At 47.2% G+C, this 57671-nt stretch carries 52 protein-coding genes and 2 pseudogenes (2 of these 54 only partly in view); 23 read left to right on the top strand and 31 right to left on the bottom strand.

Going from position 1 to position 57671, the window contains the following annotated elements; all coding sequences use genetic code 11:
- A protein-coding gene (locus ACETMN_RS31935; RefSeq protein WP_341074141.1) for a cupin domain-containing protein crosses the window boundary here: on the top strand, positions 1–232 show its final stretch. The gene continues 287 nt to the left of window position 1, outside the view; the window shows 232 of its 519 coding nt (coding positions 288–519); its start codon lies off the left edge, out of view; it ends in the stop codon at positions 230–232.
- 271 nt (positions 233–503) lie between these two features.
- On the opposite strand, the gene ACETMN_RS31940 is transcribed toward ACETMN_RS31935, so the two are convergent.
- The 9 genes from ACETMN_RS31940 to ACETMN_RS31980 all read right to left on the bottom strand — a co-directional run bounded on the left by ACETMN_RS31940 (position 504) and on the right by ACETMN_RS31980 (position 12617).
- Positions 504–1583 carry a DUF1835 domain-containing protein gene (locus tag ACETMN_RS31940; protein WP_341074142.1) on the bottom strand — a complete coding sequence of 360 codons (1080 nt, stop codon included), beginning with the start codon at positions 1581–1583 and terminating at the stop codon, positions 504–506.
- 67 nt (positions 1584–1650) lie between these two features.
- Positions 1651–2286: a TVP38/TMEM64 family protein gene (locus ACETMN_RS31945; RefSeq protein ID WP_341074145.1), complete on the bottom strand. Its 636-nt coding sequence runs from the start codon at positions 2284–2286 to the stop codon at positions 1651–1653.
- Positions 2287–2587: 301 nt separating this feature from the next.
- Positions 2588–4225 (bottom strand): HNH endonuclease, encoded by a 1638-nt coding sequence (locus ACETMN_RS31950; RefSeq protein ID WP_411735559.1) that lies wholly within the window; start codon positions 4223–4225, stop codon positions 2588–2590.
- Between the two features lie 44 nt (positions 4226–4269).
- Positions 4270–4446, bottom strand: coding sequence for a hypothetical protein (locus ACETMN_RS31955; RefSeq protein WP_206759586.1), 177 nt, complete (start codon positions 4444–4446; stop codon positions 4270–4272).
- A 162-nt stretch (positions 4447–4608) separates the two neighbouring features.
- A complete protein-coding gene (locus ACETMN_RS31960) occupies positions 4609–5781 on the bottom strand; it encodes an acyltransferase (protein ID WP_091012514.1) in 1173 nt (390 codons plus the stop codon).
- A gap of 281 nt (positions 5782–6062) precedes the next feature.
- Positions 6063–7409 (bottom strand): cryptochrome/photolyase family protein, encoded by a 1347-nt coding sequence (locus ACETMN_RS31965; protein ID WP_091012512.1) that lies wholly within the window; start codon positions 7407–7409, stop codon positions 6063–6065.
- A gap of 27 nt (positions 7410–7436) precedes the next feature.
- Entirely contained in the window at positions 7437–8600 is a 1164-nt protein-coding gene (locus ACETMN_RS31970; RefSeq protein WP_411735560.1) for a response regulator, read from the bottom strand.
- A gap of 261 nt (positions 8601–8861) precedes the next feature.
- Positions 8862–11957: an ATP-binding protein gene (locus ACETMN_RS31975; protein WP_091012508.1), complete on the bottom strand. Its 3096-nt coding sequence runs from the start codon at positions 11955–11957 to the stop codon at positions 8862–8864.
- Between the two features lie 240 nt (positions 11958–12197).
- The gene (locus tag ACETMN_RS31980) at positions 12198–12617 is read right to left on the bottom strand and encodes an SRPBCC family protein (protein ID WP_197997899.1); all 420 of its coding nucleotides are present in this window, start codon (positions 12615–12617) and stop codon (positions 12198–12200) included.
- Between the two features lie 263 nt (positions 12618–12880).
- On the opposite strand from ACETMN_RS31980, the gene ACETMN_RS31985 reads away from it, so the two are divergent.
- Entirely contained in the window at positions 12881–13648 is a 768-nt protein-coding gene (locus ACETMN_RS31985) for a class I SAM-dependent methyltransferase (RefSeq protein ID WP_091012505.1), read from the top strand.
- A 306-nt stretch (positions 13649–13954) separates the two neighbouring features.
- Here the strand turns inward: ACETMN_RS31985 and ACETMN_RS31990 are convergent, their stop codons facing one another.
- Positions 13955–14989 carry an NADH:flavin oxidoreductase/NADH oxidase gene (locus ACETMN_RS31990; protein WP_091012503.1) on the bottom strand — a complete coding sequence of 345 codons (1035 nt, stop codon included), beginning with the start codon at positions 14987–14989 and terminating at the stop codon, positions 13955–13957.
- Positions 14990–15037: 48 nt separating this feature from the next.
- On the bottom strand, positions 15038–15229 hold the full coding sequence (locus ACETMN_RS31995; RefSeq protein ID WP_017691642.1) for a tautomerase family protein: 192 nt from the start codon (positions 15227–15229) through the stop codon (positions 15038–15040).
- 412 nt (positions 15230–15641) lie between these two features.
- Here ACETMN_RS31995 and pepT point away from each other — a divergent pair, with 412 nt between their 5' ends.
- Positions 15642–16880, top strand: a complete 1239-nt coding sequence (pepT, locus tag ACETMN_RS32000) for a peptidase T (RefSeq protein ID WP_091012501.1) — start codon at positions 15642–15644, stop codon at positions 16878–16880.
- Between the two features lie 144 nt (positions 16881–17024).
- On the opposite strand, the gene ACETMN_RS32005 is transcribed toward pepT, so the two are convergent.
- Entirely contained in the window at positions 17025–17717 is a 693-nt protein-coding gene (locus tag ACETMN_RS32005; RefSeq protein WP_091012499.1) for a Crp/Fnr family transcriptional regulator, read from the bottom strand.
- Positions 17718–18000: 283 nt separating this feature from the next.
- On the opposite strand from ACETMN_RS32005, the gene ACETMN_RS32010 reads away from it, so the two are divergent.
- The gene (locus tag ACETMN_RS32010) at positions 18001–18840 is read left to right on the top strand and encodes a methyl-accepting chemotaxis protein (protein ID WP_192135239.1); all 840 of its coding nucleotides are present in this window, start codon (positions 18001–18003) and stop codon (positions 18838–18840) included.
- 96 nt (positions 18841–18936) lie between these two features.
- On the opposite strand, the gene ACETMN_RS32015 is transcribed toward ACETMN_RS32010, so the two are convergent.
- On the bottom strand, positions 18937–20373 hold the full coding sequence (locus ACETMN_RS32015) for an alanine/glycine:cation symporter family protein (protein ID WP_411735561.1): 1437 nt from the start codon (positions 20371–20373) through the stop codon (positions 18937–18939).
- 329 nt (positions 20374–20702) lie between these two features.
- On the opposite strand from ACETMN_RS32015, the gene ACETMN_RS32020 reads away from it, so the two are divergent.
- Entirely contained in the window at positions 20703–21632 is a 930-nt protein-coding gene (locus ACETMN_RS32020; RefSeq protein WP_091012493.1) for a response regulator, read from the top strand.
- A 173-nt stretch (positions 21633–21805) separates the two neighbouring features.
- Here ACETMN_RS32020 and ACETMN_RS32025 read toward each other — a convergent pair whose 3' ends face one another.
- On the bottom strand, positions 21806–21982 hold the full coding sequence (locus ACETMN_RS32025; RefSeq protein ID WP_091012492.1) for an aspartyl-phosphate phosphatase Spo0E family protein: 177 nt from the start codon (positions 21980–21982) through the stop codon (positions 21806–21808).
- Positions 21983–22417: 435 nt separating this feature from the next.
- On the opposite strand from ACETMN_RS32025, the gene ACETMN_RS32030 reads away from it, so the two are divergent.
- Both ACETMN_RS32030 and ACETMN_RS32035 read left to right on the top strand, forming a co-directional pair.
- Positions 22418–23041, top strand: a complete 624-nt coding sequence (locus tag ACETMN_RS32030) for an acetate uptake transporter (RefSeq protein WP_091012490.1) — start codon at positions 22418–22420, stop codon at positions 23039–23041.
- 402 nt (positions 23042–23443) lie between these two features.
- A complete protein-coding gene (locus ACETMN_RS32035; protein WP_091013218.1) occupies positions 23444–23956 on the top strand; it encodes an acyl-CoA thioesterase in 513 nt (170 codons plus the stop codon).
- Positions 23957–23991: 35 nt separating this feature from the next.
- Here ACETMN_RS32035 and ACETMN_RS32040 read toward each other — a convergent pair whose 3' ends face one another.
- Positions 23992–25068, bottom strand: a complete 1077-nt coding sequence (locus ACETMN_RS32040; RefSeq protein WP_411735562.1) for an anthranilate phosphoribosyltransferase — start codon at positions 25066–25068, stop codon at positions 23992–23994.
- 19 nt (positions 25069–25087) lie between these two features.
- Positions 25088–25681 carry an ANTAR domain-containing response regulator gene (locus ACETMN_RS32045; protein WP_091012487.1) on the bottom strand — a complete coding sequence of 198 codons (594 nt, stop codon included), beginning with the start codon at positions 25679–25681 and terminating at the stop codon, positions 25088–25090.
- Positions 25682–26273: 592 nt separating this feature from the next.
- Here ACETMN_RS32045 and nirB point away from each other — a divergent pair.
- Genes nirB through cobA form a run of 4 tightly spaced genes read left to right on the top strand, consistent with a single transcriptional unit; the run spans position 26274 to position 30735 of the window.
- A complete protein-coding gene (gene nirB, locus ACETMN_RS32050; RefSeq protein WP_411735563.1) occupies positions 26274–28715 on the top strand; it encodes a nitrite reductase large subunit NirB in 2442 nt (813 codons plus the stop codon).
- Between the two features lie 16 nt (positions 28716–28731).
- Complete coding sequence (gene nirD / locus ACETMN_RS32055; RefSeq protein WP_074092734.1) at positions 28732–29049, top strand: nitrite reductase small subunit NirD; 318 nt, start codon at positions 28732–28734, stop codon at positions 29047–29049.
- 37 nt (positions 29050–29086) lie between these two features.
- Positions 29087–29968, top strand: coding sequence for a formate/nitrite transporter family protein (locus tag ACETMN_RS32060; RefSeq protein WP_411735564.1), 882 nt, complete (start codon positions 29087–29089; stop codon positions 29966–29968).
- On the top strand, positions 29965–30735 hold the full coding sequence (cobA, locus tag ACETMN_RS32065) for a uroporphyrinogen-III C-methyltransferase (protein WP_411735565.1): 771 nt from the start codon (positions 29965–29967) through the stop codon (positions 30733–30735). The genes ACETMN_RS32060 and cobA overlap by 4 nt, the downstream gene beginning before the upstream one ends.
- A 9-nt stretch (positions 30736–30744) precedes the next feature.
- Here the strand turns inward: cobA and ACETMN_RS32070 are convergent, their stop codons facing one another.
- Positions 30745–31383, bottom strand: a complete 639-nt coding sequence (locus tag ACETMN_RS32070; RefSeq protein ID WP_091012478.1) for a TetR/AcrR family transcriptional regulator — start codon at positions 31381–31383, stop codon at positions 30745–30747.
- Positions 31384–31578: 195 nt separating this feature from the next.
- On the opposite strand from ACETMN_RS32070, the gene ACETMN_RS32075 reads away from it, so the two are divergent.
- Positions 31579–32346, top strand: coding sequence for an SDR family NAD(P)-dependent oxidoreductase (locus ACETMN_RS32075; protein ID WP_091012476.1), 768 nt, complete (start codon positions 31579–31581; stop codon positions 32344–32346).
- A 491-nt stretch (positions 32347–32837) separates the two neighbouring features.
- On the opposite strand, the gene ACETMN_RS32080 is transcribed toward ACETMN_RS32075, so the two are convergent.
- From ACETMN_RS32080 to ACETMN_RS32090, 3 genes are all read right to left on the bottom strand, one after another.
- Positions 32838–33092 (bottom strand): hypothetical protein, encoded by a 255-nt coding sequence (locus ACETMN_RS32080; RefSeq protein ID WP_124116914.1) that lies wholly within the window; start codon positions 33090–33092, stop codon positions 32838–32840.
- A 200-nt stretch (positions 33093–33292) separates the two neighbouring features.
- On the bottom strand, positions 33293–34657 hold the full coding sequence (locus ACETMN_RS32085) for a sensor histidine kinase (protein ID WP_411735566.1): 1365 nt from the start codon (positions 34655–34657) through the stop codon (positions 33293–33295).
- Complete coding sequence (locus ACETMN_RS32090; protein ID WP_253442924.1) at positions 34657–35334, bottom strand: response regulator transcription factor; 678 nt, start codon at positions 35332–35334, stop codon at positions 34657–34659. Before ACETMN_RS32090 ends, ACETMN_RS32085 begins: the two co-directional genes overlap by 1 nt.
- A 482-nt stretch (positions 35335–35816) precedes the next feature.
- Here ACETMN_RS32090 and ACETMN_RS32095 point away from each other — a divergent pair, with 482 nt between their 5' ends.
- The 3 genes from ACETMN_RS32095 to ACETMN_RS32105 are packed head-to-tail and all read left to right on the top strand — an operon-like array spanning position 35817 to position 39620.
- On the top strand, positions 35817–36635 hold the full coding sequence (locus tag ACETMN_RS32095) for a polyphosphate polymerase domain-containing protein (protein WP_411735567.1): 819 nt from the start codon (positions 35817–35819) through the stop codon (positions 36633–36635).
- Positions 36628–37308, top strand: a complete 681-nt coding sequence (locus ACETMN_RS32100) for a DUF4956 domain-containing protein (RefSeq protein ID WP_091012463.1) — start codon at positions 36628–36630, stop codon at positions 37306–37308. Before ACETMN_RS32095 ends, ACETMN_RS32100 begins: the two co-directional genes overlap by 8 nt.
- A gap of 26 nt (positions 37309–37334) precedes the next feature.
- On the top strand, positions 37335–39620 hold the full coding sequence (locus ACETMN_RS32105; RefSeq protein ID WP_091012461.1) for a carbohydrate-binding domain-containing protein: 2286 nt from the start codon (positions 37335–37337) through the stop codon (positions 39618–39620).
- Positions 39621–39791: 171 nt separating this feature from the next.
- On the opposite strand, the gene ACETMN_RS32110 is transcribed toward ACETMN_RS32105, so the two are convergent.
- Positions 39792–40370: a class I SAM-dependent methyltransferase gene (locus ACETMN_RS32110; RefSeq protein WP_091012460.1), complete on the bottom strand. Its 579-nt coding sequence runs from the start codon at positions 40368–40370 to the stop codon at positions 39792–39794.
- A 26-nt stretch (positions 40371–40396) separates the two neighbouring features.
- Positions 40397–41068: an FHA domain-containing protein gene (locus tag ACETMN_RS32115; protein WP_091012458.1), complete on the bottom strand. Its 672-nt coding sequence runs from the start codon at positions 41066–41068 to the stop codon at positions 40397–40399.
- Between the two features lie 229 nt (positions 41069–41297).
- Here ACETMN_RS32115 and ACETMN_RS32120 point away from each other — a divergent pair, with 229 nt between their 5' ends.
- The 4 genes from ACETMN_RS32120 (at position 41298) to ACETMN_RS32135 (ending at position 43526) form a co-directional block, all read left to right on the top strand.
- Entirely contained in the window at positions 41298–41453 is a 156-nt protein-coding gene (locus ACETMN_RS32120; protein ID WP_017691624.1) for a hypothetical protein, read from the top strand.
- A gap of 490 nt (positions 41454–41943) precedes the next feature.
- Positions 41944–42507, top strand: a complete 564-nt coding sequence (locus ACETMN_RS32125; protein ID WP_256974903.1) for a hypothetical protein — start codon at positions 41944–41946, stop codon at positions 42505–42507.
- Positions 42508–42639: 132 nt separating this feature from the next.
- A complete protein-coding gene (locus ACETMN_RS32130; RefSeq protein ID WP_091012456.1) occupies positions 42640–43143 on the top strand; it encodes an SMI1/KNR4 family protein in 504 nt (167 codons plus the stop codon).
- 56 nt (positions 43144–43199) lie between these two features.
- Positions 43200–43526 (top strand): hypothetical protein, encoded by a 327-nt coding sequence (locus ACETMN_RS32135; protein WP_091012455.1) that lies wholly within the window; start codon positions 43200–43202, stop codon positions 43524–43526.
- Positions 43527–43691: 165 nt separating this feature from the next.
- Here the strand turns inward: ACETMN_RS32135 and ACETMN_RS32140 are convergent, their stop codons facing one another.
- A complete protein-coding gene (locus ACETMN_RS32140) occupies positions 43692–46280 on the bottom strand; it encodes a DUF2339 domain-containing protein (RefSeq protein ID WP_091012453.1) in 2589 nt (862 codons plus the stop codon).
- A gap of 190 nt (positions 46281–46470) precedes the next feature.
- Positions 46471–47514: an LCP family protein gene (locus ACETMN_RS32145; RefSeq protein ID WP_306299259.1), complete on the bottom strand. Its 1044-nt coding sequence runs from the start codon at positions 47512–47514 to the stop codon at positions 46471–46473.
- A 333-nt stretch (positions 47515–47847) separates the two neighbouring features.
- On the opposite strand from ACETMN_RS32145, the gene ACETMN_RS32150 reads away from it, so the two are divergent.
- Positions 47848–48822 carry an aldo/keto reductase gene (locus tag ACETMN_RS32150; protein WP_091012449.1) on the top strand — a complete coding sequence of 325 codons (975 nt, stop codon included), beginning with the start codon at positions 47848–47850 and terminating at the stop codon, positions 48820–48822.
- A 144-nt stretch (positions 48823–48966) separates the two neighbouring features.
- Here ACETMN_RS32150 and ACETMN_RS32155 read toward each other — a convergent pair whose 3' ends face one another.
- The 3 genes from ACETMN_RS32155 to ACETMN_RS32165 all read right to left on the bottom strand — a co-directional run bounded on the left by ACETMN_RS32155 (position 48967) and on the right by ACETMN_RS32165 (position 50632).
- Positions 48967–49428, bottom strand: coding sequence for a MarR family winged helix-turn-helix transcriptional regulator (locus ACETMN_RS32155; RefSeq protein ID WP_036612197.1), 462 nt, complete (start codon positions 49426–49428; stop codon positions 48967–48969).
- A 134-nt stretch (positions 49429–49562) separates the two neighbouring features.
- On the bottom strand, positions 49563–50240 hold the full coding sequence (locus ACETMN_RS32160; protein WP_017691614.1) for a TIGR00266 family protein: 678 nt from the start codon (positions 50238–50240) through the stop codon (positions 49563–49565).
- Complete coding sequence (locus tag ACETMN_RS32165; protein ID WP_017691613.1) at positions 50237–50632, bottom strand: winged helix-turn-helix transcriptional regulator; 396 nt, start codon at positions 50630–50632, stop codon at positions 50237–50239. Before ACETMN_RS32165 ends, ACETMN_RS32160 begins: the two co-directional genes overlap by 4 nt.
- 164 nt (positions 50633–50796) lie before the next feature.
- Between ACETMN_RS32165 and ACETMN_RS32170 the strand changes: the two genes are divergently transcribed.
- The 3 genes and pseudogenes from ACETMN_RS32170 to ACETMN_RS32180 all read left to right on the top strand — a co-directional run.
- Positions 50797–52011 (top strand): MFS transporter, encoded by a 1215-nt coding sequence (locus tag ACETMN_RS32170; protein WP_091012448.1) that lies wholly within the window; start codon positions 50797–50799, stop codon positions 52009–52011.
- A 198-nt stretch (positions 52012–52209) separates the two neighbouring features.
- Positions 52210–53067 carry an aldo/keto reductase gene (locus tag ACETMN_RS32175; protein ID WP_091012446.1) on the top strand — a complete coding sequence of 286 codons (858 nt, stop codon included), beginning with the start codon at positions 52210–52212 and terminating at the stop codon, positions 53065–53067.
- Positions 53068–53319: 252 nt separating this feature from the next.
- Positions 53320–53901, top strand: a pseudogene (locus tag ACETMN_RS32180) (IS3 family transposase); the annotation flags it as partial.
- Between the two features lie 103 nt (positions 53902–54004).
- Here ACETMN_RS32180 and ACETMN_RS32185 read toward each other — a convergent pair.
- The 4 genes and pseudogenes from ACETMN_RS32185 to ACETMN_RS32200 form a co-directional block, all read right to left on the bottom strand.
- On the bottom strand, positions 54005–56104 hold the full coding sequence (locus tag ACETMN_RS32185; protein ID WP_411735568.1) for a glycosyl hydrolase family 18 protein: 2100 nt from the start codon (positions 56102–56104) through the stop codon (positions 54005–54007).
- Positions 56105–57382 (bottom strand): chitinase, encoded by a 1278-nt coding sequence (locus ACETMN_RS32190; protein WP_373419801.1) that lies wholly within the window; start codon positions 57380–57382, stop codon positions 56105–56107.
- Positions 57379–57471, bottom strand: a complete 93-nt coding sequence (locus ACETMN_RS32195) for a transposase family protein (RefSeq protein ID WP_223199812.1) — start codon at positions 57469–57471, stop codon at positions 57379–57381. The genes ACETMN_RS32190 and ACETMN_RS32195 overlap by 4 nt, the downstream gene beginning before the upstream one ends.
- Positions 57464–57671, bottom strand: a pseudogene (locus ACETMN_RS32200) (carbohydrate-binding protein); its annotated part runs 38 nt beyond the window's last position; the annotation flags it as partial. The gene ACETMN_RS32195 and the pseudogene ACETMN_RS32200, both read right to left, overlap by 8 nt.

The following is a 57671-nucleotide window of genomic DNA, read 5'->3' on the forward strand; positions in this document are numbered from 1 at the left end:
CGACGTTGTCGTGCTTCCTGCCGGGACAGGGCATAAACGTCTGGAGGCCAGTACTGATTTTCGTATTGCCGGTGCTTACCCGGGCGGCATGAGTTACAACACACGCACAGGTGAGGAAAACGATCGTGCCAAGGCTCTTCAGGAAATCCGAGAGGTTCCGATCCCGGATACCGATCCTGTCTATGGTCAGGATGGGCCACTCATGGAAATTTGGAATGGGAAGAATTCATAACCGATATGAAGAAAATGAAGAAAAGAATACTATTGGACCATGCACAGTTGAAGTTGGTTCAGTTTTTAACGAGAAACAAATAGACTGTTCCCCGGAAATGTAGGAGTTATCCACCGGTGGAACAGTCTATTTAAGTGGGAATTATAAACATCTGGTATCGGAGAAACTTCGTGATAACCTTCCTGATTGCGGAAGGAAATGCCCAGATCTTTTTTCAAACTATTCGATCACGTATCTTGATTTCTATCCGTACGTTTCAGCCTTAGGCCTTTCAGCGTTCGGCAGGCCGAACACTGTAATACCTCATTGCAAGTGGCTTTCCATCCATCTCAAGTCGGCCTTTCAGCACCAGTTGTCGTAGACGGTACTCCACGAACGCATCACCTATATGCTGGCTGCTCGTCCCAATCACTTCGCCCACAATACGAGCTGCTCGGATATACTTTCCTGGCTCCCAGTTCGGTGCCAGTTCCCTTACCTTCTGCATAATGTACTCGTCCAACGCATCTTCAGGTAGACTTCGAATCTCACCATTCTCCATCATACGCAATAGTCCGGGCTGTACCGAAAGTTCCAGCCAATCCTGTTCCAGTTGGAGGCGTTCTTGCTTGGACAGCGGCTCTTGCCCAGAGCAGACTTGCCACATCGCCAGAAGCTTTTCCGGAAGAATCTCGCCTGTGTGGAGCACATCATATTGAACATCAGGTCTATTGAATAATTGCTGATATAAGCCGCTCGTTTCGATCAGATATATTGGACTCTTACTGCTGCGCAATAGATGCATCGCATAGAGCAGTCCCGTCTTCTCACGTGCATTATTCGAATACCAGATGATGATTGACGTCTTGGAATCAATAGACTGCATTGTGGAGTTAAGCTCATATATTGATTCAAGCTCATGCATGGCATAAGCCTCGCGGTCACTGAGACACATTCGTTCGGTCAGCCAAAGATGCCTGCGCTGCAAATCTGCACGATGGGCCAGATCACCTAACGGACCCACAGCATAATCATCATCCATAGAGAAAAAGCTCCGCTTTTCCTGATTAGGTAACGTGCTCATTCCCATTTTCAGACTACTCAGAGGTGATTCTCCAAACGTAATATGAATTTCATTTGGCTTGTCGACCTCGGCGAGAGCTTGTTGTTCCAGACGCCCCAAATCAAACGGGGTATCCATATTCCTAAACAGTGACTGTACCGCGTCCGCAAAATCCACCTTTTCGCCTTGCTCTTCCTGCCGCTTGACCACCTGTGCTGATTTCATATAAAGCACACGCAGTGCTGAACGAAGTTCATTCTCATTCATGCGATTCAACCATCGACTGAAAGCAAAGATATCATCAATCATGCTGATCCTCCTTCAAGCTAACGTCAATATTGACAGAAACTATATCTGAACACTGATATTCCTTTGTTTATGAGGAAATCGATTTTCCCGCTGGTTGATTCAGATCATGTAGATCTTCACTATCTAACGATGACCGGGTAAAATGTCGCTCCAGTTTGCGGCTTGCCCACAGAGATACCGCAATGAACAGTAATACACCTACCCAGCGTACAGGGTGCTCCAGAAATTGTTCCACATTGGAACCGATATACGTCACAGAGAAAATCATGATCGCTTTACCACAGCCCACTGCCAGCAGGAAGGATAACAATCGCATTCGCGCGATACCTGCCGCCACATTAATAATGACAAATGGACCTACCGGGAAGATACTCAGCAGAAAAACATAACTGAATGCATTCCTTCGAATCCACACCATGCTGCGTTGCACACGAGGTTTGCGTGCCCATCGTTCCACAAAAGCGGATTTCCCAATCTCCCGTACGATCAGGAATGTAACAGTGCAACCGAGGACCATGCCGATCCATGAATATAAAAACCCTGCCCACAGACCGTATACCGCGCCGTTTACACCCACAATCAACAGCGTTGGAAGCGGCGGTACAAATGATTTCATAAACGTAAGCAAAATTCCCGGTAACGGGCCCAGGGAGCGAAACTTCTCCAGCCAGAAACGAATATTTTCTTCCGTAATATATGACATAATATCCAATGCTGCTGGGGTCATCTGCATCCATCCAATCTATACAGTCTATGTTCTTAGGCTTGATGTTCACTATACATTTCATCATTCAACTGAATGATGAAGCTTCTTACGTAACTCCCTCCCAGTATAACGTACATCTTCGATGAACACCGTTGTCAATTTGAAGAAATTTATTGCACAGTGAACTGACTTCCCACCAAAATCTAAATGAAATCCAAAAAGCACACCCCGACCCTCTTGTGGTCTTGGTGTGCTCTTCATATTAAAACCCGATTTCATCTTCGGGAGTATATCATCCTCATTCCAGCTGCGCTTCCTGCATTGCGAGTTCAATCAATTCTGCCTGATGGGCAGCATTCCATTCGGGAATCCCGGAACGCATGAACTCTTCAGCATCCATTGCCGCTTTGGACTGGTTGCAGAGATTGCAGGCGCAGACACAGTTAAGTGGGGTGGTATGCCCACCTTTGGCACGCGGCAGCAGATGGTCGATTGTGTCCCCATACGATCCACAGAAGTAACAGGTGTAGTGATCCCGCGTCAGAATATACCGCTTGAAATCCTTGTTGCTGAACAATCGGCGAATCGTGTACCGATTGACCACCACAGCAGCTTTTTCCTTCACCAGTGTGACCGCGAGTTCCATGTCCACTTCCTGATGCCAGCGACGTCCCTTGTCCGTTTTGCCGCGCATCCGTACCATGCCTTGCCGGTTGGTCCGGAGCGAAGCCGGATCTTCCGGGTCGATGGCTACCGGAGCCGACGGGGTCTGGCGGCGGGGACGGCCATCCGTGCCAGCTCCGTGGCTGCGGCTGGCATGCGCGGGTCGCTGCCCGGATGCACCGCGGGCAGCGTCTTCGCCGTTCGCCTTGGGCGCACGCTCCTTGCGCGCCTGGCGCGACTTGGACCCTGGCGAGCCAGGCTGGCGCACGGGCGCAGGAGGCCCTGCCTCCGCAGCAGCCCCCGGCGCTTGCCCAGGCTCGCGCCCGGTGGCGGCAGGCTGTGCCTCCGCCGCCGTAGGTGCAACGACCGTGGTGGCATCGCCACGGTCGCTCAGTGCCGGCGCATGGGCCTCAGCAGCGATGCTGCGGGCCTGCCCTGCGCCGGGCGCGAGCGCGGCAGCACGCTTGCGGCGCCGCTTGCGCTTGCGTTTGGCTGCGGTCGGTTGATCCGCAGCCATGGGCTCTGCTGCCGGGCCTTGCGGCTCAGCAGGCAGCAGAGCTTGGTGGGCCGCCGCAGCTTGTTCGGCGGCCTGCACTGCAGCGGCTGCGCGCGCGCCAGCCCGCTGTGCAGTGCCTTTTTCATTCGCAGCAGCATGCCCCTGCGAATGCCCTTCTTCCCCACGCCAGTGCTCACCTGGCTGTGGCTCATCTCCTACCTCACCCGCGGAGCCATCCTGCTCCAGACTCGTCTCTCTCAGTTCATTTCCCGTTATGCTCTCCGATCGGTTGCTCTTCCTCCGTCTTCTCCTCTTCTTCCGTATACCCGAAGAAGAGGGGGGCGAAGTCACCAACTCAGCGCGTTCATCGTCATTCGAAGAACTTGAGTCTACTGACGATTGAGACACCAGACTTCTGTCAGACTCAGACACCGTAGCAGCTCCATGCTCCATACCGTGGGAGGTACGACCTGCCTCATTTCTCGCAGATGCAGAGGGTCTGGCAGTAACAGCACGTGTCTCCAAGCCATCCCTTTGACGCTCCATCCGTTCATTCGTTCGTCCGACGCTTGAACCTGACTCGTGATCAGCAGCCTGTCCACCAAGCTGGCGACAGCTGCGGCAGGCTCCCCGCCTGGCTCCGGGACCTGCCCGCTTTCCGGTTCTGCGCCGGAATTCGGACATCGGCCGCTGTTGTCCGCAATACATACACGTTTTGCTCAGTCGCGCTTCTTGTTCCGTCTTTCCTTGCCGGAAAGGGGCTGGACCCGTCTCCATGTTGTCACCTCGGTTCCGTATGAATCCGGTTTCTTTCTATTGTATCACATCTGCTCGCGAACACCCTCATGGCCAAAGGCCTGATAATCTTTCGAGTTGTACTCCTGTATCTGTTCACTGCATTCGTGAAGAATGTGTTCCACATATTCCAATATATCCTGCATCGGTCTCCCGCATTTTTCGCATGTTGTCATGTTATTCACCTTAATCCTGTTATCCATAATGTATTATCGTTCCGCCTTATGATTACCCCTCAACCATGAAAAAGAAACACTCGTTCCCCACATTACACATATCTGCATACATCAAAAAAACCGCTTCCTGCTCTCCCCTAAGGTCGACCAAGAAACGGTTCATTATTCCTGTGTTGGAAATACATCTTATCAAACGTCCAGTTGGCCCGATTTCTGTTGTGGGACCAGTCGCGGTTTCGGTTTTGGCAGATTGCCAAAGATGACCCATGCATAGGGAACGAACCTTGCCGTCAATCCAACGACAATCCACGAAGCGATCAGAGCTACACCGAATCCTCCCGCATACCACAAATGCACTAACCAAGAGACTCCTGTTTGCGGTGGAAATTCACGATACACCAGCAGGAAGAAGGGGTGGATCAGATAGATGCCAAAAGACAATGCCCCAAGCCGATTCAGCGGCTTGACGATGAGTGACGGCCCTTTGCGATAGAGCAGATAGGCAATTTGGATAAGCACCAGCGCGCAAGCAAAGGTATGCACATTCCAGAAGAATTCATACCACAGTGTGTTATACGTTGCGATCTTCAGACGCAGCAGATAATAGATATACACATGGCCAAGTCCGGCAATGATCCACACCGCCCAGAGCAGAATCCATGAAGCTACGCGCCCTTTGGTTGCATTGGCCCGACTGATGACAAACCATTGCTTGATTTTAGGGAAATACACCCCGATAAAAGCACCCAGCATGAAATAGGAAAAATACGAGAAAGCCCAGCTTCCCTTGTTGGGTACCTGGAATCCATATTTATTACTTACGATGAATGCCCATTGAATCATTAGTCCAATCGGAACAGACCATTTCACCACAGAAGGATATTTCTTAAGCAACCATAACACCAATGGGAATAACAGATAAAATTGCATGTTAATAAACACAAAGTACAGATGTGTATAGGCCTTACCTGTAAACAATTTCGTGATAAAACTTACTGCCGATTCGCCGAAAGGTCGGCCCTGATAATGCGTGAAATGCAGCAACACAAAATACATTAATGAAAACAGGAAATACGGAAGCAATATATACACGAATCTTTTCTTGTAAAAATTACTTACGAGTTTCTTATCCAGCGGACGGGAATAATAGTTATAGAACAGTACAAAACTGCTCATAAAAATAAAGGTTGGCGTACCATATTTCATAAAGATATTAATAAAGTTGTACAGCCAGTAGTAGCCTGAACCCGTCATGTCCACCGTCGCATAGGACGTGGAATGCACGCACAGTACGCCGATAATTGCCATGGCACGCACCAGATTCAGCTCTGGGATTCGCTCTCTTTTCAGTGTTTCACTCATGTTTACGTTTCTCCTTAATGTGTTCGTCAATATGTCAGATATGACTTAATACAATAAAGCTCTCTATCTATTAAAAGCCATAATGCTTAAGATGGATAGTCCATTTTCTTAACAATTCCTAAATTTCCAACACATTTCACACTATTTTCATGTCTATATATGTAAAAAAGACCGCGAGTACGCGGTCTGTGGAACATCCTGCTCTCAACCAAATGAATATTGGATCAACCGGATGAGAATGGTAAATTTGGGTTGGGACATGATCACACCCCTGACTGAGTCTACTTCCCACGACTGGCCAGAATCCGTTTGTACACCTCAATTGCTGCCTGTCTCGATGCCTTCAGATCAACAATGGCATCCTTGCGTGGCTGATGAATGTCTTTGCTGTGCAAATCTTTCAACTCGGGTAACCACTTGCGAATATAATCGCCTTGCGGATCATATTTCTCGGACTGCGTTACCGGGTTGTTCACCCGAAAATACGGAGCCGCATTCTCCCCAAGCGAGGCACACCATAGCCAATTACCACGGTTCTGAATGTTATCATAGTCACTCAGCTTGCGCCTGAAATAGGCTTCACCCAAGGTAAACGGACATTGCAGGTTTTTGGTGAGAAACATCGCCGTGAGAATCCGCAACCGGTTCGGCATATGACCGGTTTCATTCAGTTCCGTCATCGCTGCATCAATAATCGGAATGCCTGTCTCCGCCTTGCACCACCGTTCAAAATGATCGTCATGGAGGGACGAGAGATCGTACACCTTTTCATATGTAAAATAGTGACTCTCATAGACCGCCCGATACAGATAGAAGTCGCGGAAACACAGCTGCCTGATCCACTCTCCAGCTTCCGCCGTGCGATTCGCGGCATCGTACATTTTGCGGATAGACACGGCTCCAACCGCTACATACGAACTGAGATGGCTCGGCTCGTAAGCCTCATATTCATCTCGATGATCCCCATATTCAGCAATTCGATCCGATAAGAATTCATCCAACAGCAGATGCGGGTCCTCGTCATTCGAACCACTGCCCTCCAGCAACTCCGGAGGTACCCTCATCGCATCCGGCCATTCAATCGGACGATCATTCACCTTCAACTCGGCAACGGTTGTTGCCGAAGGAGGATTGGGATGTTCATTCATGAATTCCACCCACCGCCGATGGAAAGCCGCAAATACCTTATAAGGCTCCGACTTGCCCGTGAAATTGGCAAATCCATTCAGATCCATCAGCAGATGATCCGTCAGTTGTGTGAACGAAACCTCGTGCACCTCACTGACTTTGCGTATGGCCCTATCCCGCTCGATTGCATATGGCGTCATGTCCCGATGGACCACAATCTCGTCAATCTCACCTTTGAATTCGTTCAGGATGAATTCAACCACTTCAGCCGGTTTGCCGTAAGCAACATGCAGTTTTCGTTTGGCTTCAAGATACTGCCTGCCTAATTCCGCTGCGTGCTGCCTGAAATTCACACCGCTGTGTTCCTTCTCTCGGCCTTGCCGCAGGAGGAATGAATCATAGATGAGAATATGCACACTCTCTTCTTGGTGTTCCCGCAAATAGTCGAATGCGGCCAGATCATCCGTACGCAAGTCTTTGCGGTGTATGAATAGCTTCATGCCCCACCCTCCTGTCTGATCTTACGTCTATTTATCCGTCAGGCTCTGATATAACCTGCTTGTTTCCGGCTCTGGCTGATGTCCCAGATCCTCATTTAATGTCAATGTAAATGAATGATACAAACGAAGTATGCCTTGCTGATCATCCATGGATGCATACACTTCCATCATGAGTCGGCAGATCTCTTCCGAATAAGGCTCCCGTTCCTGCAATATCGTTAATTGCTCAATCGCTTCCTTGCAACGCCCATGCTCCATGTCCCATCTCGCGATATCCATAACCAGCGCTGTATACTTGCGTCTGAGTTCCCTTGCTTTGGCCTGTGCCCAACGATAATCATGCTCTTCCAGATAATCGCCACGATAAAGCGGAATCATATGCTTCAAGTCACCAATATTGTCTGATGTGATGACGTTGTAGACCATGGCTTTTTCAAATTGATCCACATCACTTACCAGATTGCCTGATAACAGACGATAACGGTTCATATTGTACTCCAGCTTGCCTGTCATGTTCCATTCCTTAAAAAGCTTTCGAATCTGGTACACGGAAGTATGTAGATGGGTTAATCCCTTTTCCTGGGAAACATCACCCCATAGCTTATCCAGCAGAATCTCCTTGCTTACCCATTCTTCCCTGTGATGAAACAAAAAAGCAAACAATTCCTGTGATTTGGTTGTGCGCCACTTATGTTTCTTGGCACCCTGATCCAAACTTCTGTAGATATCCAGATGTTTGAACGTTAGCAGCCCCGGAACTTCAGTATCCAACTCCCCAGGTACGGGTTCCGATCCCTGTACCTCGGCGGTGGCTGCAACTTGGGAATGATGCGACATTATGCCCGCGATTCGATCAACGGTTTTGGCCAATCGGGTCGAGCTTACCGGTTTCAGTACATAATCCAGTGCATGCAGTTCAAATGCTTCCACTGCATGGTCCGCATAAGCCGTAACAAAGATAATACGAATACTCTGATCCAATTGCTGTATATATTCAGCCGCTTCCAGGCCATTCATCTCCGGCATTCCAATGTCCAAAAATACAACATCTACACGTTCCTTTGCCAGAAAATGCAGACCATCACGAGCTGTCGAAAAACATTGCACGGGTGTAATTCGTCCGTCCGTTCGTAGTAGTCGCTCCAGATGAAGCTGCGCTGGCTTCTCATCATCGATCACAATGGCTCTCACCGTTCTTTCAGCCTCCTGCCATGAAAGATTCAATTAGAATGCCGATTTTATCGGCATCCGCTTATTAGGGCGTGTCTCAAAACTCGCTGAAGTGCATCTTTTACCGCCTTTTCGCCCCCTGCTGCGTCACTTTCCCTTGACGTGCCCCGGCACGCCTGCATAAAACTTCCTGGCTTGGAACGAAAATTCGGCAAAATCTGCTTCCTTCGGAGTTTTCAGACACCCCCTAGTCTGTTAACCATAATTGCTTAACTCGGCACACTATTTGGCATAATCCACCTTTTGCACAGGGATGCGGAACCGAATCTGTGTGCCTTTACCCACATGGCTATGAATCTCCAGTCCCTGACCATAGAGGGACATCAGGCGACGGTTTATATTTTGCAGCCCGACACCTCCAGGACCTTCGGTGTTCCCAGACTTGACCTGAGCCATACGCTCGGGAGGGATACCCACACCATCATCCTGAACCTGTACAACCACATGCTCACTCTCTTTGAAAATCCTAAGATGAACTGTCCCGCCGGCTGCCCGCTCCATCACGCCGTGTCGAATGGCATTCTCCACAAGTGGCTGGATACTTAGAGGTGGCAGATAGAGCTGCACATCCGGTTCCACCTCATATTCAATCACCAGTCTTTCCTCAAATCTGGCCTGTTCCAGATGCACATACGATTCCACCAATTCCAGCTCTTTGGTCAAAGGAACAAGCCGCTCCCTGTTCTGGAAGTCAAAACTTCCGCGCAGGTAATGACTGAGTTCAATCAGCAGATCGGTTGCTTTGTCCGGATTCACTGCACAGGTCGCGATAATGACATTGAGTGCATTATATAGGAAGTGAGGCTTGATCTGGGCCTGCAAAAAGGCCATTTCGGTCCGGATAGCTTCCTGCACCGAACTCCGCATTTCAATTAACGTCCGAACTCTGGCTCGCAATTCACCAGCATCCACCGGTTTGCTCAGAAAGTCATTGGCTCCCGCCTGAAATCCGTGTTTGATATCCTCAGGCAACCCTCGGGCAGTGAGCATCAGAATCGGCAACTCAGACAAGGAACTGTGCTCGCGCAACTTGCGACATAACTCAAGCCCGGACATCTTAGGCATCATCCAGTCCGTAATAACAAGATCAATGGACGGGAATTCTTCACGGAGTTTCAATGCAGTGGGCCCGCTGTCCGCTGCAATCACACGATACCGTTCCGTCGATAACAGGTTAAGCAAAACCTGTCGATTGACGGGATCATCGTCTACAATCAGAATCGTGTGCTCGGATTCTGCAAGATCTTCCTGCTCATCTGACTCTCTTGTCACAAACTCCTTTGCCCCCGCCCCCTGTGCAGCAACATATCGTGCCACAGTTGGTTTCGAATGAGATTGCAGCAGAGGCAACTTCATCACAGGCAGGGTGAAATGAAAGGTCGAACCTTGCCCCGGCTCCGATTCAACCCAGATCCCACCACCGCCAAGTTCAACGAGTTTTCGCGTAATACTCAGACCCAGTCCGGTTCCATGATTCAATCGCTCAATCGTGCCGTTACTCTGCTCATACGCCTGGAAGATATCCTCCTGTTTGTCCAAGGCAATACCTACCCCTGTATCAGCGACTGATACCTTCACCCAATCGCCTTCAACACTAGCGTACAATCGAATCTCACCCTGCTCAGTATACTTATAGGCGTTACCCAGCAAGTTATACAGAACTTGCCTTAGGCGATCTTCGTCTGCCTCAACAAGTGGCAAGGACTGGGGCCATTGTTGAATCAATATAACCGGCTTGTCTTCAAACGTGAAACCCGAGACTTCAACCACAGTACGAGCAACGGATTCCAGATCAACAGCTACCCGTTTCAACTCAATTTCACTATTTTTTAATTTGGCAAAATCCAAAATGTCGTTAACCAGCAGTGACAGGCGCTTGCCGGTTGAAGTAATCATGGACAGATTTTTGGCTTGCTTGGGCGTAACTGCTCCGGCAGCCCCTTCCAGCATCGATTGCGCAATATTAATAATGCCGTGCAGGGGAGTTCGCAGCTCATGCGACGTGTTCGCCATGAACTCGTCCTTGAGGCTGTCAATGGCAAGTAATCGCTCCGACAGGGCTTCCACGTCCCGGAATGATTGTGCGAAACGGATTGCGGTCACAATCATCTGGGCAATTACAAATAATAAAAGTTCAATCAGCGCGAAGAATGCTGTGTCTACGGCAGTAAACGCACCAATCGTGTGTAGCACAACAACCATGAGTATGCTCATCATGCTCACCAGTGCAAAATGGCTGTCATTGGGACGCCCTTTTAACCAATAGAACATGGCTCGCAGTGAATAGAACATGACAACAAGCGAGATCAGCAGCATAGGAATCTCAAAAGTCGAGAAAAGCGTCGGAGGAAGCGTTAGACCCACAATGGTTTGGGCAACGATTAGCACGACAGCCAATCGAACAAACCACTGATGAACCGCTCCCGGTACACGGGCATCCATATACCGAAGTAAAAAGTAATACGCAAAGGCTGAACTAAGGAGTTGAATCCGAAGCATCTCATTATTGGTCAGGAACGGTACAAACGTTCCCAGTAACTTCTCCCCATGGGTCAGAGCGTATACCGCACCAGAAAGGCTGAATAATCCGAGGAAACGAAGCTCCCTCTCCGTACGCCTTAATCTGAACAGAAGTAGAAAAAAGGCGGCTGGCAAGATAAAACCAAATAAGGTCATCAGATCCTTGAGCCAATCTTGTTGCTGGCTTTTCAGAATACTATGCTCGTCTCCAAACAAAATGGGCGCCACAATGCCCCCGGAAGAATAACTATAGTTCGATACCTGAATGATAATGTCAGCCGTGTTGCCATCAATGGACGTGAATCCCGTAAAGGGCAGATTTAATTGTAAATCTGTTCCCGGTGTCATTCCTGGCAGGCCTTTGCCGCCAATCTCTTTACCATCAATAAATACCCGGTGTGCCATGCGTATATTCCGCGTGCGTATACCATAATCGTTTTTCGTCGTTCGGGGTGTAAGCTGGACTTGCAAATGATAGGTCCCATACCCATGCGCTTGCCCCAGAGATTGGTTCCATCGGGCCGGAACCTGAGTACCAGACGAAGCAGGCAATGGCTTACGGCCAGATACACTCGCTTCAATATCTGCCGGGCTCAGCAACTGACCGGGGTAGAAATCCCAGTCTCCCTTTAAAGACGCTGCACCCATACGATCAAAGTTCCATTGGGTCAGGTCAATTTTTCCATCCATAGCCTGGGGATTACCACGCTCGTTAATTAACGTCTGGGCAATCCAGCCTAGCGGAACAATGACAATACATATGAAGCTTATGGTCAGCATAATCCAGTGTTTTCTCATCTATGTATTCCTTCCATCCACAATGGCGAGAGACGTCTAATTTTGTCGATTTATCACTAAAATTCATGTTACACGTTTCTGGTGCTCACGGAAATAGTTTCCGTATCATAATCGGTCAAATTCGTTATAATTTGAAGGATCTCTATCTGTTTTCGCCAGCTCTTGGTACACCAAGAAACCCCAGGCCGAATTTCACCGGAATGAACGGGCGAAATTGCCTGGGGTTGATTGAATGAAGATTTATTTAACAACTTGGGCAAGCTTCTGAACGATTCCGGCCCATCCCTGTTCCATACGTTCGCGTACGATGGCGTGGGCCTGTCCAAACTCAGTCAGTTTATCCGCATCCCAACCGCTGTGAATCAGTGTGAAATCCGTACCTTCGGGCTGTTCATTCAGTTGGAACGTCAACGTCCAGTCCTTACCCCAGCGGAATGACAGCTTGTGCAGCGGAAGAACTTCCGTCACCTGACATGGTGATTGGCCGAAGGGGCCTGCTTCCAATATAAACTCATGACCCTCCACAGGTTCCAGATTGCCCGGCATGAACCATGCACCCAATCCTTGCGCTGTCGAGACCATCTCCCACACCTTCTCTACAGGTGCATGAAGCAATAGTTCCTCCCGGATATCCGGTAATGCACTTGATGATGATTCCAATCGTATCGCCTCCTTGGATATATTTATTCATTGTTTGAGATTTTAGGATTCATGTCAAATGGGTTCACATAACGACCAAAAAAGGTGTTGACCCCAACTGTGACACCACCCATAATTGGAATATACTACATATAAGGTGCGTGATTTCTATGATAGTCTGCTCTGAAAAATCCAATTCCAACCGTTGCCGGAAGGGATTATTTTAACGTATTCCCTTCCCCTTTTGCAATTCATTACATCAAAATGTGGGGGATACTTACACGATGTCTTTCAGTTATTATGGTCCATTGTGCACTGCCGTTTATGATCTAACCAAACCCGTGGGACACTCCTTGGGAGGAGACATCGAATTCTATCGTCACTATCTTCAGCGCTGCAAAGGACGGATCCTTGAAGCCATGTCGGGATCAGGCCGAGTGCTCATTCCTTTGCTTGAGGCAGGCCTGAAGGTGGATGGACTTGATTATTCAACCGATATGATTGACTCTTGCCGTTCTCGTTGCACCGAGCGGGCATTACCTATACCTGAGCTGTTCGTTGCCGATCTGGAGAAGCTTGACCTTCCATATCGATACGAGGCAATTATCATTCCCGGAGGTTCTCTGCTCCTCATCCAAGACAGACAGGCGTCGATTAACGTATTACGTAATCTATTTCAGCATTTAGAACCTGGCGGCAAGCTCGTGTTTGATCTGTTTCTGCCCGATGTGACACAACCCTCTTCTGTGGAAACATCAACCGTTTCATTACCGGATGGCGATACAATCACGGTAGAAGTGAAAAACATTGAAGTGAACCTTCTTCAACAGTACAAAGTGAGTCTGATCCGCTACGAACAATGGCATCAGGGTTCTCTTGTTGCTACGGAGCTGCAACAACTCACTCTACGTTGGTACGGCATAGAAGAGTTACGCCTAATTCTCGAAAACATTGGTTTCTCTGACATTAAAGTGTACGCCGATTTCAACCCGAATCAGCCACCTACACAGTCGAATCAAAAATTCGTCTATGAAGCAACTCGAAGAACGTAGTCATCCGTAATTTAGTCTACATGCTTCTCATCATACAAATCAGGCCACAGCATGAGTTTTAACCCATGCTGTGGCCTGATTTACTATATAAGATTTGCAATAACATTTACACGAGAACGCAGAGGACAGAAATAGCCTGAAGAAGCGACGCTACAAGCTTTCTGCAAGAAAGCTGCATCGAAAGCATACACTTCGCCTTTATCCTCAGATTTGCACCTTTGAAAAAGTGAATCAAAAAATCTGAGGATAACAGCGATCGGAAGGTTATTCTGTCATCGGAGTGGCAAGTGTAACTGTTAGTGCAAATTAGTATCCACGAGAATATTGCTCCGCAATGGCAGCTTGATCCTTGCTGACACCCAGTTCCAGAGCGGCATGGTTCGCCCAGTACGGATCACGCAGCATGCCTCTGCCCACGGCAACCAGATCCGCGTCGCCGTTTCCAATCACCCCCTGAGCCAATGCTGCATCCTCCAGCATACCCACTGCGATGACAGGAACGTTAAGTTCTTCACGGAAGCGACGGGCAAATGGTACCTGATACCCCGGATAGTTCCCCGGTTTCCGCTGTCCCGAAGGTCCTTCGCCACCTGAACTGATATGGAACATGTCCACGCCTGCGTCTTGGTAGGCACGGGCAATGTTGATCGTATGGTCGATATCATACCCGCCATCCGCGTATTCTACAGCCGAAATCCGCATAATTAGCGGCATATCTGCTGGCATTTCTTTTTTCACTGCCCGAATGACTTCAACGCCGAAACGGGACAGATCCTGCCCATATACATCCTCACGATGGTTCATCAGCGGGGAATGGAACTGGTGGATCAGGTATCCATGGGCACCGTGCAACTCAATGGTATCGACTCCAGCCTGGACTGCGCGGCGAACACCGTCTGCGAACTTCTGCACCATAGCTTCTACCTCTTCCGTACTTAATGCACGAGGTTCCTTGTACTTTTCTCCCGGGAATGTAACTACCGATGGAGCAACCGGCTGCGCTGCATCCTCTGCTTTTCGTCCTGCATGTGCGATCTGAATAGCTACTTTGGAGCCGTAGGCATGAATTCCATCTACAAGTTTGGTGAAGGCAGGCACATGCTCATCTGACCATATACCCAAGTCATTATCCGTAATACGACCATCCGGATCGACATCGGTCATCTCGATCACGATGAGTCCTGTTCCTCCAACCGCACGGCTCACATAGTGAACCTGATGCCAATCGTTCGGAATGCCGTCCTTCGCAGTGACAGAATATTGGCACATTGGTGCCATGACGACACGGTTATTTAATTGCAGACTCTTGAATTGATAAGGGGAAAATAATTGCTCAGTCATCGTTGCTGCATCTCCTGTTCCTTGATCATGATATATATGAAGCCTTCCTTATTTGTCTAAGTCCGAAAACAGTTTTCCGTTCTTACCGTAATTGTCCTTCTCCAAATCCTCAATGAAGATAAAGACTTTGCTCGGATCAACATCCAGTGTCTCACAAGCCACCTGAGTCATACGTTCAATCAACTGACGTTTCTGCTCAACCGACTTGCCTTCCAGTACCTTAACCGTGATAAATGGCATGTCTAGAACCCATCCTTTCTTCATCATTTATTATGAACCTGACGTATGGAAACACAAGTACGTACATTTTTGTGCCTTGGTACCCTTTTTGATACCTAGTCATCCTCCTATTTCCGATCTACCCCATTCTGGAAATGACTGCAAAACATGATATGATAACCGTAGAGAACCACAATAATTACTATACCCAATTTACATAAGTTGTGACTAACGGTTACACGATAACGGAGAGGGCAGAAATAACCTGTAGAAGCGGAGCGTTCGCCTTTATCCTCAGATTTTCAACTTTGTAAAAGTGGATCAAAAAATCTGGGGATAACAGCGATCAGAAGGTTATTCTGACCTCATAGTGGATCAGTGTAAAACAAGTAGCTCAACTTATATACTACTCAAGCTAGGGAGAGGTTATTATATGAAAGATATATTAATTCAAAGACTGAGTACTTATGTTCAGATGGATACCCAATCCGATGAAAATAGCGAGACATGCCCTTCCACACACGGCCAACTGGCCTTGGGCAAACTGCTCGTTGAAGAATGTACCTCCATTGGTCTGCAAGATGTGACGATGGATGAGAATGGTTATGTCATGGCTACACTGCCATCCAATACCGACAAGGATGTTCCCGTAATTGGTTTCCTGGCTCACCTCGATACAGCGACCGACTTTACTGGCAAAAATGTTAAACCACAGGTTATCGATAACTACGACGGTGCTGACATTGTGCTGAACTCGGAACTGGATGTAGTGCTGTCCAACAAGGATTTCCCGGAACTGCACGAGTATAAAGGCCACACCCTGATCACAACCGATGGTACAACGTTGCTTGGTGCAGATAATAAGGCAGGCATTGCCGAGATTATGACCGCGATGGCCTATCTGATTGAACACCCGGAAGTGAAACACGGTAAGATTCGGGTTGCTTTTACCCCGGATGAAGAGATTGGCCGTGGACCGCACAAGTTTGATGTAGCTGCTTTTGGAGCCAAATATGCGTACACGGTCGATGGCGGACCGCTTGGTGAACTGGAATACGAGAGCTTTAACGCAGCTGCCGCTAAAATCACCGTACGAGGCACCAATGTGCATCCCGGAACAGCGAAGGATAAGATGGTGAACTCCCTGAAAATTGCGATGGAATTGAATCGACGCCTGCCTGTGGAGGAAGCTCCTGAATTCACGGACGGTTATGATGGTTTCTACCATCTGTTGTCTCTGGAGGGTGACGTTGAACTGACAAAGATGAGCTACATCATCCGTGATTTCGACCGGGAGAAGTTTGAAGAGCGCAAAACAAATCTATTGAATATCGCGAACGAACTGAAGACCAAGTATGGAGAGAAAAGCATCACGGTTGAATTGAATGACCAGTACTATAACATGCGTGAGAAAATTGAACCCGTACGCCAGATCGTGGACATTGCCCATGAAGCCATGACACGATTGGACATCGAACCTGTTATTCGCCCCATCCGGGGAGGAACAGACGGTTCCCAACTATCCTATATGGGCATGCCCACACCAAATATCTTCACTGGTGGTGAGAACTACCACGGCAAATTTGAATATGTATCGGTAGACAATATGGTGAAGGCCACCCGTGTCATTGTAGAGATCGCTCAATTGTTCGAGCAGCGCGGAGATATCTAATCCACTTGACGTACAGTGCACAAAGAATACAAAGAGTACCCCTTCGTATATTCGGGAGGGTGCTCTTTGTTATGCCATATTGTATTTTGTTGTACCGCGTCATGTCGTACAGATATGCTGGCTTGATCTTTATTTTAGATGCCATTACTCATATATATTGCCCCCCGCGATGGCACGCAACTGTTCCAGATCACAGATCAGAAGCTTACGCTGCACTTTGCGAATAATATTTCGATTACACAGATCTTGAACAACTCTATTAAGATGTCTATAGCTGGTGCCCAGCATATCGGCCAGTTCGGTGAGCTTGGAAGTCTGGATCTCTTCCGAAGAAGACTCGTCCTGGCCCATTGTGGACAACAGATAGCTGGCAAATCGACTCTCGACCGGATATAACATATTCAGACTCGACAGGTTGGAAAAGGTATACAATTTGTGCGTAACTTGGCTCAGCATAAAGTGGAGAAACTTAGGGTTCTCTGCATAGGTATTCTGGAGAGCGCGATAGCTGATACCCAGCAGCAGGCTTTTACTCACAGACTCTACCGTATTCATAGCCTCCTTGCCATTTACCAGTTCCAAATCTCCCACAAGCGCAAGTGGTGTACTGAAACGAAGCAACAGAGACTTTCCGTTAGGCAGGGTGGTATAGATCTTGAGCTTGCCCTGCACGAGAAAATACAATCGCTCGGGTCGCTCACCTTTGGCACAGATCATCTCGCCCTTCGCAGCCTCAAGTAGTCGCAACTCAGCGAGTGAAGGCTCGTCCAGCACCTGATCCAACCCATTCTCACGGGCGAGTTGCCGCACAAGTCCAAAGTCCATGATTTCTTTCATTCCGACTTCCCCTCCGTTGTCGTATATAACCTATGTAAAAGGACATATGTCCTATATTTGATATACATCCGTACAAATATCTTGATATAAAAATAGTTACAACTAACACTTATATCCAATAAATCATTCCAAATGGTAAATACCTTAAAATTTAATCATAAAATGTTCATTCTTTCATGCAAAATGCCGTTCACGAAAAGTCATTTCCGTCCGATGAAAGATAGAGCATTCCATAGATCGTTAAAAATAATACATTCAAATATTGAAAGGATGGTCCTCTTCCATGAACGTTGTAGATGCCCTGCTTAAAGTAATGCCTTATATCAGCAAGATCCTTAGAGAACCAGCTAGTTTAACTGTATATGATCACGAAAAGGTATTGGAGGTTATTACCACCGACAAGTTTGACCTTGGTTTTGAAAAAGGAATGCCACTCTTGGAATCGTATCAAAACTTTTCCATCTTAAAAAACGGAAGAGAAGCTACCCTCGCTACTCTCTCCAAGGATGTTTATGGTATCGAACTGGATATTCTGAACATTCCGATCTTTGATGATCACCAGAAAGTTGTTGCTGTTTTCTGTGTATCTTACGACCAATCTAACCAGAACCAACTTGAGGATATTATACAAGAAAATCAAACCATCAATGGTAACCTCGTTGATATGGTGCAGCATGTCGCTGCTCATGCCGAAGAATTGCAAGCAACCAGTGAACAGATCTTGCAGAACACAAGACTTGCTGTTCAGAACTCTTCCCAAATCAACAAAGTAGCCGGGTTCATTCGTGAAATCTCTGAGCAAACCAACTTGCTTGGCCTGAATGCCGCTATTGAAGCCGCTCGTGTTGGTGAAGCTGGTGCCGGCTTCGGTGTGGTTGCTTCCGAAGTACGCAAACTCTCTGTGGATGCCAAACAAGCTACAAGTGATATCGATACCAGTCTGAGAGATGTACAACAGGTCATCAAACAAATGGAAGTTGAAGTCTCCCAGATTGCAGCCTCTTCACAGGAACAAGCAACGCTTGTATCCTCCTTTACGGATGTGATTGAGCAGCTTAATGAAACAGGGGAGCGAATGAAAGCTCTGTCCGAACAACTGATCAGCTATTCCGTTAAAAAGTAATGCAACAAACAGGACTCGGGTTGCCCATGATGGATAATCCAAGTCCTGTTGTTTGTTGTGTCCATTTTATATAACCAACCACGTTCAGATAAAATCTTAATTGGCTACATGTATTGATTTATCTCCAATAACCTCTTCTTCCGACTGCCAGCATTCAACTTCACCCGGAATATGAATCCGGTCCCGGGTAAAGACGGGATCACGTCCTTCAGCCTTCTGTTTCTTGTAGTCCTTCAGCGCTTCAAAGGTTACCTTGGACAGCATCAGGATGGCAATCAGGTTCACCACCACCATCAGCCCCATGAACAGGTCAGCCAAATCCCACACTAGCTGAACTTTGGCAACGGCGCCAAACACTACCATCGTGATGACGCAAATACGGTATACCCACAGCCAAACTTTGTTGGATTTGATAAACTCAATGTTGGTTTCTCCGTAGTAATAATTTCCGATTAGTGTACTGAAGGCAAACAGGAACACCATAACCGCCAGGAATCCCGATGCCCATGAACCAATATGTACACTTAATGCTGCCTGAGTTAATTCAATGCCACCCAGATCGGAACCTTTGTATACCCCGGATAACAAAATAATCATGGCAGTGCTTGTACATATCACTAACGTATCTGTCAGCACACCAAACGCCTGAATAAGTCCCTGTTTCACCGGATGTGTTGTATCCGCTGTTGCAGCAGCATTCGGGGCACTACCCATGCCTGCCTCATTGGAGAACAATCCGCGTTTCACACCGTTCATCAGTGCAGCGCCCAACGTTCCGCCAGCCACCTGTTCGATGCCGAAGGCACTTTTCACAATTAACGCAATCATGGCCGGAAGCTGGGTAATGTTCGCCAGCACCACAAAAGCCGCTACCCCAATGTACAATACGGCCAGTACAACGACGATGTATTCCGACGCTTTTGCAATCCGTTTGACACCGCCCATAATAATTCCTGCAAATATCACAGCCATAATGATACCCACCGTTAACCGATCCGTACCAAATGAGTTCTCAAATGCAACGGTAATCGTGTTAGACTGCACCGCATTAAAGACCAATCCAAATGAAAGCGTAATGAGAACGGCAAATAAAATCCCCATCCAGCGTTTGCCCAACCCACGTTCCATATAATATGCCGGACCCCCACGGAATCCACCTTTATCCTTCACTTTATAGATCTGGGCCAACGTACTCTCCACAAAACTGGAGGCTGATCCGATAATTGCAATGATCCACATCCAGAATATAGCACCAGGTCCCCCCAGTGCGATAGCCAGTGCAATACCGGTAATATTCCCTGTACCTACACGGGCCGCCATACTAATACAGAACGCCTGAAAAGGTGAAATTTTGCCTGGTTCCTTGCTTTTCGGCTCTAGAAGCACCTTCACCATATCTCCAATCATGCGGAATTGCATGAACCGGGTCTTGGTGGTGAAGTATATACCACATACTACCAATAGTATAATTAACACTTTGGACCATAGAAAATCATTGAAAATGACGACAATATCTTGTATTGTTTGCTCCATCGGTATGCCCCTTTTTATGGTGTATTTCAAGCACAGAGATGGACACGTGAAAAGTTTGTACCATTCTGCACAACACTAGCCCCAGACTTTGGGATGTTACTTATACTACAAGGGCATCTACGGAAATCGACAAATACCTACATGCAATTTATACATTTATTTTAAAATCGGGCTTTGACCGCCCAATCATTGTCATTTAACCTGACATGTCAGGTTCTATGCAAGAAGGAAAGGAACGATTACACTGGAACGAGAGTTCATCGCGGCGTTAACCGCCTTTACCATAGATTTATCAATCACACCATTCACAGAGAAAGGGAATGACTGACATGCGTTATTTTATCGTGGATGATGATCCTGGCGTTCGTTCCATGTTGATGGATATTATTGAGGATGAAGGCCTTGGCGATATTGCCGGGGAAGCTGAGGACGGAGCACATATTCACGCGGAACTGTTGGAACTGCATAAGGTGGATGTCCTGCTGATTGATCTGCTGATGCCCCAACGAGACGGGATTCAGACTGTGCGAGCGCTTGAAGGAAGGTTTGAGGGCAAGATCGTCATGATCTCCCAGATCGAGTCGAAAAATATGATCGGTGAAGCCTATTCACTAGGCATTGAATATTATATTACGAAGCCGATTAACCGGCTGGAGATTCTATCTGTTCTGCGGCTGGTGAGCGAAAGGCTGCGGATGCAGCAATCCATCGCAGATATCCAACGGACATTACAGGGATTGTCCGGTTTGAATTCTACCGAACGTGCTGCGGCTCCGGTTCCGGACAAAACAATCACGACTGCAGGACATTTCCTGCTGTCCGAGATGGGCATGATCGGTGAAGCGGGCAGCAGGGATCTGCTGGACATGCTGGAATATCTGGAGCAGGTAGAGACAGATGAGCATAAGCTGTCCCCCTATACGTTCCCATCTCTCAAAGACATCTTTCAGAACGTAGCGATACGCAAGCTGGGAGAGAACGCCACACTTGCAGAGATTAACAAGGAGATCAAGGCATCGGAACAACGTGTTCGCAGGGCCATCTTCCAGACGCTGAGCCATGTGGTTTCTCTGGGATTAACAGATTATACACATCCCAAGTTCGAGAACTATGCATCCAAATTTTTCGATTTTACCGAAATTCGCAAGAAAATGCTGGAGCTGCAAAACAATGTGGAGCCTTCCTTGTCACAGACACGCATTAATACAAAAAAATTCGTACAGGTATTATATTTGGAAGCCAAACGGTTGCTGCATTAAACAGATGCTTGATGGATACGATGCAAAAACAAACGGGCATGAATATGACGCCGGTAGGATACCGCCTCTTCAACTGAGGCTGTCCATACCGGCTATATTCATGCCCGTCTGTACGATCAAGCGTTACAATCTATGTGATTTGTTCCATGTATAAAATTTAAATCGCTTTGGGTTCAGGCCCGTGAATGGTTTCGGCTAATTCGGTTATACTCATTAATCAATTCGTCCAATGCCATAGACTGCCGAATCACATCGGGATGCCCAAGACCACCCTTGTTATGCTCTACCAGCATATGAAGGTTATGTCTGGCCTTTTCTATTTTAATTTTCAAATCCAAACTCATAACCATGACCCCTGATACCTCCTTATTCTGTGAACCATTTTAGTTTTTCCTGTCAATCTATAGTTGGATTAACATATGGCATAGGAGACAAGGATGTTTTGTATTCTTCTCCAAATTTTGATAAAGATTATTTTATCACACAAGAGCTTATCCGAAAATGGCTGATATGACGCAATTTTAGTGGTATTATCGAGGGTTGGATTCTAACGTCCGGCCTCATCATTCACGGCCAGAACGGATTGTGTCGTAAATGTGTATATTGAAAAAACAAAAAGTCTATTGGTTCAAAAGGTAATAAAATCCCTTTCCATAATGGGGTCATTCAGGTACAATAGGGCGATGTGTGTGTCCGGACCCGGCGGATACAAATGATGTAATTTAGAGGACGGCCAACGACGGCCATTGATCCTGATTTGATATTATTGGAGGCTTATCATCACCATGCAGACCGATTCACAGACCAAAGTCAAAATTGTTAACGCCGATCCCAGCGCAATGGGATTATTTGGGTTGGCTATCGTAACCCTGGTCGCTTCTTCCCAAAAACTTGGCATCACAGATGGACTTAGCTACGCTATTCCTTGGGCGATCTTCCTGGGTGCTTTTGCCCAGCTATTCGCATGTATTCAAGATTCCAAACGCAACAATACTTTTGGCACAACAGCTTTTGGTGCGTACGCATTCTTCTGGTTTGCCATGGCGGCCAACTGGATGATCAAAATGGGCGTATTTGGCTCCACTCTCGCTGAACAGGCCGATGGAAAGCAGCTCGGATTTGCTTTTGCCGGATACCTCGTATTCACCCTGTTCATGACGATCGGTGCGATTGAAGCGAATAAAGTATTGCTTATCATCTTCATTCTGATCGACTTCTTGTTCCTTGGCTTGACGTTTGACGCTTTCGGCGTAGCTCCTCACATTTTCCACACCATTGCAGCATACGCTGAAATGGCGATCGGAATTGTGTCCCTGTATGGTACAGGTGCTTCCGTACTGAACGCTCACTTCGGCTATGCGTTCTTGCCGATCGGCAAACCGTCCGGCATTTTCAAGCCCAAGGCTTAATATACAGCAGTAAACCGCCAGCGCGCCGGTCCGCGCCTGGCGGTTTTTTTGCAGTCCAAACTTCATTTGAATATGGTTCTGACCGACACTTATACTAAAAGATACTATATAAGTCAAACTAAACATTTACACAGAACGAAGAGGAGAGAAATAACTTGAAGAAGCGGAGCGTTCGCCTCAAAGCTTTCTGAAAGAAAGCTGCATCGGAAGCATACGCTATCCCCGGATTTTCACTCTATAAAAAGGAATAATAAAAATCTGGGGATAACAGCGATCGGAGAGTTATTCTATCATCGGAGTGGCCGATGTAAATAATCTTTAGTTGAACTTATGTCACAGCAGCCATACTGTAAGGAGGAAAAAAGCATGAGAGAGATACCGAAACCAACGGAGATGGATCAGTTGGAGAAAAAATATGTACGCGAAACACGTTGTTTCAAGACGGCAAGGGTGTTCCCAACCGATGTCAACAATCATAATACGCTATTCGGCGGGAAGCTGATGTCCTACATCGATGATATTGCATCCATCGCCGCTTCCAAGCTATGCCGGGTCAATACCGTAACGGCTTCAACCGACTCTGTCGATTTCCTGTACCCGATTAACCCAACGGACTCGGTTACGCTTGAATCGTTCGCGTCCTGGACAGGACGAAGTTCCATGGAGATTTTTGTGAAGGTGATTCGAGAGGATCTGAAGACCGGAGAGAAGAAAATTGCGGCGACTGCATTTCTGACCTTTGTAGCCCTGGACGAAAATAATCGCAAACTGATCGTACCTCGTATTATCCCGGAGACCGAAGAAGAAAAGAAACTATACGAGACCGCTCCGGATCGGGCGGCCATGCGGAAAATGCGGCGGGAAGAGAGCAAGAAATTTGCTGACTTCCTGACCGTTACTTATCCTTGGGAGTAAGAATACGCTAAATATGCACAAGCTTAAACAACGATTTATCGGGACGATGCCGGATAGATGGACACCGCTCTGTTATCCGGCAGTTCGCCACCCATCGAGACACACCACTGTTGATAGATGCGATACGCTGCACCACTCTCCAGCAACCCCTGACAAGTGTATATGCCCTCTTCGATGGAATTGACACGCCCCGCTGCGTACAAGCGGAATCCTCCATTTAACAAGACCTGATTCACAAAAGCAATATGACCATCGCCACATAATACACTTTCCGCCACTTCGAGCTGCTTGGCAGCCGTCCATACCAGTTCCGGCACAGGCATATCCAGTTCATAAGCTGTGGGGTCAATCAGTTCCAGCTTCATATCTCCGTCTTCTACTGCGTATACGCGGGTTGGCCGATCAATATACAGATCCTCAGAACCTTCCATTCCCTGTACAACATACGCACGGCGATAGTTAAACCGGGTGAGCAGCTTCGCAATCCGATCCAGAAAGGTATTATGAAACACACCAAACACCAAATACGGTGAATGGTTATAATCAATCAATTTCTCTGCTGTGTTAAACACCGTTCGAAAACCCAACTCTTCCCGTAACGGACGAAGCTTACGAAGAGGTGCGCACCAATCCTCGGAGGATACGTACATGACACTCGAACGCAATGCAGCGCTCCGGGCATCTTCCCGATCCATCTTGTGTGTATCAATACCCACTTCCTTCAATAGTACCGACAACGTGACGCCCCACTTGGGTGGTAAAGGATCACTCCCGTGCAAAGTCACCGGCAACCCGGCCGCCGCGAGTACAAATGCAACCGGAAACGTGGCCATGAACGACTTTGTCCGTCCATCATAAGGACCGGCGCAGTCCAATCCATCCTGAAATATGGAGAAACGTTCCGCACTGTTACGACATGCATGAACAAAAGCTTCCAGTTCCTCAACGTTTTCCATTTTCATTCGTTCAGCCATGAGAAACGCAGCCGTCTGGGCAGGGGAAACCTCCTGTTTTAGGATTTTCTCTGCAACGGTCAGTGCTTCTGTATAATTCAGATCACGCGAGCCTCGTTTTCCACGTCCGACCTCTCGAAGTATGTGAGACATATCCATGGAGAATTCTCCTTCCAAATTAAGACTGGAGCAGTTGATGTGCCTTCACAATTGCCGTAGCTACATCGACCATCCGTTTGCGTTCATCCATCGCTTTCTTACGTAACAGGTCATAGGCTTCGGCCTCGGAGATCTGCTTCAGATCACTAAGAATGGCCTTCGCCATATCAATCCACTTTCGATCCTCCAGCCTGGATTGCAACTGCTTCCGTTCTTGCTCCCACTGTTTACGTTCCATGTAGCGCCGAGCTGCAAAGTGAAGCGTCCAGTGGATCTCGGGCCCGGTCATGGATGGTGTAAGTATCCCATCAAATGAAGTTTCGACCTCGCAGGATTCTGCGGAGGAAGAGGCCGTATCTGGCCCGCACCACCAGAGCAGCGGGGAATCAGCCTTCCCCTTTCCCAGGCAGTTCACCCAGTACTCCACATCAGCCAGCGACAGATGCAAGATGGACGCTTCCGCCTCACGGGCGAGCTTCAACGCTTCCGCTTCACTGCCTGCCACCTGTACATGGTACCCGTTCGCCCCCAGCAGCCTCTCCGGTGTCAGAGGGATTGCATCGGACGAATCAGCTATCGTCGACTGTATACGAATGACCAATAAAGATCGCATGATGGAGCAATCCCTCCCTAATTACGTATAATTAGAATCACATTATTTAAAGCGTTAACACAAGAAAGCGCTATATATGTTATATTACCTGACAAAAAAAACAGATCAATCTGATTTTATAACTGATTTCGAGATAATAAATACAACAATCATGACGGATCGTCCTAGTAGCCCAAAAGAGTAAAACACTAATTATGATACGTTTTCTATGCTTTTTGTAGTGCCCAGTGCACTATATTTCACCAAAACATTCATTTTCATGAATATATATCCTTAAAACCTCTTCGATCATTCGTGTTCCAATAAATTCATGTAAACATAATTAACTTTAAATTTCAAATACTTTTTTATGTTAACTATATTGACATGAATGGATCGATCTTTTATAGTTAAGCCATAACAACTCCATATTTGAATCGATCACAGTTACAACGGCGTAGCTGGTTGAAACGGCAATGAAGCCTGTTTTGCAATCTCGGAGCAAGGGATGCGTATGTATATGCGCAGTCCTCCGAGGCATAACAGGCTTTTTCGATTTTAGAGACAAGGTTTTGAGGCAGTTTGCAGAATGGACCTAAGGGGGCTAATCATAATGAGTACAACGAAAAAACTGGTGCTGGTCGGCAATGGCATGGCGGGAATCCGCACAATCGAACATATCCTTAAGCTTGCTCCACACGCTTATGAAATTACAGTCTTCGGCGCAGAGCCGCATCCCAACTACAACCGGATCATGTTATCTTCTGTACTGGCTGGCGGAACATCCATCGAAGATATCGTAATCAATGAGTGGAGCTGGTACGAAGATAACGGCATTCGGGTGTACCCGGGTGACCCGGTCGTTCAGATCGATCCCAAGCGCAAAGAAGTTGTATCTCAAAATGGTGTACGCGCAACCTATGATGAGCTGATTATGGCAACCGGTTCACAAGCGTTCATCCTCCCTCTTCCCGGCGCTAACAAGGAAGGCGTTATCGGATTCCGCGATATTAAAGACTGCGAGACCATGATGGCAGCATCACAAAAGTATCGCAAAGCTGCCGTTATCGGAGGCGGATTGCTAGGACTGGAAGCAGCGCGGGGGCTGCTCAATCTGGGCATGGATGTCACGGTCATCCATATTAACGGTCATCTGATGGACCGGAACCTGGATCTCCCGGCAGGACTGATGCTCCAGCGTGAGCTTGAAGAGCAAGGTATGAAGTTCCTTTTGAACAAACATACCGAAGAAATCACAGGCAAACATCGAGTAAAAGCCATTCGTTTCACTGATCAAACGGTACTTGAAGCGGATTTGGTTGTCATGGCTGTCGGGATTCGCCCTCAGATTGAACTGGCTCGCAATACCGGCCTCGATGTGAATCGTGGAGTCATTGTAGATGATTATATGCATACCAGCATTCCTGGGATATCTGCCGTCGGCGAATGTGCAGAACACCGCGGTATTGCCTACGGACTGGTTGCTCCATTATATGAACAAGGTATGGTGCTCGCAAAACGCCTGGCTGGTGCGGCAACCGAAGGATACGCAGGTTCGGTCACGTCCACGAAGCTCAAAGTATCTGGTGTGGACGTATTCTCTGCCGGACAATTCAAAGACGCTGCAGACACTCGCAGCATTCGCATTCAGGATGACGTTGATGGTGTGTACAAAAAGATGGTGATTAAGGATGGGCAGCTCATTGGAGCTGTATTGTTTGGGGATACCACGGATGGCGCATCGCTGTTTTCCCTCATTAAGAGTGGAGAGAACATCAGCGGTCGGGAGAAAGAAATTTTGCTCGGTGTACCTTCCGGTGGTTCAGGCTCGGGTCCATCTGTCGCAGAACGCATGGCAAGTATGCCAGATGACGAGATCGTCTGTGGGTGTAACGGTGTTACCAAAGCTACCATCGGGGACGCTGTTCTGAATAAAGGCTGTAATACACTCGGTGCAATCAAATCCTGTACCAAAGCTTCCGCTTCTTGCGGTGGATGTAAACCGCTTATCGAAAACCTGCTCACGTATTATGCCGGTGATAATGTAGGTGAACAGACCAAAGAAGGCATATGTGGCTGCACATCCTATGATCGGGATGAGATTGTTGCACAGATCAAGGAAATGGGACTCAAAAGCGTGAAGGAAGTGATGAACGTTCTCGGTTGGAATGAGCCGGAAGGTTGCTCCAAGTGTCGTCCGTCCCTGAATTATTATCTCGGTATGATCTGGCCGGCTGAATACAGAGATGAGCGTGTATCCAAATTCACCAATGAACGTTATCACGCCAACATTCAGAAGGACGGTACCTACTCCGTTATTCCACGGATCTATGGTGGTGTCACTTCTCCGGCTGAATTGATCAAGATTGCGACTGTCGCAGAGAAATACGATGTTCCGATGGTGAAGTTCACGGGTGGACAACGACTCGATCTGCTCGGAGTACAGAAAGAGAACCTGCCGAAGATCTGGGAAGAGCTCGATATGCCTTCCGGTTTTGGTTATGGCAAGGCGCTTCGTACCGTGAAGACTTGTGTAGGTAACACATTCTGCCGATTCGGCACACAGGACTCCATCGAGATGGGAATTCGACTGGAGAAAAAACTCGACAAAATGGTTGCTCCGGCGAAAGTGAAACTTGCCGTATCCGGATGCCCGCGGAACTGTGCTGAAGCGACCATCAAGGATCTTGGTGTTGTCGCCATTGATGGTGCATGGGAGATTCATGTTGGCGGTAATGCCGGAGTTAAGGTTCGCACAGCCGAGTTGCTCTGTACGGTGAAAACCGATGCAGAAGTGGAAGAGTGGACTTACTCTTACCTGCAATATTATAGAGAGAATGCAAAATGGAATGAGAGAACAGCGGGATGGATTGAACGGGTAGGTCTGGATCATGTGAAGGAAGCATTGGCGGATCGGGATGTACGTCTCGCTCTGATCGAACGTTTGGAAGTTACATTGGGTCACACGGTCGATCCTTGGAAAGAAATCCTTGAAGACGATAAGTTGCGTAAGAACTTCACCCCACTGTCCGGTGCCGAGCCGGTAACTCATTAGAAGAGGAGGAACAGCGATGAACAAATTCCGGATTGGACACCTGGCGGATATTGATGAGAAGGGTGCACGGACCTTCCTGATACAGGATACCGAAATTGCAGTCTTCAAACTGAGCGACGGGAGTCTGCACGCTGTCGAGAATCGCTGCCCTCACAAGGGCGGCAAGCTGTCAGAAGGCATGGTATGCGGGACAGCCGTTCATTGTCCTTTGCATGATTGGAAGATTGATCTGCGTAACGGTAAGGTACATGAGCCGGATGAGGGCTGCTTGAATACCTACAAAACAGAAGTAGATGGCAACAGTGGAGAAATCTATATCACAATTGCGGGTTAAAGGCTAGAGATACCCTGACATCAAGGAGGCGTGCGCTATGGATTTTGTTAAACCTGCAGAAGTGCTGCAATCGATGGTCGAAGCTGGTGAGAGCAAAGCCAGAATGAATCGGGTACAGATGCTGATCCGCGGTTTTCTGGCAGGGGCTATTCTCGCCTTTGCAACCACATTGGCATATACAGCTGTGTCTCAAACTTCCGTTGGTTTGGCAGGTGCACTGATATTCCCGGCTGGATTTGTCATCATTATTCTGCTGGGTCTCGAATTGGTGACAGGAAACTTTGCGATGCTTCCACTCGCAGTGTTGAAACGCAGAATTACATGGATGGATATGCTCCGAAATTATTTCTGGGTGATCACAGGACATCTGCTCGGATGTGCATTCTATGCTCTGTTATACGGCTTGACCATTACCAAGATGGGTACGGATATGAACAACCCTCTAATTCAAACGCTAATCCAGACCAGTGAAACCAAAACATTGGGATATCAGCACTTGGGCGGGGCTGGCATTGTACTGGTCATCATCAAAGCCATTCTATGTAACTGGATGGTCACACTCGGGGCAGTGATGGCCATGACGTCCACTTCTACACTGGGTAAAATCGTAGCGATGTGGCTTCCCATTACGATATTTTTCGCTCAGGGATTTGAGCATGCTGTGGTAAATATGTTTGTCATTCCGGCAGGCATGATGCTCGGCGCACAGGTGAGTGTCGCTGACTGGTGGCTGTGGAATCAGATCCCGGTGTTGGTGGGTAACCTCATTGGCGGAGCTATATTCACAGGCCTCGGTTTATATGCTGCCCACCACTGGGGAAATCCGGTAAAGCTCTCGTCCAAACTGGCAGCCATTCAGGGTGGTCGTTCAGGATTGGCAAGTTCTGATGCTGCACCGAAATTGGGGACACGATCATGAGCCGGGGCCTGGTTAGTATCGTTGGCGCTGGTCCTGGAGACCCGGACCTGATTACGGTAAAAGCCCTGAAACGTATTCAGTCCGCAGATGTCATTATGTATGATCGGCTTGTGAATGATCAATTGCTCGCTGAGGCTCGTGATGGAGCACTCCGCATCTACTGCGGCAAGGCGCCAGGCCTTCACTCCATGAGTCAGGAGATGATTGGGCGGATGCTGGCTGCACATGCAGCAGAAGGCAAACAAGTTGTACGACTCAAGGGAGGCGATCCGTTTATCTTTGGCCGTGGTGGTGAAGAAGCGCTTGTGCTGGCGGAAGCAGGGATTGCATTTGAGATTATTCCTGGCATCACTTCGGCTGTTGGCACGTCCGCTTCCTCCCTTATTCCGTTAACCCATCGCGGGATCGCTTCATCCTTCGCATGTGTCACGGGAACTGGCAGTGACGGAAGTGTATCATCGGTTCGCTGGGATCTACTCGCTCATAGTGTGGACACACTGGTCATCTACATGGGTATTAGCCAACTGCCCCAGATCCAACATGAATTGCTTCACCATGGGAAAAGTGGACACACCCCTGCGGCTCTAATCGAACGGGGAACCACTTCGGAGGAACGCATTATTACCGGCACACTTGCCGAACTCCATTCCCTCGCCCTGTCACATCAAGTGAATAACCCGGCTTTAATTATGGTCGGAGAGTCCGTCCTGATCCGCGAACAACTGCTTCAGATGCAACAGGCCGCTAATGCCTCCATGACCGGATAATCCGGTACTTTAATCCAACAGCATACGCTCGTGAATAGTCCGACCCTTCTGCCCTGGTTCAATCAGCAGACGGGTCGGTTTGATGTTAATCAGCGCCGTAAGTTGCTCTCCCATATAATGCGCAGAATATTTGAACCCAATCTCCGCCCAATGCATGATTACGCCTACAGTTGCAGATACCAGATAACTTAACATGATGTCGTAATTAATAGTCCACTCACTATCCTCGGTCACCAATACAAAATCTTCGGTTAGATACGTTCTAAACATATTGCACAGCCGGGAACCCATATCCGAATGCATCGTTATTAATGCACGAAAGATATCCTGATGGGCTTCAATATATTCGAATACAGGCATCGTGGATGGCAGCAACACAGTCATGTCCACTTCCTTAAGCTGTGCATATGGTTCTGCATAAGCTCGCCCCACTCCCTGCATGAAATCATCCAGAATGAACTGCAACAACTCCGGTTTGCCGGGAAAATGTAAATAGAAGGTTCCACGGTTGTAATCCGCCCGCTCTGTAATATCCCGGATTGTGAGGGCATCCGCTCCCTTCTCCAATATCAAAGAAACCGCCGCAGCGATGATCGCATCCTGTGTTCTTCGTGCTCTCCGGTCCTGAGGATGTTCAATAATCAACATTTTCGCCTCCTTTGTTCATTATTGTAATATAAATAAACACCGCCTACACCTCTGTCCGATAGCTGACATATGCGCTGTCAATGATTATTGTCACATGTCTATGTATATCTTAACATTGAGACAGGAAAGATAGACGACAGGTTGAAACTTTTTTTGAGAAATACCTGCCAATAATGAATAAGGAGCGAATATATCATGAGTACAACGTATACACATACAGCCGTAATTACAGGAGCAGCCGGAGGCATTGGTAAAGAATTGGCACGCCGCCTTGCAGAGCGCAAAATCAACTTGGTTCTGGTGGACCTGAATGAAGAAGCCATTCAACAGACGATTACTGATCTGAACCTCGACAAAGAGCACGTAATCGCCGTAAAAGCGAACGTATCTCAAGAAGCAGACGTGAAAAACTATGTGCAAAAAGCATTGGATGCTTTTGGCCGAATCGATTATTTTGCCAACAATGCCGGAATTGAAGGTCCAACAGGGCTGATCGAAGACCTGAGTGTTGAAGCACTCGACACCGTATATAACGTCAACATTCGTGGCGTATTCCTGGGTCTGCAAAATGTCATACCGGTGATGAAAAAACAAAAATCCGGTGCGATTCTCAATACCTCTTCCCTCGCGGGTCTGATGGGTGCACCTGCTGTGTCTCCATATATTATGTCCAAACATGCCGTAGTTGGTCTCACGCGTACCGCTGCAAATGAATTGGCACCTTACAATATCCGAGTTAACGCTGTATTGCCAGGCACAATCAACACACGTATGATGCGCCAGATCGAAGCCAATTCCGGTAACGTGGAAGATTATCAATCTGCTACGGTATCTGCCATTCCAATGGGCCGTTACGGTGAACCGGAAGAAGTCGCTGCGGTAATGAACTTCCTGTTGTCCGAAGAAGCATCCTATGTAACAGCTTCCCTCTACACTGTAGATGGCGGTATGATGGGTCAATAAGAAGCTGTAAACTGAGAGTTACACCGACAAGTATCCCCCGCGGGATGCCTGGTCACTACAATCTAAAAAAGGCCTCAACACCACAGAACGTGGAGTTGAGGTCTTTTTTACAGTACGATACTTAGACTTAGCATGTTGAAGGCTGCACATGTGAAATGTTACTTTTGAAACAGCCATATAACACCTCGTTGCACATTGTGATCACTCTAACGAATCTAGGACACCTTATATCGGATAATAGAGCTTATTTCCCAAACTAAGAAATCTCAGACACGCTAATCCCGCAGAAATGCTGCAATTGCACCGAAAAGTCCTAATATCCAGAGAATAACGTGTCTCAGATTCGTTAGATTTTGCCCGGATCACAGAAAGGCTTAATCGCTGGACTGAACACCTTTGCACACCAATAATCTAGCCCCTCATGCGCCGATCATCGATACAAATCTCATTAAAACTCACGCAACAGTCTAAGCTCCAGATCTACGCTGAACTTAATCGACGTATCCCGCGTGACCCTTGTCCATCAAGTAGTCCATCTCAGCATCCAAAATGCTTTCCACGGTCAGCTCATCCAGCTTCACATCTTTGCGACTAAGGATGTAGTCAGCCAGATCATCGCCGTCAATATCCACATCGTTACCTTTGGCATTTTCGTGCGCCTTGTTGATGTACGCTTGCTCATGCTTCAGCACAAGAGCGATGTTCGCTTGGCTTGCCTTCGTTTTATCTGCAATATATTGCATCATTTCTTGTTCATTAATTGAGTTTGCTTCTGCCACGTTCAGTTCATCTCCTTGATTCATACATACTGTTGCCATTGTAGCATAGGTTAACCCAATACAGGCAGAACTTATGCCTGAAGAACGGTTTTGGAACAGAGTTGTAATCCTTCAATCCCGCTCCATACACTAACGCTTCATCCAACTCTGTGCCTGCGCTACTCACCCTACGACAACCGTACGTAAAATGTGGCAGCTTCTCCGACCACACTTCGGGCGTATAGCTCTCCTTTGTGCTGATCCACAATAGAACGAGCAATCGCCAGCCCCAGACCATGCCCACCATGTTTGCGGGCTCTTGAAGAATCCGTACGATAGAATCGATCGAAGATCCGATCCAGATGTTCTGGTGCAATGCCCTCACCCGTGTTGGACACGGCCAGTATGACATCATTATTCTGTTTCTGGAGCGTAACGTTTACCGACCCTTTGGGACCGGAATACTTCACCGCATTATCGAGCAGGATCAGAATGACCTGTTTGATCTGTTCACTGTTCCCATGAACCGTAAGATTCGGCTCAATGTTGTAATCGAGGGAGATGTTTTTCTCAAAAATAACAGCTTCCATTGGCAAAATAATACTTTCTACCGCATCGCTCATATTAAACTTCGCATGAATCATCGTTGAGCGTGAATCGTCCATCTGTGTCAGATAGAGCAGATCATTCGTAAGTCCGGTCATGCGCTCGGTTTCCGACTTGATATAGTGAAGCCACTTCGCCTGGTTCGCTATGGTATCCTCCTGATTCGCCAGTAGCACGTCAGCATTGGTATTAATGATCGCCAGAGGGGTCTTCAACTCATGTGAAGCATCACCGATGAATTGTTTTTGTTTCTCAAATGCTTCTCTAACCGGTGCAATGGAGCGATTCGCAAAATAACGGCTCAGGAAGTAGATCACAATCAGCATGACCAGTCCAACAACAGCAAAGGTATAGATCAGATTGGTCAGAATGCCCTGTTGTGCCGTCACATCAATGAATACGATCATATGCCCGTCACCGGTCGGATCAACTACATAGGCCCAGTCCGTTCCATCCAGCGCAAATTGTCCAGTCTGCCGTTCCGAATCACCAACTTTATCCCGATCCACTTTTTGCAGCGCCTCGGTGTAGAAGGTTTCGTCCATATCAAAACGGGAATGGGTATCCGTGATTTGCCACTGGTTATCCGTCTTGATCAGAAACGAAACGGAACGTGCCGGTGGTGAGTTGGGGTCACCTCCCGGTCCTCCATTATCACCACCCATGGCATTGGAAGGTAGCGAATCTGAACCGGAACCTGAAGCACCTGTACTAGCGCCTGATCCAGAGCCCGTCCCCGTCCCCATCCCCCCACCTTCCCCACGCGGCATCTTGGATGAATTATAAGGACTATGATAGAAATCAGATACCTTGTATAACTCCATATTTGTCTCCCGTTGCACATTCTGATACGTAATCGTATAGATCGTCGCAAATGCCACCAGCATCATAATCGATATGGACACCAGATTCACGATCAGGAATCGATTCCGAAGTTTCTTGAACATCAGGACGTCACCTCAAGCACATACCCCACACCCCGAATCGTGTTAATGCGGACAGCCGAATTCAGAAAGGTTAATTTTTTGCGCAAAAACGAGATGTACACCTCCACATTGTTATACTCCACTTCCGAATCGAATCCCCATAACTTCTCAATAATCTGCTCTTTGGAAGTAATCGCCTGCTTGCGCGTAATCAACAGCTCCAGCAGTTCATTCTCCTTCAGATTCAGCTTGATCTCCTTGCCCTGAACGCTCAGCTTCAACTGAGTTGTGTTCAGTTCCATGTCGCCAAACTTCAGTCCATCCTCCGGAACCACTTCGCCCTTCCGCCTTAAGGCTGCACGAATTCGGGCCAGCAATTCCTCTGTGGCAAAGGGCTTGGCGATATAATCATCGGCACCATAATCGAGGCCTGTGACTTTGTCCGATAATTCACCTTTGGCCGTAAGCAGAATGACTGGCGTATGATTGCCTTCACTGCGAAGTTTCTTCAGGACGGTGATTCCGTCCATCTCTGGCATCATGATATCGAGCAGTAACAGGTCGTAGATGCCGCTCTGCGCATAATCGAGTCCTGATCTGCCGTCGTGGACCATGTCCACGGAGTAGTTGTTTTTTTTCAAAATCTGCGATACAGCCTCTGCCAAATGAACCTCATCTTCCGCAATTAATATTCTCATGCTCTATTCATTCCTCTGCTTGAATTATTCGTCTTCATGAACGCTGTATGGTATCACCCATTCTATCAATTAAACCTTGAATCAATCTTAATATTTTTTGGGGGCAGCAACTATATAAACTGAACAAAAGAATATTTACACTTGCCACTACGATGACAGAATAACCTTCCAATCGCTGTTATCCCCAGATTTTTTGATTCCCTTTTGAGAGGTGAAAATCCAGGGATAAAGGCGAAGCATATGCTTCCGATGCAGCTTTCTTTCAGAAAGCTTTTAGCTCCGCTTTTTCAGGTTATTTCTGTCCTCTCCGTTCTCGTGTACATGTTTAGTTCAATTTTTATATTATTGGAAGGTAAAAAAATGTTAACGCAATGTAAAACCATTTAAGATTCATTCAAGGTTGGCCCTCTAAGATACAGACATGGAAGCAATACACGATGCATCAAAACATACAACCCACCAACGAAAGGACTGAATCCCACATGGCAATTGAAGTATTCAACCGATATGAGAGCAAGTACCTTCTGACGGATGAACAGTACGCCCATTTCTACAACGACCTGCTGAAATACATGGAACTGGATGCCTACAACAAGAAACATGAGTACTACTCCATCAGTAACCTGTATTTCGATACTCCACAGGATTCCCTGATTCGCGCCAGTCTCTCCAAACCAAAATACAAGGAGAAGCTAAGACTGCGGGCGTATGGAATACCTGAAGAGAATGCCAAAGTGTATCTGGAGATCAAAAAGAAAGTCTTTGGCCTGGTGAACAAGCGCAGAACCGCCTTGAAGCTGGATGAAGCGTACGAATTCGTTCGTTCAGGACAGGCACCGGAGCTGGCAGACTATATGAACAAACAGGTTGTGGAAGAGATCAAATACTTCCTTCGCCTCTACGATCTTGAACCGAAAGTGTATCTGGCGTATGAACGCAAAGCACTCTTTGACAAGAACAGCCGGGATCTCCGCATTACCTTTGACACCAACATTCGCAGCCGCAGATACGATCTGAAGCTGGAACAGGGAGATTACGGTGAACCGCTCGTGAAGGACGGAAGGTGGCTGATGGAAGTAAAAGCCGAGAAAACCGTTCCGCTGTGGCTGTCGCAGCTGCTCTGTGAGCATGGTCTCTACCGCACCGGATTCTCCAAATACGGCAACGAATTCAGACATCTGGTGAGAACAACCAACCTGAATTACCAGACGGAGCGCATTCTTGTGCCAGGTACTGACTTCAACCCATCCATAGAACAAGATAAAACGATTATAGAAAGAGAGCGTGTCTTATATGCTTGATTCACTATTCAGTTCCGCCCTAACCGATACCAACCTGACGTTTAACAACGCAGTCATCACCATTGGTCTTGCCATCATTCTGGGATTAATCATCAGCCTCACGTACATGAAGACCAACCAAGCCACCTATTCTCAGAGCTTCACCCTAACGATGGTCGTCCTGCCCGTCATTGTCGCCATCATCATCCTGCTCATCGGCAGCAACATTGCTCGAGCATTCAGCTTGGCAGGTGCCTTCTCGATCATTCGTTTCCGCAGTGCACCTGGTGATCCAAAGGATATTGCTTATGTATTGTTCACGATGGCTTCCGGTCTTGCCTGCGGTGTAGGTGCTTTTGGATACGCAGTGCTGTTCACGATTATCCTGTGTGTGCTGATGTTTGTCCTGAGTCGCTTCAACTTCGGCGGCAAGAAGAGTCAGCTGAAAACGCTGAAAGTCACCATTCCTGAGAATTTGAGCTATGAAGAAGCACTTAATGAAGTGTTCCATACATTTAATGTACCTTTTGACCTGAAAAAGATCAGAACGACCGAGCTCGGCAGTCTGTATGAGCTGGTCTACAGTGTAACCATTCACGAAAGTGTTAGCCAAAAGGAATTCCTTGATGCCATCCGCACACGGAACGGCAACCTGGATATCTCGTTAACCATGAGTCCAACAACGGAATATTAATTCTTAATTCGAAGGGAACGATCTATATGAAGAAAAACATGATAACAGGCAGCAAACTTTGGTCCATCGCCATGATTACCAGCCTACTCGCCGCATGCAGTTCACCAGCAACGACAAGTACAACCGCCAATGCCGCAACGTCAACGACAGGAACAACCAAAACGGTATCGGTCAATGAGCAAACTTCTGTGAAGTACGCAGATCTGGTCTCTCTGGATGCTGACGATACCAACATTAGCTGGAGCGAGGCAGATTCCACAGCGATTAAGTTGAACGGTACAACTGCAACGGTAACCGGTTCGGGAGCCAAAGCAGCCAATGGCTCAGTAACAATTACGGAAGCAGGTACTTATGTACTTAGCGGTGAGCTAACCGACGGTCAGATCGTGGTCAACGTTGCCGATAAGGGCACCGTACATCTCGTATTAAACGGAGCTACCATCCATGATAATGACAGTGCAGCGATCTATATTCAAAAGGCCGGTAAAGCGGTGATTACACTCGAAAAAGGAACCAAAAATACCGTATCGGATGGTAAAACGTATGTGTACGCTGACGCTACAACAGACGAGCCGGATGCAGCAATCTTCAGCAAAACGGATCTTACGTTCAACGGTGCAGGTCAATTGACCGTCACAGGTAACTATAATGAAGGGATTACGAGCAAGGATGATCTGAAGATCATTAGCGGGAACATCAGTGTCAAAGCAGCCGATGACGGTATAAAAGGTAAGGATATGGTCGCCATTCAAGCGGGTACCATTACCATTCAAGCCGAAGGCGACGGTATCAAATCAACCAATGACACAGATACCACCAAAGGTTACGTTGCTATCGCAGGAGGTACCTTCGATATCCAAAGTGGCAATGATGGTATTCAGGCTGAAACTGCACTCGTTACGGATGGCGGCACATACAACATTGTGACTGCTGGCGGTAGCGCCAATGCACCAGCCAAAGTAGAAGAAGGTCCATTTGGTGGCGGTGGATGGGGTGGCGGCACACCACCAACCGATATGGGTACACCACCAGATGGCGAACCTCCTGCAGATATGCCGGAGATGCCTACTAACAGCGGTACGAATGCAGGTGCTAATACAAACGGCGCAACATCCAGTTCTGCCAACACAACAGCAACAACAAATACCGATACCAATGCCGATGCGGACACTGCTGCAACAGCAACCGAGTCCACAAGTGCCAAAGCACTGAAAGCAGGTACAGACCTGACGGTGAATGGCGGTACGTATACCATTGATTCCATGGATGATTCCCTGCACAGCAACAATAACGTGACAGTCAACGACGGAACATTCAACATTGAATCCGGTGATGACGGCATTCATGCCGATCAGGAACTGACGATTAACGGTGGAACCATCACAATCGTGAAGAGCTATGAAGGACTTGAAGGAGCAATCATCACCCTGAACGATGGGGATGTAGATGTAACGGCATCCGATGATGGCGTCAATGCTGCAGGTGGCGAGACGGAAACAGCGGCAAGTACAGATAGTGCTACTACAGCAACCGATGCAACAACGACATCGAACATCTCTGTAACCGAAACGACAGGCACAACATCGACTACCGATCAGGCATCCCAAGGTACGGCTACTACTCAGCAAGGACGTGGACCGGGCGGAATGGGAGCAGCGAGTAATAACGAATTCCACATTAACGGCGGTACACTCACCGTGAACGCAGGTGGTGATGGACTGGATTCCAATGGTTCCATTACCATGACTGGTGGTACGGTTATTGTGAATGGACCAACGGATAACGGTAACGGAGCATTGGATTATGACGGTACATTTGAAATCAGCGGTGGATACCTCGTGGCTGCCGGAAGCTCTGGTATGGCACAAGGAACATCCGATGCGTCCACGCAAAATACCATTGTAATGACGTTCCCTGCAACGCAAAAAGCTGGAACACTTGTACATCTACAAGATAGCGAAGGCAATAACATCCTGACCTTTGCTCCGGCAAAAGATTATCAAACTGTGGTTGTCAGCTCACCGGATCTGAAAAAAGATGGCTCTTATGTGATCTACTCCGGTGGTACGTCTACAGGTAAAGCAGTGGATGGGCTCTACACAGACGGTACTTACAGTGGCGGAACACAAGTGGTTGCATTCCAATCGACCAGTAATGTAACTTGGGTGAATGAATCTGGTGTGACTACAGCCAATACAGGTATGGGCGGTCCTGGCGGAGGTCGTGGCCAAGGCGGATTCGGAGGCGGCAGAAATCGGACGCAATCCGGTACAACATCCGACAGCGCAGGCACTACCGATTCTGCAAAATAATCATGATATCCTGAGCCATAGCGCATAACTCGCTTCTCAGGCGCAGGCGAAACAAAAAAGGCTCCGACTTCACGTTATGTGAGATCGGAGCTTTCTTTCGTTATTCTTCTGGAACCAGGATTACAGTGGATTATAGTGCTCTTTTAAGGTGAAGCCGATGCAATCCTTTTCTCAGAACGTGTAGACATACACCTTGGTGCGTAATGCATCTCGACATGTTATTGTGCGTAGCGGTTCCTTGCCCGGTAGTGCAAAACAGACGCTAATCACCTTGGCACCCGGCGGAAGCTCCCGACTGAACTTGTCCAGAAGCCGGGTCATGGCTCCCGGAAACAGATAACAGATTACGCAGTCTGCATGTTCATAGGAACTGGTGTAGATATCCCCGTGTATGAACCTCAGTCTACCCTTGAGAGAGTGCCTCTTTCCCTTGGCACGACGTAAGCGAACACTGAGATACGCAATTAATTGGGAAGACCATAAGGGAATTCTCGAATTCTCAATCCCAGTCAGCCTTTTACCAGGACAGTGCCTTACAACATCCAGTCCCAGTGTACCCCATCCGGAACCTGCTTCAAGCACATCCCCGTACCCGGGAATCCGGTTCACCTCTTGAATGACCACCTGCCTGACGCGGCCAGATGTGGGCATCGGAGAAATCCCGTTTTTCCAACTAACAAGTACGATGGATATGACACCTATCAATGTCACCACAGCAATCAGCCATGGAATCAGGTAAATGATGAACATGAACTCATCCCTTTGTTATGAATCATTCATTCCGGCACATGAGACTTCATATATACACCCTTTTTATAAACGGACTTGATGGTAAAGTGTACACCCAGCTTGCGATTCGTCCGATAGATCAGCGAGTTAATCTCGTCGATCCCTACCGCGTCACTCTCCAGCATGCTCCGCTCCGGCCACACCTGAGCCACAATCTGTTCCCTTGTCACAAAGTGGTCAAGTTCGCTGTACAACAGCTTGAATAGCTGATATTCCTTCTTGGACAGCGGAATCTCCACTTCACCGATCTGCACGGTCTGCAAGTGGTCCTGCAAACGTACACCCTCACCCAACAGATCCGACACCCGATATTCCCTTGTCTCTCCAAGATCCCCTTCAGCGCGAAGCTGAATCAAGCCGTTGACGAGCGTTAGGCTGTCTCCTTCGCCAAACGGATATTTCTCATAGGGAACGAGGCGCTGCCCGTTCAGTTCGGTTCCATTTTTGCTATCCAGATCTTCGATCCATAACTGCTGCTGTACATCATAATGAATGCGGCAATGCCGCTTCGATATCATCTGATTATAAACAGACAAGTCCAATTCACTACCGCCTGTGTATCGTCCCACCGTAATGGAGCGACCCTGGCTTACATAAGCGAATGAGCCGTCACTTTCCTGTCCTGGCGTACGAATGACGATTTTTGCCGTCTCCCGCATGTTATTCTCCCACCTTCAATGATCACTCGATCTCTATAAACATTTTGTAACAATAATGATAAGATCATCAGATTTGTTCCATTGTTTGCACCGCTATAGTTCAATATAGTGGTATACAGGAACGATTTATGTTCGGTTCTACTAACTCTACTATACCAGACGTTGTGCTTTTTTTCTCATGACGGCCGGATGTCTACTTTAGATCATTCAACAAGAGAGGTACCTTTCCATGAACAAAAAAAACATTTTCATATACGTATTGCTCGCCTTTGCCCTGTCCATGACATTAACCGTGCTCTCCCGTATGAACGATGATGGCGGAGAATCACTGAAAGGCACATCAGCTGCCGAAACCTCGTGGTTACAAATGAAGATCCAGCCCTAGTCTACTCTATTATAACGTGATCTCTGCGCAAAACGTTTCACGAATGTCATATTAGGCGATCGCTTCCAATCCAAATTAAAACAGTTCAATAAGGCCCCAGATTGCTGATCAAAGCAGCCCGGAGCCTTATTTTTGATTGTAAAACAATACTAAAAATATGAATGATTGCATGACTTCAATCATAAACTGCCCGGCACGCAGATGGATTTCAGCCATTTGTGCTAGTGACATTTTTTAGTTTTGTGATTTTGGTTTCCTCTCCACCTTTCAACCCAACAATTTCTCCATTTAATCACGGTATTAAGGGGTAGAGTATAGACACTTGCAAGTAGATTTCTGTTAGGTGCTTTTCGATTATCGAGGAACGACTTTTCTGGAGGATTATATAACATAAATTTAACTCAAATTATAAATAATGTTAATCATATGTCATTCATGGTTTCATTTTCTTTGATATACTTTCTGCTAGGTCTATGAAAGGAGATCATAGGTGAAAAAAGAAGGATGTGGTGGATCAGGTAATCCCGCATCGGTTATGCAAGGTTCGGGTGAGTCCCCGAGTAAACAAGTAACAACACAGCAAAATAATGAGTATTGTTCTCTAGAACGTACAAGTTTGGATAGTGAAACTGAAAAATATTTCTATGGAACTTGGAACGTTGAGAAGCTTTTAGGATTTGCAAATTCATATAATGATGCCTCAGAATATCCAACAGGTCAAAAATTTATTGGTGATGAAATAATCATCAAAAAAGACTTATTTTCATCAAAAGGAATTAAAAACTACAGTAGATATCAAACTGAACTAAGAAACCCATTATATGAGTTTACAGCGACCTGCAATAATTCAGATTCTTTTTATAGATTATATAAATTAGATATTCCAAACTTAAATAAAAATGATGTCGTAAAAGCAATAGGTGTAAGTAATCCTTCTACAAAAATTAGTATACCTGTAAGTTTAAGTTTTTTTGTTGTTAATAACGAGAAGCTTATCTTGTTATCAGAGGCAACTATCTTTGAGCTTAAGAAAATCTCGGATAAAATAAATTAAGGTTATTTGATTAGTTTCGTGCTAATTTCCAGGAGAGATTCCCTATAATTGATTCTGAAAATTCCTGTGAATATAATTTTCAAACCAGAAAGGGCCTTGGACAGCTCCAGTTTTTTTGAGGAGGCTATGTAAATGTTAATTAAAGTATTTAAGGAATGGTCGGACCAAAATAATGGTCGAATTGAAATACTTGCTCCTACTGGGAAAATGACTGCTAGGAATAAATTCAAACCAGGTGCATCCGAAGATAAAATTAAAGAGCTTTCGGAGTATTTTTCTACTCCATTACCTCCGGATTACATAAGCTTTTTACAATTATGTAATGGAGCGTCCTTGTTTGAAGACCCTGAATATGGCGGGGAGAGCCTCTTATATTCAGCCCAAGATGTTATACATTACAATGAAGCATCAGATAATAAGATTGTAGTCGCCAATATTCTTGATGATCGAATCCTAATTGATTTAGAGCTTTGGAGTTCAGGTGATGAGCAATATCTGTTGCTTTGTGAGAGTTTATATTCTGTTGAACATACGGGATCTTTTTACAGTAACTTTGAGACATGGTTAGAACGGTTTATAATCTCTCAGGGCGAGAAGTTCTGGTATTGGAAAACAAAGCGTAGTTTTGAAGAATAAAAGATATGATCAGTAGTCTGACCCGTAATTATAGCTTAATTTGCGGAGGTGTGCGTATGCTCGATGAAAGAGAGATTCAAATTAAAGAGAGGATACAAGAAAGGTACGATATTACGGAGCAAATATATTCAGCTTGGTTTACTGAAAATCCCGCGATGCTTTTACCGAAAAATAGATTCTACCAAAAGGAAAACATAGAAAAGCACAGGGCCATCTCATATCTGCTAGACAGAGGATATATCGTTGCACAGCCCGTAGAGAATGACCCGGAGACAGTTGCAGTAACTATAACCCCTGATGGCATAGACTACTATGAGCAAGGATATCTTAATGGAAAAGCAAACGGCTTTCAAGTCGTCGCTGAGATTAAGAACAAGGATTAAATTGAGGAAGGACTCCAGATTTGAAATACTTCTGGAGTCCTTCCATATAGTTCAAATAAAAATATACATCAGTAAGAACAATAGTTTAAGCCTCTCCTTACAGGGTGCCCCCCCTCCTCGTAATACATTGATAACATATCATGGGCTGAAAGTAGAATCATTATATCAATCTTGTTCATCCTCCGGCATAGTCGGTTCGTCTTCAGGCTTCGCTGTCTCTCTGGACTGTATTTCCTCCATCCGACTCGACACCTTCTGATACAGGTAAGAGATGCCGAGCAGCAATACACCGAAGCTGAAATAGGCAAAGATTTTGCTGCCCGAGGTTAGCATCCCCACATCGTAGAACACCATTTTACCCGTAGCAAACAACGTCAACCCAAGACCCAGACGCCGAATCATCACATATTTTCTACGGAATCCATACGCAATATAGAGAATCGCCAGCAGCAGATAGATCAGGCTGAACATCAGCCCCACATCACCCCACTGGAACTGGATCGTCAGGAATACGGTGATGACCCCTAGCAGATATACCCCTGCGATAACCGGGTACCATTCAATGCTCTTGAACTGCCCGCGGATGCCCGCAATGAGCAGATCCCTTCCTGCAAAGAACACCCCTACATTAAAGATAATCAGCACCAGCAAACCAACAATCTCTGCTGCTGTATGCTGCTGAACTTCCGGCTGAAGCGCTGGCATGGTTAAGGTGACAGCCAGTGCAATACAGCAACCAATGGCATGCAGGAAAGTGGTATACATCTGTACGTATTGATCACGCAACAACTTCACTTTGCTCAATCCATAGGCCAATGCAATGGTCAGCGCTGCAAACATGAGCATCTTGTAGAACATGTATAACAGGAACGTCCCATCCACAGCTCTGGTATACAATTCATTCGATTCATACAGCACGTATAACCACAGATTGGCGAGTGTCACATACTTGAATCCGTTCAGGAAGCCCAGCTCCAGCGGGCTGTAGTTGAATCTCTCCCTGGCAGATGAGCTGCTGTGAACTGCCCAGGCATAATACAGTGTAATCAGCAGGGTCCCCAGCGTGATGCTGGAATATTTTAACATGAAGTAAGAACGTTCCCCGATGAAGAATAGCGCCAGCAGGTCATAGTACACGAAAGTGATTAGACATAGAAGCACAATGCCCCATCCGGCACGTTCCACCGATTTGAGCCGTTTCAGATGTCCAAGCGTAACCAGCAGAACCCCTTCAATCAACCAACCCATTGATAACCACTTGGCCCCGAACTGGAACGGAATAATCAGAATGGCAAAGGTCAGGGAAGTGATATAGAAGAGTAGAATGGTCTGTTTCTCCTGAGCCATATTGCGCTGAACGAATCGTGCGAGGCCCAGATACACCACGCAGAAGATCAACGCTAGCAAGCCCTGAGCATCATTCCAATTCGCCACATCGAATAACACATATAACATCAGACAGCTGATACTCGTATTCATGGCCAGCAGAGCAAAATCCCACCAGGTTAACTTCATCCGATGTTTGAACGGATATGCCAGTGTAATGCCCAGATATAATGCAAACGTCACAATGGAATACAACATGCCAATCTTCTCACTTGGCGACAGCCACAAGAGGATAAGCATGGATGGTGTGTTGAACAGGAAACTGATATAGTGCACTACCGGCCACCGTTTGCCAAACGAAATGAACACAATAATGCCGTTTAAGAGCAGCAGATAGATCATGGCTACATAGACAGCAGGGCCCTCAAGTCCGAACGAGAACATATAGGAGAATAGGGGAAGATATCCGCCTACCAGACCCAATGAACAGATGGTCTTCGACTGATACCTTAGGGACAACAATACGGAGATTGCCGATACCAATACAGACAGGGCAAGTCCCGTATATAACCCGATAATATGCAGTAAAAAGTAACTATAGAAGATGGACCCGAATAACACGGAGATCCCACCGCCGAGCAGGCCCATTGCAAACGTCTGCTTTTTACGGCGGAACAGCCACTCTCCTCCAGCAAGCATCAGAACACCAAGCAGGAAAAAGGCTCCGCTCTTCATCTCGTCATTAAACCAGGTCGAGTACGAGTATCGGAACGCTGCTCCAACCCCCAGAATGAGGAGCAGGATGGCTACTTTGTTGATCCAGCTGAGTCCAATCTTCATCTCCATGCGATTCTGCTTGATCCGCCGTTGAATCGTCTCTTCGCTCAACCCTTCTTCCGCCATCTGCTCATATCCACGTGCCATGTGCCCACGCAGAGCCTCTTCTCTCTCCCGTACGGCTCGTCTGTGCGATTCAATGCGCTCATTCACCTCTGCCGCAAGGGATGCAATTCTCTCCTTCACCTCGTGGGAATCCTCTTGCAACTCCTGTGCCGCCTGGTTGTACAGCGCGTTCAGGTTGGACTTCGTTCGATGTTCATGGAACGCAATTCGATCATTATGTACTGCTGTTTTCCCTTGAAAATAGGTCTCCATCTTCTCCCGAGATACCCGGATCAGATTGAGCTTCTCATCCAGCATCTGTTCAGATAACGCCATGCGAAGACGTGCATTCTCTTCTTCCATCTTGCGCGAGCGAAGTTCAAGCTGATGCAGCTTGAGTTTGTGGGCTTCATACTGTTCCTGTAACTGTTCATTCTTAACGATCAGATCATCGGACTGGTATTCCTGGAGCAGGGCATGATACTCCTTCGCCAGCTGTTTCTGCTGCTCCTGAACCTGCCCAAGCCGTTCCTTAAACTCCTTCATGAGCTTCCTCCGTTGGTTGATGTTTAATCTTTTCCCTATATTTTACTATATGTATGCCATAAAAAGAGGTTTAAACATTAGATATATCTGTGCAATATTTCAATCGAAGGATCTCAAACGCAAAAAAAGCCGGGAAGCAACCGCTTCTCCCGACTTATATTCATATGAGCATTTTGCACAAGAATGGATCTTAGGCCGCATCACTCGTCTCCGATTGGTCGGCTGACTCGGGCTCAATTATCTCAGTCGCATCCGGGTCCAGCCAACTAGCGATCATGCCACGCACATACTGCAGATCGTCCTCCGACAGATCGTAGTACCATGTGCCACTGCGCGTTGCCCCCTCACCCTTCAGCATGTAATTGCTGATCGTTGGTATGCTATCTTTCATATATAAGGACTCGGCAAATTTCACGATAAAGTCCGAGGTCATGTTGGTTGTAAAATTCGATCCGGCAATCTGGATGACGTCCGGGATCTTGGTCAGATTTTTGACCTCCAGCGCACGATTCATGAAGGCACTTAGGAAAATCCGGTGACGCATCGTACGATTGAAATCGGAATCTTCCCGGTAACGCACATAACCAAGCGCTTCTTCGCCGTTATAGATCGGTTTATTCGCTTCAACAAACAGCTTCTCATGAATTTTGAGCTTGTTCTCAATATTTTTTTTGATCGGCAGTTCAACGCCACCCACCGCATCAACAATATCCTTGAGCCCGTTAAAATTAATCGCGGCATAGAAATCCACTTTGTTCCCCAGCAAATTCTCCACCGTATCCATCGCCATCTTGGCTTCACCGTGGGCATACGCTGAATTGATCTTTGACTTCACATCCCGGCCAACAATCTCGGTATAGGAATCACGTGGAATGGACAGCAGCAGCACTTTATTGTCTTCTGGACGCACGACGGAATAGATGATGGTATCCGAACGGCTTGGTTCGTTATCCCGTTGGTCAATCCCTAGCAGCAACAGCGAGAATGGGTCGGTATGTTCCACGACAGGGGCATCCTTATCGCCAGCTGGTACAAAGGAGTCATCCAAGGCTTCCTTCACCGTAGCTGAAGCGAACAAATTAAAGGCAAACACGACGAGTTGCTTTTGATAGATAAATCCGAGTCCTCCGAGCACAAGCAGCACACTTAGGGTGATGATCAATGGCTTCTTCCATTTCTTCTTCGGTTTCTTCGGCTTCCGTCTTGTTAAATGTGCGGCACTGTTTTCCATCATATCTCCTTTAATAACGGGTTCTTAGAATCATTTAACTATATTAATAACACGTTTTCAATAGATTACGTTATAATCTGCTATACAAATACGTGTTCAAAAAGTTTGGTTTTCAGTACCAAGAAGATGGAATGAAGCTAGAAATGGAGTAGCGGAGCGTAGGAAAAACTACGTGAGCAACTAAAATGTTTCCGAAGGAAACATACTTCGTAAGCATATGCTTATTCGGCTGAATTTCATATTCGAAGCTGATGATGCCGCCAGGCATCATTCGTAATCAAAAGTGGACTTTTTGAACTACCTCTACATAAATGAACATAAAGGGAGCGATAAAGGATGGAGTATCGACGTTTGGGCAATAGTGGTTTGCGTGTGTCGGCACTGGGGCTCGGCACCAATGCGTTTGGTAAACGCGCGGATGAAGCAGCTTCTACCCGCATTATTCATGCAGCGATGGATCAGGGCATCAACTTTATCGATACCGCCAATATCTACGCAGGTACGGAATCAGAACGCATCATTGGACAGGCTCTCACAGGTCGTCGGGAAAACGCGGTGCTTGCGACCAAAGCCGGACTTCCCCGGCATGACGGTCCCCATGGGCGGGGTTCCTCCCGCTACCACCTGCAACAAGAGCTGGAACATAGCCTGCGGCGCCTGCAAACGGATTATGTGGATCTGTACCAGATCCATACTTTTGATCCGCATACACCGCTGGATGAGACACTGCGCACACTGGATGATATGGTCACTTCCGGCAAAGTCCGTTACATCGGAGCCTCCAACTACGCAGCCTGGGAGCTGATGAAAGCTTTAGGCATCAGTGAACAGAAAGGTTATGTGCGCTACATCTCCACCCAAACCAGCTACTCTCTGGCAGACCGTACACCTGAGCTGGAACTGGTACCAATGTGTCTCGATCAGGGTGTGGGTATTATCCCGTATTTCCCGCTGGCAGGTGGTATTCTGACCGGTAAATATAACGGACAGACTAGTGTGCCTTCTGGTTCCAGAGCAGACACCGATCCGTCCTTCAACCGTTTCCTGCTGGAGCATAATATCCAACTGAGTGAACAAGTAAGCGCAAAAGCTGCCTCATATGGATGCTCCCCGAGTGTTCTGTCGCTCGCATGGCTACTGACACGTCCGGCTGTATCTACAGTGATTGTGGGCGCTACACGCACCGGACAGCTGGAACATAATCTGGCTAGTCTGGACATGTCACTGCCCGATGAGCTGTTGGCCGATCTGGACCAGATCAGTGACTCTTTCCGTCGCCGCGAGCCGTTTGCGTCCTATCGAATCGATTGAGCAACCGAAATAGACCTCCCGACAAGATGAAGTCAGGAGGTCTATTTGTATTTTACAGAGGTGCTATAATTATTAATAATCAGAAAATTTTCCAGTTCCACTACATTCTGTAGTTTAATGAATTAAAAAAAGATATATTACGGATCAACTCTCTGTTTTTTGGCGAAGAAACTCTTGCATAATCTCCAAATACTCTCCCTTACGTTCATCCAAAGTTTCGAAGAATGCCTTGTCCGATTCCTCGACCAGATGGATTCCCTCCACAGCCAATCGGGTTCCTTCTTCCGTTGTTGTGATAATATTGGCACGCGTATCTGTCTGATGACGAGCGCGGGTAATTAATCCCCTTTTTTCAAGTGCACGTAGAACCTGAGAAGTCACGTTAACATCCACCTTGGCAAACTGAGCAATTTGAACCTGAGTAACTCCTTTGCCTTCCTCATCGTGTTCATTGAGCCACAAACAGGCGTGCAATAATACAAATTGAGGTTGTGTCAGTTCGAGGGGCTCCAACACCCTGCGTACTTCCTTTTGCCACATGGCTGTAACTTGCCATAACAGATATCCCGGGCTTTCTTGTGCGTTTTTATACCGTGAGCTTGTCATCTCATACCTCCATGATGTGCGACCTTATGCAACAGAATATGTATCCGTCAGTCAATGAAGTAAATCCATTATTCATACAACGATGATGGAAACATATCCGTTGCAACTCTGTGTGTTCTTTCTCAAAAAAATGATTAGCGCGCAGGGATAAACTGCTTCACCCATTGTCCGAATCCTTGCGGATTGCGGCTCTGTATAAGAATGGTTCCTTCTCCACGGAACCGGCATACCAATCCTTCTCCACTTGTAACACTGGATAACCAGCCCTGTGAAGCTTTCTCTATCCGGTAATCTACATAATGAGGCCATGCCACCAAATGGGCGTTATCCACAATCATTTCTTCACCTGCTGCCAGATTAATCGCATGGATGGCACCATAGGAAGACAGAAATACAGTTCCACGTCCGCTGATCTCAATAATGAAGAAACCTTCTCCCGAAAAGAGACCTTTTTTCAGGTTTTGCATTTTGGTATTCACCTGGATGCCCTCGGTTCCTGCCAGAAATCCGTCTTTCTGCACATAGAGTGAATAGGAACCGTCCAATTCAACAGCTTCCACATCGCCCATACTGGAAGGTGAGAGCAGAATCTCTGCCGACCCGCCCGCAGCCGTCAATTCCTGAAAGAAAAACTTCTCCCCGCTCAGCATCCTACCGAACCCGGCAAACATCCCACCTTCTGCTGAACCCTTTAGTTCAACCGTAGGAGTCATGGATACCATCGCACCACTCTCGGCCTTGAACCGCTCTCCCCGCTGCAAATGTACCTTGAGCATCGCAAAAGCACCATCATATAAAATCTCATAGTTCACGGTTGCACCAGCTCCCTATTGTCAGAGTTAAAATCATTGAGTCCATTGTCTTCCAGAACTGCTGATTTGTCTCCGTATTCCTTCACAATATGTTGATCTCCCCAATTACAGAGCGCATTGAGAATTGGTTCAAGACTTCTCCCGTAATCACTCAATTCGTATTCTACTTTGGGAGGGACCTGATTATATACGATTCGGTTTACGATTCCGTCGTTTTCAAGCTCTCTCAGTTGCTGTGTTAACATTTTCTGTGTAATTGCGGGCATAATACGCTTGAGATCACTGGTTCGTCTTTTCCCATGTGTCAGATGGCAGAGAATCACGCATTTCCACTTGCCACCGATCACTTCTAGGGTAGCTTCAACCGAGATGTTATATTTTTTTCTAACCATAACTTGCTTCCTCCCTGATGAATTGGATTACATCCGTCGCATGCTGTATAGGCACCAAAAAGTACGTAGGGTACTAAAAAGTACGTACTATTCAATCTATACCGAATAACTCATAATAGCATTTGCCGGTACGTAAATCTACATTCGGGGGAGTTGAGCAAGAAATGTTACAAGATTCAAAGCGTAGCACGTGGGCACTGCTAGCACTGGCCATTAGTGCATTCGCGATCGGTACCACAGAATTTATCAGCGTTGGGCTACTGCCCCTCATTGCAGATGACCTGGGCATTTCCGTAACTTCAGCGGGACTGACCGTTACTTTATATGCATTAGGCGTTACCTTTGGAGCTCCTGTTCTGACTTCACTGACGTCTACCATATCACGCAAAACGCTATTGCTTGCCATCATGATAATCTTCATTGCGGGTAACACGATGGCTGCACTATCAACGGGCATCACCATGTTACTCATTGCACGAGTAGTATCCGCTCTGGCACACGGGGTGTTCATGTCCATCGGCTCCACGATTGCAGCCGATCTGGTACCTGCCAACCGTAGGGCAAGTGCTATTGCCATCATGTTCTCCGGTCTTACCATTGCCACAGTAACCGGTGTACCTCTCGGTACACTCATTGGCCAACATTGGGGCTGGCGCGCTGCCTTTATCCTGATTGTTGTAGTTGGCATCATTGCAATGATCGGAAACCTGATACTCGTGCCATCCACGTTGAAGCGAGGAACACGGACGGCATTTCGGGATCAGCTGAAGCTGGTTACAGGTGGGCGCTTGCTGCTTGCTTTTGCCATCACTGCTGTTGGGTACGGAGGAACATTTGTTGTGTTTACGTATCTGTCCCCGTTGTTGCATGATATTAGCGGTTATTCCGAGAAAACAGTAGCGTTCATTCTGTTGTTGTACGGAATAGCCATCGCTGTTGGCAACATCATCGGCGGCAGAGCAGCCAATCGCAACCCGCTCAAGGCGCTCTTCTACATGTTCATCATTCAGACCATCATTCTGGGCATCATGTACTTTACGGTCCCATTCAAGTTGGCAGCACTACTTACCATTATGGGTATGGGTCTGCTCGCCTTCATGAATGTGCCTGGTCTTCAGATGTACGTTGTAACCTTGGCTGAACGATATGCACCACAGGCCAAGGATGTAGCCTCAGCCTTTAACATCGCCGCATTTAATGCAGGGATCGCTATAGGTGCCTATTTGGGTGGCGTGATCAATGATTCCATCGGTTTGATTCACACGACATGGGTCGGTGCCTTGATGGTTCTCGTAGCTGTAATCCTGACCGTTTGGGCTAAAATGCTGGAAAGCAAGGATCAACATGCATCAGTCGAAATGGAGAAAGCTTCGTTCTAATTTCCATTCCGACCATGGGTCTCACTCTTATATATATATCGGTTCCAGCCTTCAAGGGGAACCGGTTTCATACGGTATTTTATTATACTATAATACGTTGAACCCAATTTGATCTACTATGATTTAATTTTGTATGATAAAACAACAAAAATTCAGCTTAATATGACTGATTTTTACACACTTTAAGGAGGAAATCTCATGACAACAGCTCAAACCGCACAACATTTACAATCCACAGTAACTCTGCATAACGGTGTTCCTATGCCTTGGTTCGGACTTGGTGTATTTAAGGTAGAAGAAGGATCTGAACTGATTGAAGCCGTGAGAAATGCGATTAAACATGGATACCGTAGCATTGATACTGCTGCAATATACGGCAATGAAGCTGGTGTTGGACAAGCGATTGCAGAAGCTTTGCAAGAAAACAACCTGAACCGCGAAGAACTGTTCGTTACATCTAAAGTATGGAATGCAGACCTCGGATATGAAGAGACACTTGCAGCTTTTGATACCACACTGAACAAACTGGGATTGGAATACCTGGATCTGTATCTGATTCATTGGCCTAAGGCAGGAAAATACAAAGCAGCCTGGAAAGCCATGGAGGAACTGTACGCAGCCGGCCGCATTAAGGCTATTGGCGTAAGCAACTTCCAGATTCATCATCTCGAAGACCTGATGCAGGATGCCAAAGTGAAACCGATGATCAATCAAGTGGAATACCACCCTCGCCTGACTCAGGTTGAGCTTAAGGCTTTCTGTGAAAAGAATGGTATCCAGCTTGAAGCTTGGTCGCCTCTGATGCAAGGTCAGCTGTTGGACAACCCAGTGCTCACGGCGATTGCTTCAGCCAAAGGCAAATCGGTTGCACAAGTAATCCTGCGTTGGGATCTGCAAAATGGAGTCATTACCATTCCGAAGTCCACCAAGGAACAGCGGATTATTGAGAACTCCTCCATCTTCGACTTTGAACTTTCAAATGAAGAGATGGATCAGATCAGTGCTCTGAACGAAGATGTACGCGTTGGACCTGATCCGGACAACTTCGATTTCTAATGAATAATCTTTTTGGAGACTGCTTTGTTTGACATAACATAACGAAAAACCACCAGACCAGGTGGACTGCACCCCAAATTGTTAGACACAACTACCAATTGGAGGTGCAGTTTTTTTATGACTAAATTCAGTTCAGCTGAAAAAATACAAGCCGTTATGTGTTATGAAAAGGGATCAGAAAACTTGAAAAACATCGCAAAATCGATCGAGCTTCACCATCCTGTCTTCTTAAACTGGATTAGACAATAGCACATCATGCATATGAAGAAGTATCATTCGTATAAAGGAACAACTGGCTAGATTGCACCGAACCTATTAGAACGCAAATTCCGTGCTAAAAGACCAAACGAGAATTGTCTTAAGGACATTACAAAATTTAAATTATTCGGAGAAAAACTATACTTATCTCCCATACTTGATCTGTATAACGGAGAAATCATTACATATACGATTGGTTCAAGACCGATCTACTCACTTTTTCCACAATGTTAAATCAAGCAAGCATTTTGCAGTTTGACAAATGAAGATAAACTCCTTATTCATTCGGATCAAGGCTGGCACTACCAGATGAGACCGTATCGTCATGCCCTTGAAGAACATGGCATCACGCAAAATATGCCCCGGAAAGGTAACCGTTACGATAACGCCGTCATGGAGAACTTCTTTGGCATCACGAAATCTGAGTTCTTGTATTTAAAGGAATTTGAAAATGTCTCACATTTTAAACAAGAACTATCCAAATACATCGATTATTACAACAACAAACGCATTAAGGCAAAACTAAAAGGCATGAGTCCGGTACGGTACCGGATTCATGCCCAACAAGTTGCCTAAAGATATAATCTGTCTAACTTTACGGGGTCACTTCAATCTAAGATCGGTGGTTTTTCTTGTCTACTGCACGTTTCAATTCAAAATGTTGTAATCCATTTTTTAACTATTGGATCTGCCACAATGCAGGAACATTGGATGGTTCCCATCCAGGCAAGGAAGTGTGGGTCTGCAAACATTTATACGTCTTGCCGCTATACGTGACCAACTGTCCTACAGTATAGGCTGTATTCGCCTGCCAGGCGGAAACGCCCGGATTCGTCGTTCCTGCTGCCGTTTTCACAGTCACTGCATTGCTCGCAGCAGAACCATTCCCCGCCGCATCCTTTGCTTTCACCGTAAATGTATACGAGGTGTCCGCAGCGAGCCCACTGATCGTTGCTGTCGTTCCGTTCACAGATGTCGCCAAAGCCGTTCCATTGTACACATCATAACCCGTTACACCCACGTTATCCGTGGATGCCACCCAGCTCAGCGTTATGCTGGATGTTGTTTGCGCCGTTGATGCCAGGTTCGTCGGTGCAGTTGGTGCTTGCGTATCACCTCCCGGTTGAGTCGTAGTGCTCACGGTTACAACATTACTGGCTGCAGACAGATTGCCTGCCGCATCTTTTGCTTTTACCGTGAAAGTATAAGAAGTACCTACTGACAGGCCGCTGATTGTTGCGGTCGTTCCGTTGACGGAGACAGCAAGATTGGCACCATTGTAGACGTTATACCCAGTAACACCCACATTATCTGTTGAAGCATTCCAAGCCAGCGTCACCGAGGTAGCTGTCACACCTGTCGAGCGGGCATTTCCCGGTACGCTTGGCGCCGTCGTATCTGCTGGAGGCACCGTACCTCCGGTAGGCAGGTCGGCTTTCAGTTTGTTTTGGAGTGTTTTGTTCCGGTCACCGCTAAGCTCCCAGAACATCGCACCGCCGAGTCCCTTGCTCTTGATATAAGCCGTTTTATATCCAATAGACTCCGCATCGTCATAGCTAATAAAACGCTTGTTGGTTGCATTATAGAGGTATGGCACCTTGGCCGTGTCATTCCAGTAACGCGTGTACCCGTTTTTGTTAATGTAGTTGGTCTCCAGATCATAGAAGTCAAAGGAACCTGCTTCCCATGTTCCAACGGAGGAACCTCCCGTACAGGTCTGATACTGGCCATTGCCCGCCTGTGCGCATCCATCCCAGCCGCGGCCATAGAATGGAACACCAAGCACAAGTTTGGCGGCCGGCACGCCAGCATTCAAATGTCCTTGTGCTCCGGCAGCCACATTAAATGTATTGGCATCCGGCACCCCGGCAGCCGAAGCCGCAGGGTCATAGTTCAACGGCGCGTTATGCGCGCTGACTTTTTGCCAGGCCCCGTTAAAATCGTATGTCATAATATTAATCCAGTCGACGATGGCCGCTATATTGGCAAGCTCTGTATTCGCAGCATAGGTCGTCGACGCACCGCTTGCAATCGTAAGCAGATACTTCTTGCCGTCCACAGCTCCGGCAGCATCCAGCGTCTCACGGATTTTGCTCAGAAGCAGTGTGTAATTTTGCTTATCCTCAGGACGTTTGCTGTTACCATCCAGCCCGCCTGATACCGGATACTCCCAGTCCAGATCTACCCCGTCAAAATTGTATTTGCGCAGGAAATCGACGGCAGAGTTTGCAAAAACCTCCCGTGTTGCAGCAGTCGCAGCCACATCGGAGAAGCGGTTGGACCATGTCCATCCTCCGACGGAGATGATCGTCTTCAGATTAGGATTGATTTGTTTCAGCTTGTTCAGCTGATTGATATTGCCTGCAATGGGCTGATCCCACGTATCCCCTGCAAATGTCTTGCCGGTATCAATCCATGGATCGCCAAGTACGATTGTTCCATTCGGTACATTGATTGTCTGGCTTTTTTCATTCTGGCACGTCCAGGTCACCGGATTAGGGCCCGAAGGGTCCGGATTCCCATGAACACCGTTCCAGCAAATATCGGCAAACGCATAGTTGATATGCGTGACTTTGGTGGGGTCAATATCCGTTACATTATAGTTTCTCCCGTACGCAGCCCAGGACGGATAGTAACCAACAATTTTATAAGAATCCGCTGCTGCTGCTGTAGCGGGTTGGAGCACAAAAGAAGGAATAATGACGGATAAAAGCAGGGACAGACCCAGTAAAAATGTTGCAGTCTTCTTGAAAGCAGTGTGTTTATTAAAATGTATCATCTAATACACAACCTCCTTTGTCGTTTGCGTACTCAGCCCGTTCAGGAACGGACGATGTGCGCTCGAAAACTGGTTATTCGTATATGCGTCCCAGTTGATTGACCAGGTCATAATCCCTTTTATCCCCGCATAGCCCGCAGGCTGGCGCAAAGTATAGGAACCGCCGTACGACACACCTTTGATTAGGTAATTCAACGCCTTCTGCAGATCGGCTGGCGTGGTATACCCACCTCCGGCAGCCTGTTGGGAAGCCGGTACGCCGATGGCAATCTGGTCCGGTCGCAAGGCACTAAAGAAAGGACCTGAGCTGCCGCCTACATGAAATCCCTGAAGCAGCATCTCTGCCATGGCCACATGGAAATCAGCTGTTCCCTGGGCGTAAGAGCGCCCATCCAGACCCACCATGGAGCCCGTGTTATAGTGCTGCACATGTAGCAGAGTTAGATCATTACGCAAGGCATGAATGACTGGCAAGTATGCCCCCCAAGGACCGCCGTAGCTCAAATATCCCCCCTGTACATAGGCCGTCTCCGGGGCAGCCGTCAGGATGAAATTGGCGCCGAAGTGTGACTTAACCGCTTTCACACCTTGGATGAGGTTAACAATTTTCGGTGTAGTTGGACTACGGAAGTCGGTATCCCCTGCATTCAGAGACAGGGAGCTTCCCTCCAGATCGATATCGAGACCATTGAAACCATAGGTGGAAATGATTGATTTTAACGAATCTTCAAATTGCTGCCTCTTGGTCGCGTCGGTGAGCTCAATGGTACCGTTAGCTCCCCCCATGGAAAGCAGTACTTTTTTCCCCTGGCTTTGCAGATAGGCAATATCTGATTTGAATTCGGCTACCGTCGCATTGTATGGAGTAAAAGCAAGCGTTCCGCTGCCATGTGAAATCGGTTCGGCAAAGGAGACATTAATGACGTCATAGGCTGTTGATACGTTACGAAGTCTGATATTGGTCGAACCATTGTCGAAGTTATGCCAGTAGCCGATCAGCCATTTGCTGCCGGTTGGCCCAGGATTAGAAGAACCGTTGGAAGTTGTTACACTGAGGGAGGTGCTCGCAGCGGATATATTGCCTGCGGCATCTTTGGCTTTTACCGTAAAAGCATAAGTCGTGCTGGCTGTCAGTCCAGTGACTACAGCTGTTGTAGTTGAAGTACTTGTCACAAGAACGCCGTTCCGGTACACCTCATACCCCGCTACGCCCGCATTATCCGTGGATGCATTCCAGGAAAGACTCACGGAGGTGTTCGTGATGGCGGATGAAGTCAGACCCGCTGGAACAGAAGGTGGTGCCGTATCTGGCGTTGGCGTTTCCCCTCCCGAACCTTCCCTGACGTATTTCCACAACGCGGGCACAACAGAGGGCTCCCATCCGGTCAACGCCGTGTGGGCTTGAATACACTCATAATCTTTATTTTGATATGTTACGAGGTCTCCTTTCTGGTATGCAGTGCCTGCCTGCCACTGGGCGGCGGCATCGGCTCTCGGTGCAAACCACGTAATAAGTAGAAGAAATGCCAAAGCAAATGTAATGACCGGGCGGAATCGAACAGCTTGA

This window comes from Paenibacillus sp. M2 (assembly GCF_046713495.1).
GTDB lineage: Bacteria > Bacillota > Bacilli > Paenibacillales > Paenibacillaceae > Paenibacillus > Paenibacillus amylolyticus_B.

Excerpts from the sequence above, each read along its gene's own strand:
- ACETMN_RS31940 (WP_341074142.1), bottom strand. The coding sequence starts at position 1,583 with ATGATTGATGATATCTTTGCTTTCAGTCGATGGTTGAATCGCATGAAT.
- ACETMN_RS31945 (WP_341074145.1), bottom strand. The coding sequence starts at position 2,286 with ATGTCATATATTACGGAAGAAAATATTCGTTTCTGGCTGGAGAAGTTT.
- ACETMN_RS31950 (WP_411735559.1), bottom strand. The coding sequence starts at position 4,225 with ATGGAGACGGGTCCAGCCCCTTTCCGGCAAGGAAAGACGGAACAAGAA.
- ACETMN_RS31955 (WP_206759586.1), bottom strand. The coding sequence starts at position 4,446 with ATGGATAACAGGATTAAGGTGAATAACATGACAACATGCGAAAAATGC.
- ACETMN_RS31960 (WP_091012514.1), bottom strand. The coding sequence starts at position 5,781 with ATGAGTGAAACACTGAAAAGAGAGCGAATCCCAGAGCTGAATCTGGTG.
- ACETMN_RS31965 (WP_091012512.1), bottom strand. The coding sequence starts at position 7,409 with ATGAAGCTATTCATACACCGCAAAGACTTGCGTACGGATGATCTGGCC.
- ACETMN_RS31975 (WP_091012508.1), bottom strand. The coding sequence starts at position 11,957 with ATGAGAAAACACTGGATTATGCTGACCATAAGCTTCATATGTATTGTC.
- ACETMN_RS31985 (WP_091012505.1), top strand. The coding sequence starts at position 12,881 with ATGTCTTTCAGTTATTATGGTCCATTGTGCACTGCCGTTTATGATCTA.
- ACETMN_RS31990 (WP_091012503.1), bottom strand. The coding sequence starts at position 14,989 with ATGACTGAGCAATTATTTTCCCCTTATCAATTCAAGAGTCTGCAATTA.
- ACETMN_RS31995 (WP_017691642.1), bottom strand. The coding sequence starts at position 15,229 with ATGCCATTTATCACGGTTAAGGTACTGGAAGGCAAGTCGGTTGAGCAG.
- pepT (WP_091012501.1), top strand. The coding sequence starts at position 15,642 with ATGAAAGATATATTAATTCAAAGACTGAGTACTTATGTTCAGATGGAT.
- ACETMN_RS32005 (WP_091012499.1), bottom strand. The coding sequence starts at position 17,717 with ATGAAAGAAATCATGGACTTTGGACTTGTGCGGCAACTCGCCCGTGAG.
- ACETMN_RS32010 (WP_192135239.1), top strand. The coding sequence starts at position 18,001 with ATGAACGTTGTAGATGCCCTGCTTAAAGTAATGCCTTATATCAGCAAG.
- ACETMN_RS32015 (WP_411735561.1), bottom strand. The coding sequence starts at position 20,373 with ATGGAGCAAACAATACAAGATATTGTCGTCATTTTCAATGATTTTCTA.
- ACETMN_RS32020 (WP_091012493.1), top strand. The coding sequence starts at position 20,703 with ATGCGTTATTTTATCGTGGATGATGATCCTGGCGTTCGTTCCATGTTG.
- ACETMN_RS32025 (WP_091012492.1), bottom strand. The coding sequence starts at position 21,982 with ATGGTTATGAGTTTGGATTTGAAAATTAAAATAGAAAAGGCCAGACAT.
- ACETMN_RS32030 (WP_091012490.1), top strand. The coding sequence starts at position 22,418 with ATGCAGACCGATTCACAGACCAAAGTCAAAATTGTTAACGCCGATCCC.
- ACETMN_RS32040 (WP_411735562.1), bottom strand. The coding sequence starts at position 25,068 with ATGGATATGTCTCACATACTTCGAGAGGTCGGACGTGGAAAACGAGGC.
- ACETMN_RS32045 (WP_091012487.1), bottom strand. The coding sequence starts at position 25,681 with ATGCGATCTTTATTGGTCATTCGTATACAGTCGACGATAGCTGATTCG.
- nirB (WP_411735563.1), top strand. The coding sequence starts at position 26,274 with ATGAGTACAACGAAAAAACTGGTGCTGGTCGGCAATGGCATGGCGGGA.
- nirD (WP_074092734.1), top strand. The coding sequence starts at position 28,732 with ATGAACAAATTCCGGATTGGACACCTGGCGGATATTGATGAGAAGGGT.
- ACETMN_RS32060 (WP_411735564.1), top strand. The coding sequence starts at position 29,087 with ATGGATTTTGTTAAACCTGCAGAAGTGCTGCAATCGATGGTCGAAGCT.
- cobA (WP_411735565.1), top strand. The coding sequence starts at position 29,965 with ATGAGCCGGGGCCTGGTTAGTATCGTTGGCGCTGGTCCTGGAGACCCG.
- ACETMN_RS32070 (WP_091012478.1), bottom strand. The coding sequence starts at position 31,383 with ATGTTGATTATTGAACATCCTCAGGACCGGAGAGCACGAAGAACACAG.
- ACETMN_RS32075 (WP_091012476.1), top strand. The coding sequence starts at position 31,579 with ATGAGTACAACGTATACACATACAGCCGTAATTACAGGAGCAGCCGGA.
- ACETMN_RS32080 (WP_124116914.1), bottom strand. The coding sequence starts at position 33,092 with ATGATGCAATATATTGCAGATAAAACGAAGGCAAGCCAAGCGAACATC.
- ACETMN_RS32085 (WP_411735566.1), bottom strand. The coding sequence starts at position 34,657 with ATGTTCAAGAAACTTCGGAATCGATTCCTGATCGTGAATCTGGTGTCC.
- ACETMN_RS32090 (WP_253442924.1), bottom strand. The coding sequence starts at position 35,334 with ATGAGAATATTAATTGCGGAAGATGAGGTTCATTTGGCAGAGGCTGTA.
- ACETMN_RS32095 (WP_411735567.1), top strand. The coding sequence starts at position 35,817 with ATGGCAATTGAAGTATTCAACCGATATGAGAGCAAGTACCTTCTGACG.
- ACETMN_RS32100 (WP_091012463.1), top strand. The coding sequence starts at position 36,628 with ATGCTTGATTCACTATTCAGTTCCGCCCTAACCGATACCAACCTGACG.
- ACETMN_RS32105 (WP_091012461.1), top strand. The coding sequence starts at position 37,335 with ATGAAGAAAAACATGATAACAGGCAGCAAACTTTGGTCCATCGCCATG.
- ACETMN_RS32110 (WP_091012460.1), bottom strand. The coding sequence starts at position 40,370 with ATGTTCATCATTTACCTGATTCCATGGCTGATTGCTGTGGTGACATTG.
- ACETMN_RS32115 (WP_091012458.1), bottom strand. The coding sequence starts at position 41,068 with ATGCGGGAGACGGCAAAAATCGTCATTCGTACGCCAGGACAGGAAAGT.
- ACETMN_RS32120 (WP_017691624.1), top strand. The coding sequence starts at position 41,298 with ATGAACAAAAAAAACATTTTCATATACGTATTGCTCGCCTTTGCCCTG.
- ACETMN_RS32130 (WP_091012456.1), top strand. The coding sequence starts at position 42,640 with ATGTTAATTAAAGTATTTAAGGAATGGTCGGACCAAAATAATGGTCGA.
- ACETMN_RS32135 (WP_091012455.1), top strand. The coding sequence starts at position 43,200 with ATGCTCGATGAAAGAGAGATTCAAATTAAAGAGAGGATACAAGAAAGG.
- ACETMN_RS32140 (WP_091012453.1), bottom strand. The coding sequence starts at position 46,280 with ATGAAGGAGTTTAAGGAACGGCTTGGGCAGGTTCAGGAGCAGCAGAAA.
- ACETMN_RS32145 (WP_306299259.1), bottom strand. The coding sequence starts at position 47,514 with ATGATGGAAAACAGTGCCGCACATTTAACAAGACGGAAGCCGAAGAAA.
- ACETMN_RS32150 (WP_091012449.1), top strand. The coding sequence starts at position 47,848 with ATGGAGTATCGACGTTTGGGCAATAGTGGTTTGCGTGTGTCGGCACTG.
- ACETMN_RS32155 (WP_036612197.1), bottom strand. The coding sequence starts at position 49,428 with ATGACAAGCTCACGGTATAAAAACGCACAAGAAAGCCCGGGATATCTG.
- ACETMN_RS32165 (WP_017691613.1), bottom strand. The coding sequence starts at position 50,632 with ATGGTTAGAAAAAAATATAACATCTCGGTTGAAGCTACCCTAGAAGTG.
- ACETMN_RS32170 (WP_091012448.1), top strand. The coding sequence starts at position 50,797 with ATGTTACAAGATTCAAAGCGTAGCACGTGGGCACTGCTAGCACTGGCC.
- ACETMN_RS32175 (WP_091012446.1), top strand. The coding sequence starts at position 52,210 with ATGACAACAGCTCAAACCGCACAACATTTACAATCCACAGTAACTCTG.
- ACETMN_RS32185 (WP_411735568.1), bottom strand. The coding sequence starts at position 56,104 with ATGATACATTTTAATAAACACACTGCTTTCAAGAAGACTGCAACATTT.